The organism is Phenylobacterium haematophilum, from assembly GCF_014196295.1.
Taxonomy (GTDB): Bacteria; Pseudomonadota; Alphaproteobacteria; order Caulobacterales; family Caulobacteraceae; genus Phenylobacterium; species Phenylobacterium haematophilum.
In genome coordinates, this window is the sequence record NZ_JACIDK010000007.1 from 112,228 (window position 1) to 168,689 (window position 56,462).

The 56,462-nt window shown below is 68.5% G+C and carries 50 protein-coding genes, 1 tRNA gene and 1 other RNA gene (2 of these 52 only partly in view); 36 read left to right on the plus strand and 16 right to left on the minus strand.

The genetic code is table 11. The features are described 5' to 3' along the window. The 3 genes in view from GGQ61_RS19130 to GGQ61_RS19140 are tightly spaced (at most 37 nt apart) and all read left to right on the plus strand, a layout consistent with a single transcriptional unit that may run on beyond the window. Positions 1-195, plus strand: partial view of an MFS transporter gene (locus GGQ61_RS19130; protein WP_246371097.1) — the 3' end only. The gene continues 1,251 nt to the left of window position 1, outside the view; only the last 195 of its 1,446 coding nucleotides appear in the window; the start codon falls outside the window, past its left edge; the stop codon is at positions 193-195. Between the two features lie 37 nt (positions 196-232). Next, on the plus strand, positions 233-1,561 hold the full coding sequence (gene pabB / locus GGQ61_RS19135; RefSeq protein WP_183776354.1) for an aminodeoxychorismate synthase, component I: 1,329 nt from the start codon (positions 233-235) through the stop codon (positions 1,559-1,561). After that, a complete protein-coding gene (locus GGQ61_RS19140; protein WP_183776363.1) occupies positions 1,558-2,322 on the plus strand; it encodes an aminotransferase class IV in 765 nt (254 codons plus the stop codon). The genes pabB and GGQ61_RS19140 overlap by 4 nt, the downstream gene beginning before the upstream one ends. On the opposite strand, the gene GGQ61_RS19145 is transcribed toward GGQ61_RS19140, so the two are convergent. The 3 genes from GGQ61_RS19145 to GGQ61_RS19155 are packed head-to-tail and all read right to left on the minus strand — an operon-like array spanning position 2,312 to position 3,890. Further along, positions 2,312-2,830 carry a TadE/TadG family type IV pilus assembly protein gene (locus GGQ61_RS19145; RefSeq protein WP_183776365.1) on the minus strand — a complete coding sequence of 173 codons (519 nt, stop codon included), beginning with the start codon at positions 2,828-2,830 and terminating at the stop codon, positions 2,312-2,314. The genes GGQ61_RS19140 and GGQ61_RS19145 overlap by 11 nt on opposite strands. Then, a complete protein-coding gene (locus GGQ61_RS19150) occupies positions 2,824-3,444 on the minus strand; it encodes a TadE/TadG family type IV pilus assembly protein (RefSeq protein WP_183776367.1) in 621 nt (206 codons plus the stop codon). The genes GGQ61_RS19145 and GGQ61_RS19150 overlap by 7 nt, the downstream gene beginning before the upstream one ends. Before the next feature lie 56 nt (positions 3,445-3,500). Continuing rightward, positions 3,501-3,890, minus strand: a complete 390-nt coding sequence (locus GGQ61_RS19155; RefSeq protein ID WP_183776369.1) for a pilus assembly protein N-terminal domain-containing protein — start codon at positions 3,888-3,890, stop codon at positions 3,501-3,503. Positions 3,891-4,195: 305 nt separating this feature from the next. On the opposite strand from GGQ61_RS19155, the gene GGQ61_RS19160 reads away from it, so the two are divergent. From GGQ61_RS19160 to GGQ61_RS22330, 11 genes are all read left to right on the plus strand, one after another. Further along, a complete protein-coding gene (locus GGQ61_RS19160; RefSeq protein WP_183776371.1) occupies positions 4,196-4,366 on the plus strand; it encodes a Flp family type IVb pilin in 171 nt (56 codons plus the stop codon). 86 nt (positions 4,367-4,452) lie between these two features. Beyond that, positions 4,453-4,629: a Flp family type IVb pilin gene (locus GGQ61_RS19165; RefSeq protein ID WP_183776373.1), complete on the plus strand. Its 177-nt coding sequence runs from the start codon at positions 4,453-4,455 to the stop codon at positions 4,627-4,629. 125 nt (positions 4,630-4,754) lie between these two features. After that, complete coding sequence (locus GGQ61_RS19170) at positions 4,755-5,270, plus strand: prepilin peptidase (RefSeq protein WP_183776551.1); 516 nt, start codon at positions 4,755-4,757, stop codon at positions 5,268-5,270. Between the two features lie 139 nt (positions 5,271-5,409). Then, positions 5,410-6,273 carry a Flp pilus assembly protein CpaB gene (gene cpaB, locus GGQ61_RS19175; RefSeq protein ID WP_183776375.1) on the plus strand — a complete coding sequence of 288 codons (864 nt, stop codon included), beginning with the start codon at positions 5,410-5,412 and terminating at the stop codon, positions 6,271-6,273. Then, the gene (locus tag GGQ61_RS19180) at positions 6,270-7,856 is read left to right on the plus strand and encodes a type II and III secretion system protein family protein (RefSeq protein WP_183776377.1); all 1,587 of its coding nucleotides are present in this window, start codon (positions 6,270-6,272) and stop codon (positions 7,854-7,856) included. The genes cpaB and GGQ61_RS19180 overlap by 4 nt, the downstream gene beginning before the upstream one ends. Further along, positions 7,853-8,536 carry a CpaD family pilus assembly protein gene (locus GGQ61_RS19185; protein WP_183776379.1) on the plus strand — a complete coding sequence of 228 codons (684 nt, stop codon included), beginning with the start codon at positions 7,853-7,855 and terminating at the stop codon, positions 8,534-8,536. The genes GGQ61_RS19180 and GGQ61_RS19185 overlap by 4 nt, the downstream gene beginning before the upstream one ends. Then, the gene (locus GGQ61_RS19190; RefSeq protein ID WP_183776381.1) at positions 8,537-10,024 is read left to right on the plus strand and encodes a CpaE/TadZ family protein; all 1,488 of its coding nucleotides are present in this window, start codon (positions 8,537-8,539) and stop codon (positions 10,022-10,024) included. After that, positions 10,025-11,551, plus strand: a complete 1,527-nt coding sequence (locus tag GGQ61_RS19195) for an ATPase, T2SS/T4P/T4SS family (protein WP_183776388.1) — start codon at positions 10,025-10,027, stop codon at positions 11,549-11,551. Positions 11,552-11,557: 6 nt separating this feature from the next. Beyond that, entirely contained in the window at positions 11,558-12,535 is a 978-nt protein-coding gene (locus GGQ61_RS19200; protein ID WP_183776553.1) for a type II secretion system F family protein, read from the plus strand. 4 nt (positions 12,536-12,539) lie between these two features. Continuing rightward, positions 12,540-13,526 (plus strand): type II secretion system F family protein, encoded by a 987-nt coding sequence (locus GGQ61_RS19205; protein WP_183776390.1) that lies wholly within the window; start codon positions 12,540-12,542, stop codon positions 13,524-13,526. Between the two features lie 49 nt (positions 13,527-13,575). After that, the gene (locus GGQ61_RS22330; protein ID WP_221221144.1) at positions 13,576-13,761 is read left to right on the plus strand and encodes an oxidoreductase-like domain-containing protein; all 186 of its coding nucleotides are present in this window, start codon (positions 13,576-13,578) and stop codon (positions 13,759-13,761) included. Here GGQ61_RS22330 and GGQ61_RS19215 read toward each other — a convergent pair. Beyond that, complete coding sequence (locus GGQ61_RS19215) at positions 13,758-15,386, minus strand: ABC-F family ATP-binding cassette domain-containing protein (protein WP_183776392.1); 1,629 nt, start codon at positions 15,384-15,386, stop codon at positions 13,758-13,760. The genes GGQ61_RS22330 and GGQ61_RS19215 overlap by 4 nt on opposite strands. 235 nt (positions 15,387-15,621) lie before the next feature. Here GGQ61_RS19215 and GGQ61_RS19220 point away from each other — a divergent pair, with 235 nt between their 5' ends. Further along, entirely contained in the window at positions 15,622-16,878 is a 1,257-nt protein-coding gene (locus GGQ61_RS19220; RefSeq protein ID WP_183776394.1) for a glycosyltransferase 87 family protein, read from the plus strand. Between the two features lie 16 nt (positions 16,879-16,894). On the opposite strand, the gene GGQ61_RS19225 is transcribed toward GGQ61_RS19220, so the two are convergent. Beyond that, positions 16,895-17,605 (minus strand): oxygen-binding di-iron domain-containing protein, encoded by a 711-nt coding sequence (locus GGQ61_RS19225; RefSeq protein ID WP_183776396.1) that lies wholly within the window; start codon positions 17,603-17,605, stop codon positions 16,895-16,897. Between the two features lie 305 nt (positions 17,606-17,910). On the opposite strand from GGQ61_RS19225, the gene GGQ61_RS19230 reads away from it, so the two are divergent. Beyond that, positions 17,911-23,100, plus strand: coding sequence for a DUF4347 domain-containing protein (locus GGQ61_RS19230; RefSeq protein ID WP_183776398.1), 5,190 nt, complete (start codon positions 17,911-17,913; stop codon positions 23,098-23,100). Positions 23,101-23,239: 139 nt separating this feature from the next. On the opposite strand, the gene GGQ61_RS19235 is transcribed toward GGQ61_RS19230, so the two are convergent. Then, on the minus strand, positions 23,240-24,067 hold the full coding sequence (locus GGQ61_RS19235; RefSeq protein ID WP_183776400.1) for a TauD/TfdA dioxygenase family protein: 828 nt from the start codon (positions 24,065-24,067) through the stop codon (positions 23,240-23,242). 81 nt (positions 24,068-24,148) lie between these two features. On the opposite strand from GGQ61_RS19235, the gene GGQ61_RS19240 reads away from it, so the two are divergent. Then, positions 24,149-24,829 (plus strand): Crp/Fnr family transcriptional regulator, encoded by a 681-nt coding sequence (locus GGQ61_RS19240; RefSeq protein WP_183776402.1) that lies wholly within the window; start codon positions 24,149-24,151, stop codon positions 24,827-24,829. Here the strand turns inward: GGQ61_RS19240 and GGQ61_RS19245 are convergent. Then, on the minus strand, positions 24,826-25,719 hold the full coding sequence (locus GGQ61_RS19245; protein WP_183776404.1) for an NAD(P)/FAD-dependent oxidoreductase: 894 nt from the start codon (positions 25,717-25,719) through the stop codon (positions 24,826-24,828). The genes GGQ61_RS19240 and GGQ61_RS19245 overlap by 4 nt on opposite strands. Before the next feature lie 104 nt (positions 25,720-25,823). Between GGQ61_RS19245 and GGQ61_RS19250 the strand changes: the two genes are divergently transcribed. Continuing rightward, positions 25,824-26,261 (plus strand): Rrf2 family transcriptional regulator, encoded by a 438-nt coding sequence (locus tag GGQ61_RS19250; protein ID WP_183776406.1) that lies wholly within the window; start codon positions 25,824-25,826, stop codon positions 26,259-26,261. On the opposite strand, the gene GGQ61_RS19255 is transcribed toward GGQ61_RS19250, so the two are convergent. From GGQ61_RS19255 to GGQ61_RS19265, 3 genes are all read right to left on the minus strand, one after another. After that, complete coding sequence (locus GGQ61_RS19255) at positions 26,258-28,072, minus strand: flavin-containing monooxygenase (RefSeq protein ID WP_183776408.1); 1,815 nt, start codon at positions 28,070-28,072, stop codon at positions 26,258-26,260. The genes GGQ61_RS19250 and GGQ61_RS19255 overlap by 4 nt on opposite strands. A gap of 148 nt (positions 28,073-28,220) precedes the next feature. After that, positions 28,221-29,729, minus strand: a complete 1,509-nt coding sequence (locus GGQ61_RS19260) for a hypothetical protein (RefSeq protein ID WP_183776410.1) — start codon at positions 29,727-29,729, stop codon at positions 28,221-28,223. Positions 29,730-29,736: 7 nt separating this feature from the next. Next, positions 29,737-31,329: an L-serine ammonia-lyase gene (locus tag GGQ61_RS19265; RefSeq protein ID WP_183776417.1), complete on the minus strand. Its 1,593-nt coding sequence runs from the start codon at positions 31,327-31,329 to the stop codon at positions 29,737-29,739. A 392-nt stretch (positions 31,330-31,721) separates the two neighbouring features. Here GGQ61_RS19265 and GGQ61_RS19270 point away from each other — a divergent pair, with 392 nt between their 5' ends. Continuing rightward, positions 31,722-32,753 (plus strand): NAD(P)-dependent alcohol dehydrogenase, encoded by a 1,032-nt coding sequence (locus GGQ61_RS19270; protein ID WP_183776419.1) that lies wholly within the window; start codon positions 31,722-31,724, stop codon positions 32,751-32,753. Between the two features lie 269 nt (positions 32,754-33,022). Here GGQ61_RS19270 and GGQ61_RS19275 read toward each other — a convergent pair whose 3' ends face one another. Next, positions 33,023-33,205 carry a hypothetical protein gene (locus GGQ61_RS19275; RefSeq protein ID WP_183776421.1) on the minus strand — a complete coding sequence of 61 codons (183 nt, stop codon included), beginning with the start codon at positions 33,203-33,205 and terminating at the stop codon, positions 33,023-33,025. A gap of 55 nt (positions 33,206-33,260) precedes the next feature. On the opposite strand from GGQ61_RS19275, the gene GGQ61_RS19280 reads away from it, so the two are divergent. Together GGQ61_RS19280 and GGQ61_RS19285 are read left to right on the plus strand one after the other, a co-directional pair. After that, on the plus strand, positions 33,261-33,464 hold the full coding sequence (locus tag GGQ61_RS19280) for a hypothetical protein (RefSeq protein WP_183776423.1): 204 nt from the start codon (positions 33,261-33,263) through the stop codon (positions 33,462-33,464). A gap of 575 nt (positions 33,465-34,039) precedes the next feature. Further along, positions 34,040-34,216 (plus strand): hypothetical protein, encoded by a 177-nt coding sequence (locus GGQ61_RS19285; protein ID WP_183776425.1) that lies wholly within the window; start codon positions 34,040-34,042, stop codon positions 34,214-34,216. Positions 34,217-34,232: 16 nt separating this feature from the next. Here the strand turns inward: GGQ61_RS19285 and GGQ61_RS19290 are convergent, their stop codons facing one another. Further along, a complete protein-coding gene (locus GGQ61_RS19290) occupies positions 34,233-35,093 on the minus strand; it encodes a tetratricopeptide repeat protein (RefSeq protein ID WP_183776427.1) in 861 nt (286 codons plus the stop codon). A gap of 100 nt (positions 35,094-35,193) precedes the next feature. Between GGQ61_RS19290 and GGQ61_RS19295 the strand changes: the two genes are divergently transcribed. Further along, positions 35,194-36,576, plus strand: coding sequence for a leucyl aminopeptidase family protein (locus GGQ61_RS19295; RefSeq protein WP_183776429.1), 1,383 nt, complete (start codon positions 35,194-35,196; stop codon positions 36,574-36,576). After that, positions 36,573-37,406 (plus strand): NlpC/P60 family protein, encoded by an 834-nt coding sequence (locus GGQ61_RS19300; RefSeq protein WP_183776431.1) that lies wholly within the window; start codon positions 36,573-36,575, stop codon positions 37,404-37,406. Before GGQ61_RS19295 ends, GGQ61_RS19300 begins: the two co-directional genes overlap by 4 nt. A gap of 6 nt (positions 37,407-37,412) precedes the next feature. Here the strand turns inward: GGQ61_RS19300 and GGQ61_RS19305 are convergent, their stop codons facing one another. Then, a complete protein-coding gene (locus GGQ61_RS19305; protein WP_183776433.1) occupies positions 37,413-38,087 on the minus strand; it encodes a c-type cytochrome in 675 nt (224 codons plus the stop codon). A gap of 138 nt (positions 38,088-38,225) precedes the next feature. Here GGQ61_RS19305 and GGQ61_RS19310 point away from each other — a divergent pair, with 138 nt between their 5' ends. The 3 genes from GGQ61_RS19310 to GGQ61_RS19320 are packed head-to-tail and all read left to right on the plus strand — an operon-like array spanning position 38,226 to position 40,110. Then, positions 38,226-38,963, plus strand: coding sequence for a 3-deoxy-manno-octulosonate cytidylyltransferase (locus tag GGQ61_RS19310; RefSeq protein ID WP_183776435.1), 738 nt, complete (start codon positions 38,226-38,228; stop codon positions 38,961-38,963). After that, positions 38,960-39,808, plus strand: a complete 849-nt coding sequence (locus tag GGQ61_RS19315) for a prephenate dehydratase (RefSeq protein ID WP_183776437.1) — start codon at positions 38,960-38,962, stop codon at positions 39,806-39,808. The genes GGQ61_RS19310 and GGQ61_RS19315 overlap by 4 nt, the downstream gene beginning before the upstream one ends. Further along, positions 39,808-40,110, plus strand: coding sequence for a hypothetical protein (locus tag GGQ61_RS19320; protein ID WP_183776439.1), 303 nt, complete (start codon positions 39,808-39,810; stop codon positions 40,108-40,110). Before GGQ61_RS19315 ends, GGQ61_RS19320 begins: the two co-directional genes overlap by 1 nt. A 5-nt stretch (positions 40,111-40,115) precedes the next feature. On the opposite strand, the gene nudC is transcribed toward GGQ61_RS19320, so the two are convergent. Next, positions 40,116-41,045 carry an NAD(+) diphosphatase gene (gene nudC / locus GGQ61_RS19325; RefSeq protein ID WP_183776441.1) on the minus strand — a complete coding sequence of 310 codons (930 nt, stop codon included), beginning with the start codon at positions 41,043-41,045 and terminating at the stop codon, positions 40,116-40,118. A 60-nt stretch (positions 41,046-41,105) separates the two neighbouring features. Between nudC and ffs the strand changes: the two genes are divergently transcribed. The 3 genes from ffs to GGQ61_RS19340 all read left to right on the plus strand — a co-directional run bounded on the left by ffs (position 41,106) and on the right by GGQ61_RS19340 (position 43,369). Next, an RNA gene (gene ffs / locus GGQ61_RS19330) (signal recognition particle sRNA small type) lies at positions 41,106-41,204 on the plus strand. A 37-nt stretch (positions 41,205-41,241) separates the two neighbouring features. Then, on the plus strand, positions 41,242-43,035 hold the full coding sequence (locus GGQ61_RS19335) for a DNA polymerase III subunit gamma/tau (protein WP_183776443.1): 1,794 nt from the start codon (positions 41,242-41,244) through the stop codon (positions 43,033-43,035). 7 nt (positions 43,036-43,042) lie between these two features. After that, positions 43,043-43,369: a YbaB/EbfC family nucleoid-associated protein gene (locus GGQ61_RS19340; RefSeq protein ID WP_183776445.1), complete on the plus strand. Its 327-nt coding sequence runs from the start codon at positions 43,043-43,045 to the stop codon at positions 43,367-43,369. Here the strand turns inward: GGQ61_RS19340 and GGQ61_RS19345 are convergent. Beyond that, on the minus strand, positions 43,366-43,884 hold the full coding sequence (locus GGQ61_RS19345) for a GNAT family N-acetyltransferase (RefSeq protein WP_183776447.1): 519 nt from the start codon (positions 43,882-43,884) through the stop codon (positions 43,366-43,368). The two genes, GGQ61_RS19340 and GGQ61_RS19345, sit on opposite strands and share 4 nt — an antisense overlap. Positions 43,885-44,001: 117 nt before the next feature. Between GGQ61_RS19345 and recR the strand changes: the two genes are divergently transcribed. Beyond that, the gene (recR, locus tag GGQ61_RS19350; protein WP_183776449.1) at positions 44,002-44,604 is read left to right on the plus strand and encodes a recombination mediator RecR; all 603 of its coding nucleotides are present in this window, start codon (positions 44,002-44,004) and stop codon (positions 44,602-44,604) included. A gap of 3 nt (positions 44,605-44,607) precedes the next feature. On the opposite strand, the gene GGQ61_RS19355 is transcribed toward recR, so the two are convergent. Next, positions 44,608-45,510, minus strand: coding sequence for an N-formylglutamate amidohydrolase (locus GGQ61_RS19355; RefSeq protein WP_183776557.1), 903 nt, complete (start codon positions 45,508-45,510; stop codon positions 44,608-44,610). Between the two features lie 124 nt (positions 45,511-45,634). On the opposite strand from GGQ61_RS19355, the gene cpdR reads away from it, so the two are divergent. From cpdR to GGQ61_RS19380, 6 genes are all read left to right on the plus strand, one after another. Beyond that, on the plus strand, positions 45,635-45,994 hold the full coding sequence (gene cpdR / locus GGQ61_RS19360; protein WP_183776451.1) for a cell cycle two-component system response regulator CpdR: 360 nt from the start codon (positions 45,635-45,637) through the stop codon (positions 45,992-45,994). Between the two features lie 91 nt (positions 45,995-46,085). Beyond that, positions 46,086-46,160, plus strand: a tRNA-Val gene (locus GGQ61_RS19365). A gap of 365 nt (positions 46,161-46,525) precedes the next feature. Further along, a complete protein-coding gene (locus GGQ61_RS22335; protein ID WP_246371098.1) occupies positions 46,526-48,151 on the plus strand; it encodes a TonB-dependent receptor plug domain-containing protein in 1,626 nt (541 codons plus the stop codon). A gap of 36 nt (positions 48,152-48,187) precedes the next feature. Beyond that, positions 48,188-49,498, plus strand: a complete 1,311-nt coding sequence (locus GGQ61_RS22340) for a TonB-dependent receptor domain-containing protein (RefSeq protein ID WP_343056220.1) — start codon at positions 48,188-48,190, stop codon at positions 49,496-49,498. 480 nt (positions 49,499-49,978) lie between these two features. Next, positions 49,979-53,125, plus strand: coding sequence for a TonB-dependent receptor domain-containing protein (locus tag GGQ61_RS19375; protein ID WP_183776453.1), 3,147 nt, complete (start codon positions 49,979-49,981; stop codon positions 53,123-53,125). Between the two features lie 460 nt (positions 53,126-53,585). Then, positions 53,586-56,462: the 5' portion of a TonB-dependent receptor domain-containing protein gene (locus GGQ61_RS19380; protein WP_183776461.1), read on the plus strand. 285 nt of this gene lie beyond the right edge of the window; 2,877 of the gene's 3,162 nt are visible here — the first part of the coding sequence; the start codon lies at positions 53,586-53,588; its stop codon lies off the right edge, out of view.

Sequence of the window (56,462 nt, forward strand, 5' to 3'; positions counted from 1 at the left end):
CCCGATCAGACCGGGGCCTTCTTCGGGGTCTACGCCCTGTCGGGAGTCGCCACCGGCTGGCTTGGCCCGATGATGGTCAACTGGGGCACCAAGGCGACCCACAGCCAGCAGGGCGGCTTCGCCATGGTCACCATCCTGCTCGCCATCGGCTTCGTCGGCCTGCTGTTCGTGCGCGGAGGCGGCCGCCGCATCTGACTTTCCCTGCCGCTCGCGCGGCGCTAAGGCCCGCGCCATGACCTGCGTCGCCCAGCTCCCCTCGCCCTGGCGCGAACCGGCCGAGGTGCTGAGCGCCTTCGCCGACGAGGCCTGGGCGCTGGGCCTCGTCACCGGCGGGGCCGGCGCGCGCTGGTCCTACGTCGCGCGCGCCCCGGCCGCGACGCTGGTTCATCGGGGCGCCGGCGATCCCTTCACGGCCCTGCGCGAGTTGCTCGGTCCGCCGGCCCCCGCCGCCGAGGGCCCGCCGTTCCAGGGCGGCGTCGTCGGGCTCGCCGCCTACGAGCTCGGCGACCACGTCGAGCCGCTCGGCCTGCCTCGCCATGACGCCTGGCCCGACCTCGCCGCCGCCCGCTACGAGGCGCTGCTGGCCTTCGACCACCAGTCGCGCGCGGTCTTTGCGGTCGGCCGCGCCGACGACGCCAAGACAGCGCTTTCCCGCGCCGGCGACGCGCTCGCCTGGATGGACGCCGCGCCGCTCGCGCCCCATGCCGGCGCCCTGGCCGGCCCGCTGGAGGCGGGCGACCCAGCCGCCTACGAAGCCGCCGTCGCCCAGGTCGTCGCCCGCATCCGCGCTGGCGAGATTTTCCAGGCCAACATCGCCCGCGCCTGGACCGGGACGCTGACGGCCGGCGCCCGGCCCTTCGACCTGTTCGCCCGCCTGCTCGAAGAGAGCGCCGCGCCGTTCGCCGCCTATCTCCGGCTGCCGGGCCTGGCCCTGGTCTCCAATTCTCCCGAGCGTTTCCTGCAGGTTCGCGACGGCCGAGCTGAAACCAAGCCGATCAAAGGCACCCGCCCACGCGGCGCAGAGCCTTCCGCCGACGCCGCCCTCGCCGCCGAACTGCTGGCCAGCGACAAGGACCGGGCCGAGAACCTGATGATCGTCGACCTGATGCGCAACGACCTGGCCCGCGTCTGCGCGCCCGGCAGCGTCAAGGTCCCCAGCCTCTGGGCGCTGGAGAGTTTCGCCAACGTCCACCACCTCGTCTCCACCGTCACCGGGCGGCTCAGCCCCGGCCGCGACGCCCTCGATCTGCTGTCCGCCGCCTTCCCGCCGGGCTCGATCACCGGCGCGCCCAAGGTCCAGGCGATGAAGGTGATCGCGGAACTGGAAACTCCACGCGGTCCCTATTGCGGCTCTCTGTTCTGGGCGGGCGCCGATGGGGGCTTCGATTCGAGCGTGCTGATCCGCACCGCCGCCTGCGTCGAAACCCCCGATGGCTGGCGGGTCGAGGCGCGCGCCGGCGCCGGCGTCGTCGAGGGCAGCGATCCGCGGGCCGAGCGGCTCGAGACCGAGGCCAAGATCGCCGCCCTGGCCAAAGCCCTCACCGAGGAGGCCTGCCCATGATCCCCCTTGACGACCGCGGCCTGCTGCTCGGCGACGGCTTGTTCGAAACCCTGCTGGCGGTGGGCGGGATCCCGGCCGCGCCGGGTCCACACCTTGACCGCATGGCCGCCGGCTGCGCGAGCCTCGGCCTGCCGCCGCTCGACCGCGCCGCCGCCGGTCGGGCCATGGCCGAAGCGCTGGCCGGGCTGGACGCGCCCCGCGCGGCCGTCCGCCTGACCCTCACCGCCGGCTCCGGCGGGCGCGGCCTCGACCGTCCCGACCCGCCGGCCATCCGCCTCTTCGCCGCCGCCGCGCCGGCCCCGGCCCCGCAGGAGCCGGCCGACCTGATCACCAGCACGGTGCGCCGCAACGACCTCTCGCCGGCCTCGCGGCTGAAGACGCTCTCCTATCTCGACAACGTCCTGGCCAGGGCGCAGGCGCGCGATGCGGGCGCGGACGAGGCGTTGATGCTCAACACCCGCGGCGATGTGGCCTGCGCCAGCGCGGCCAATGTCTTCTGGCTGTGGGGCGGGCGGCTCTACACGCCGCGGCTCGACTGCGGGGTGCTGGCCGGGACTATGCGCGCGCGGGTGATCGCTGCGGCGCAAGGGCAGGGGTTGGCGGTGGTCGAAACCCGTTCGGGCGTCGCCGAACTGGCCCGCGCCGACGCGGCTTTCCTGACCAACGCCCTGATCGGCGTACGTCAGGTCCGTTCGCTGGACGGCTTTTCGTGGGAGCCTTCGTCGGCGGTGGCGGCGCTGGCCGCGTCGGTCAGGGCGTGAAGGTGATCGGCACCCCGGCCCGCGGGCTGAGGTCCATCTTGTGCCGGAAGGTGAAGGTCCCCGGCAGCATCTTCTGGAACGGCGTGCGGTAGGTGTAGACGGTCTCGGCCCGGAGCACCCCGGTGTTCGGCGTTCGCATGGCCGCCGCCACCGTGCTGACGTCGGTGGCCGCGATGGAGCCGCTGGCCCGGGTCCACTTGGCGCTGGGCGTGCCGCTGGCGTTGATCTCGATGCTGGTCACCCGCATGGCCAATCCGTCGACCGGGAACGGCTTCATGATCGAGCGGCTGGCGTTGAAGATGTTGTCGACGTCGGCGGTGCTCACCTGCGCCTGCTGTGTGACCAGGTCGCCGACGGCGGTGGTCAGCGCGCCGGCGCGGCGGTTGGCCAGCAGCGCCTGGGTCGCCTCGACCATGCCGAAGTAGAGCGCCAGCACGATCGGCACGATGAAGGCGAACTCGACGGCGGCCGAGCCGCGGCGATCGCGGAGCACGTTTCGCGTCAGCATGAGGTCTGGTTCCCTTGGCGAGGGAGCGCCGGGTTGAACGGCTCGTTGCGGAACAACCGGGTCGAGCTGATCATCCGGCCGCCGTCGTAGTTCTTGAACAACGGGCGGATCAGCGGCGTGATGATTGGCCATTTGAAGTAGGTCGTGACCACCACGATGTCTTCCGGGTTGCCGGCGCACCAGTTGGTGGCGTCAGGATCGAAGGTGGCCGGGTCGCGCGCCGGCGCGGCGCCGGCGTCGGCGAAGGTGTTGAAGGTGCGGGCCTCGACGAACAGTGGATTGGGGTCCGCTTCGCCGGGCTTTGGCGCGTCGATCGAGCACAGGGGCTGCAGCCAGCTCATGTTGATGCAGACCAGCTGGCGGAAGCCCTGCTGGCTGACCGGAGCCTTGCTCAGCCCGCTCTGGAACTGGCCGGTGCGGATGTTGCGGGCCGCGAAGTCGGTGGCGGTGTCCAGGGTCGCCGAGACCAGCAGGATCATCGCCAGCTCCAGCACCCCGAACAGCAGCATCATCAGCGGCATGCTGATCAGGGCGAACTCCACCGCCGTGGCGCCGCGGCGCGAACGCACGAACCGCCGGATAACGGTACGGAGCTGGGTTGCAGAGCGCGGCATGGCGTCTCCAGGGAGCGTGAGCGCTGGAGACTAGCCAAGTCTGGCTAACTGGAGGTTTAAGGCTTAGCTGAATCGCCGTCGCCGCCGCCGGCCCGTTCGCAGCCGCCGGCGCAGGCGTACTCCGAAACCTTCGGGCCGCGGATCACCGATACCCGGCCTTCGCTCGGGGCGGCGACCACCACCTGGCGCTCCAGCACCGTGCGGCCCAGCTGGTCGATGACCACCAGGTTGGTCACGCCGTAGCCGCGGCCGCTGATCACCGCCTTGCCGGCGTCGATCACCGCCACGTCGGCGATCGCCGGGTTGCCGATGAGAACGTCGCGGGCGCCTCGTGGCAGGGTCAGGGGCGTGCTCTGGTCGATCGGCACCACCAGCGACGGCGCGGCCTGGGCGGCCCCCGCCAGAGCGGTCAGGGCGAGCGTCAGGGACAGGATCGAGCGGCGCATGGGCGTTTCCGGCATGAGGGCGTCGAGCGGAGACTCGATTGGAATGGTCAATAAAGCCTGAACTTTCGGCCCCTCGCGTGCGCGAGAATCATTATGTCGAAACGCCGAAAACACCCGATTCTGGCCTCTTGGTTAATCGATATTTACAGTAAACGCAAGTAAACCATAGGTAAAGTGGCGTTTATACATGACTGTTTACTGCCAATTAAGCCAAATGCGCGAAAGTCATCCTGCGTTTCGGGGCGAGCAGACCAAAAAGGTTTGATGCCTCAACAATCTGCTCGCTAAACAAAAGGAGATCGAGCATGTCGAAGTTCGTTTCGCGCTTCCTGAAGGACGAATCTGGCGCCACCGCCATCGAATACGGCCTGATCGCGGCTCTCATCGCCGTGGCCCTGGTCACCGCCATGGGCTTCCTGGGCTCGGGTCTGAAGAACTCGTTCGAAGGCATCCAGAAGACTCTGGAAGGCAAGTAAGCCTCACCGGCGACCGCGGCGGCGAGAGCCGCCGCGGTTAGGCCGTTCTGAAGGCGTTCCGCGCACGGCTGCCGGGAGGGTTCGAGATGAGAAAATTTCTCAAGCGGTTCAGCGTTCAAAAGTCGGGCGCCACTGCTATCGAGTACGCTCTGATGGCGGCGCTCATCAGCGTCGTTCTGGTCGCCGCCCTCGGGCCGTTGACCACCGCGCTGACGGGAGCTCTGCAGACCGTCGCCAACGCCTTTCCCCAGTCGCTTCCCTAGGGAAGGGACCGGGATCGATAAGAAAAGGGCCGCTCTCGCAGCGGCCCTTTTTCTTTTCAATCATCCATTCACGGCTGCAGGCGCACAGTGCCGGTGAACAAAAGTTCCGGACCGATTGAGAAATGATCACGCTCCTCCAGGCCGCGCTGCTGCTCTTCTTCCCGGTGCTGGTGATCGTCGGCGCGCTGCGCGACCTGACCAGCTTCACCATCCCCAACTGGATCTCCGGCCTGCTGATCGTCGCCTTCTTCCCGGCGGCGCTGCTGGTCGGTCTCGCGCCCGCGGCTATCGGGACGCATTTGCTGGTCGGGTGTGCGGCGCTGGCGGTCGGCATCGTCATGTTCGCCCTGCGCTGGATCGGCGGCGGCGACGCCAAGCTGTTCGCGGCCGCCGCGCTCTGGCTCGGCGCCCCCGCGGCGCTCTCCTACCTAGTGATGACCGGCCTGGCCGGCGGCGCCCTCGCGCTCGCCCTGATCAGCCTGCGCTCGCCGATCCTGCGGCCCTACGTGCTCAGCGGCCCGGCCTGGTTCGGCCGCCTGGCCGATCCCGAGGAGGCGGTGCCATACGGCGTGGCGATCGCGGCCGGAGCCCTGGCGACCTTCGCGGACTCGCCGCTGATGCAGGCCTGGCCTGGTTTCTAAACGTAGCTTTAGGCCGCGTTAACCATGGGCCGCGCAAACAGACCCTGCCGGCAAAACGCCGGTCGACCGAATCGCGTGCGCCCGCGGACCGCGGCGCACTCGCCCGTCATCCGCTTGCGCGGAGCCTTGAGCACCGACCATGGGTTCAGCCCGTATCGCCTTGCTGGTCGTCGCCGCGATCGCCGCCATTGGGTTGGCCTTCATCGTGCGCGGCATGGTCACGCCCAAGCGGCCTGAAGCGGTCGCCGCCGCCGCGCCGGCGCAGCCCGTCGTCCAGGTCCTGGTCGCCAAGCGCGAACTGCCGATCGGCACCCGCCTGACCCCGGCCGATCTTGGCTGGCAGCCCTGGCCCGCCGATGCGCTCAACGCCGCCTTCGTCACCGACGGCGGCGCGCCGGCCCTGCCGGCCAAGATGCCCGACAAAGCGGTCCAGAAGGCGGCTCGCGTCGCCAACGACATGGTCATGCCGCAAGGCCCGATGCAGGCCTTCGAAGGCGCCATCGTCAAGGAAGCCCTGGCCGCGGGCGAGCCGGTGGTGGCCCGCAAGGTGGTTCGCGCCGGTCAGAGCGGCTTCATGGCCGTGGTGCTGCAGCCGGGCATGCGGGCCATGGCGGTGCCGATCAACGCCGAGACCGCCGCCGGCGGCTTCATCCTGCCGGGCGATCGGGTCGACGTGCTGCAGAGCCGCACCGATTCCAACGGCGGTTCCAAGACGATGCTGACCGAAGTGCTGATGCGCAACGTCCGCGTCCTGGCCATCGACCAGAACATCGAGCCGGCCAAGGACGCCCGCACCATCGTCGGCGGCGTCGCCACCCTCGAAATTCCTGCTGGGGACGTCGAGGTCATCGCCCGCGGCAAAGCCCAGGGCGAGATGCAGCTCGCTCTCCGTTCCTACGCCGATATCGGCGGCGCGCCGGGCCGCGGCGTCGCCAGCCGCGCCTCCGCCCAGGGCGTGCGTGTGTTCCGCGCCGGGCAGGTCACCGAGGTCGCCAATCCATGACGCTGCGCCGCACCCTCATCGCGCTCGCCGCCTTCGCCGCCGCCCTGACGCCGGGCGCGGCCTTCGCCCAGGCCTCCGAGGCCGCCGCCCCGGCGATGGCCGCCGGCCTCGCCGCCCAGTCGGCCGTGGTCCGCGTCAACCTCACCGGCGGGACCGCGTCCCAAGCGCTGAACCTGCCGACCGGCAAGTCGGCGATCATCGAACTGCCGGTCGACGTCCGCGACGTGCTGGTGACCAATCCCGGCGTCGCCGACGCTATGCTGCGCTCGCCGCGGCGGATCTTCATCCTCGGCCTGAAGAGCGGCACCACCGACGCGGTGTTCTTCGACTCCGCCGGCCGCCGCATCCTGGCGCTCGACATCCGCGTCGACCAGGACCCGACCGCCGTCGCCCAGACCATCAACCGCATCGTTCCCGGCGCCCGCGTCCAGGTCGATTCGATGAACGAGAGCCTGATCCTCTCGGGCCAGGTGCCGAACCTGGCCGACGCCGACAAGGCCCTGCAGATCGCCCGCGCCGCGGTCGCCAAGCCCGAGCAGGTGATCAACATGCTGGGCGTCGCCGGCAAGGATCAGGTGATGCTCAAAGTGCGCATCGTCGAGATGCAGCGCAACGTCATCAAGCAGCTGGGCTTCAACCTCAACGCCGTGCTCGGCCAGCTTGGCGAGACCCAGTACCAGTTCGGCACCATCGCCGGCTTCGGCGTTAACGGCTCGCTGCTCGGCGGCATCACCGGCGGCTGGCAGACCAACACCACCAAGCAGCCGGTGATGCAGTTCCCCTGTACGTTCGACACGAGCAAGATGTGCGATGTCGTGGTCCGCGATGCGACTCAGGCTTCGAACTGGAACACCGCCACCCTCAAGGACACCGCCGGCAGCCCCGGCCTGAACAAGGGCGAGGCGACGATCAAGGCGTTCGAGCGGGTCGGCCTGGTCCGCACCCTGGCCGAACCGAATCTCAGCGCCGTCTCCGGCGAGTCGGCCAAGTTCCTGGCCGGCGGCGAATTCCCGATTCCGGTCGCTCAGGACAAGGACGGCGGCGTCACCGTCGAGTTCAAGCCCTTCGGCGTCGGTCTCGGCTTCACCCCGGTGGTGCTGTCGTCGGGCCGCATCTCCCTGAAGGTCTCTACCGAGGTCTCCGAACTGACCAGCCAGGGCGCGTTTTCCCTCAGCACGCCCGGAACGAGCGCGGCGCTCACCATTCCGGCCCTGACCGTCCGTCGCGCCGAGACCGCCGTCGAACTGCCGTCCGGCGGCTCGATGATGATCGCCGGTCTGCTGCAGGAGAAGACCAAGCAGAACATCGACAGCCTCCCGGGCATGACCACCCTGCCGGTGCTCGGCACGCTGTTCCGCTCGCGCGATTATCTGGCCGGCGAGACCGAGCTGGTGATCTTGGTGACCCCTTACATCGTCGAGGCTGTGAGCCCTGGCCGTCTGCAGACGCCGGTCGACGGACTGAAGATCGCCGACGACCCGTCCACCGTGCTGATGGGGTCCTTGATCAAGGCCTACAACGCCAATCCCCAGGCGCAATCGGGGCGCAGCTATCAGGGGCCGCACGGCTACGTGATCGAATGAGCGCACTTCGCCTTTCCGTCCTGTTGTTCGCCGGCGCCGCGCTGGGCGCCTGCGCCGCCATCCCGCGCCCTGCGCCCGAGCCGACCCGCGCAGAGGCGGCTCTCACCCCGACTGAGCTCTGGGCCGCGGACGTGAGGCCGCAGGCGCAGGAGATCTATCTCGCGGTCCACGCTCAAGGCCTCTCGCAGACCCAGCAGGACGCCCTGGCCGGGTTCGCCGGCGACTGGCGGCTGGGCTCGCGGGGCCCGATCACCCTGCGTGCGCCGGTCGGCGGACCGGACCCGGCGATGGTCTCGCGCGCGACCGAGGGCGCCCGCGCCATGCTCGCCGGCTACGGCGCCGAAGTTCGCGTCCAGGGTTACGAGGCCAAGGGCGACGTCGCCGCGCCGCTGATCGTCGGCCGCGAAGGCTACACGGTGTCCGTGCCGACCTGCGGCCTGCAGTGGGAGAACATCTCGAAGTCGGCGACCAATCAGGTGCAGTCGCAGTTCGGCTGCTCGGTGACCGCCAACATGGCCGCCCAGATCGCCAACCCGTCCGACCTGCTGGGGCCGGCGGCGATCGATCCGGCTGACGCGCAACGCCGCGCCGTCGTGCTCGACAAGTACCGCAAGGGCGAGATCACGGCCTCGGCGCGCGACAGTCAGGCGACCGGAGCGGTGTCGCAGGTGGTGAAGTAAATGAAGCCGCAGCAGGGTCACGATCCCTTCGACCTAGACTTCGACGCCGACGACGAGTTCGCCACGACTCAGGACGAATCCTGGCGCGATAGCCCGCCGGCCGCCGCGGCCGATCCTTTCGGCGATCCCTTCGCCGACCTGCCGCCCGTACGCGAGAGCGCTCGCGGCGAGGCCCGCCTCGAGGCCGCCGACGACGAGTTCGGCGGCGCGCCGGCCGTGCCGCCGCTGCCGCCGGAGCGGCCGGCCGCCAATCCCGTGCACGACATGATCGCGGGGGCCGAAGCCGCCTTCGGTGAAGCCAGCCTTCCGCGCATCACCGTTCACATCTACTGCGCCAACCCGGAGACCGCCGAGTTCGCGCAGGTCGCCGCCGCCGACCGCCGCATGGAGCGCGGCGTCGTCGCCGTGCGCATGGGCGGCCTGCCCGCCGCCGTCGAGGCCTATCAGAATGAGGCCACGCCCTCGCTGGTCATGGTCGAGAGCGCCGACCCGGCCTCGGTGCTCCTGGCCCAGCTCGACCGCCTGGCGGAGGTCTGCGACCCCGGCACCAAGGTGGTGGTCATCGGCTCGGCCAATGACATCGCCCTCTATCGCGAGCTGATGCGCCGCGGGGTGTCGGAGTATCTGGTCCCGCCGCTCAATCCGCTGCTGATCGTGCGCACCGCCACCGGCCTCTACGCCGATCCTTCCGCGCCGTTCATCGGCCGCCAGATCGCCTTCTGCGGCGCCAAGGGCGGGGCCGGCGTCTCGACGGTCGCCCACAACGTCGCCTACTCGATCAGCGAGCGGTTGCAGACCGGCGCTGTGCTGGTCGATCTCGACCTGCCCTTCGGCACCGCCGGCCTCGACTTCAACCAGGACCCGCTGCAGGGCGTCGCCGACGCGCTGGGCCAGCCCGACCGCCTCGACCCGGTGCTGATGGACCGGATGATGGCCCGCTGCTCGGACCGCCTGTCGCTGTTCGCCGCCCCGGCGACGCTCGACAGCGACTACGACATTTCCGCCGAGGCCTTCGAGGAGGTGACCCAGAAGATCCGCAGCGCCGCGCCCTTCGTGGTGCTCGACCTGCCGCACGTCTGGAACGCCTGGAAGCGCAAGATCCTGCTGTCGTCCGACGATCTGGTCATCGTCGCCACGCCGGACCTCGCCTCGCTGCGCAACGCCAAGAACATCGTCGATCTCGTGCGCCGCGCCCGGCCCAACGACGCCCCGCCGCGCCTGGTGCTGAACCAGGTCGGGGTGCCCGGCCGCCCGGAAATCCCGGTCAAGGACTTCGGGGAGGCGCTGGACCTCACCCCGGCTCTCTGCCTGCCGTTCGATCCCAAGCTGTTCGGCCAGGCGGCCAACAACGGCCAGATGATCAGCGAGGTCGGCCCCAAGTCGAAGTCCGCCGAGGGCCTCGACCAGCTGGCCCAGCAGATCGCCCGGCGCGAGCCGCCGCAGGTCCAGAAGGCCTCGCTGCTCTCCAGCCTGTTCAAGAAGAAGTAGATGTTCGGCAAGCGTCCCACACAAGGCGGGTCGCAGGCGCCGCGCCAGGCGCCGCCCCCCGCCGCCGAAGGCCCGGCGATCGCCACGCGTCCGCAGCGCATCGAGCCGGCCGCTGCGCCCAGCGCCCCCGTGCAGACGCCGCCGCCGGCCGAGCGCGCCGCCAAGCCGGCGGCTGGGCCCAAGCCGACGCTGGGCTTCGAGCAGCTGCGCGCCGCCCAGGGGCCTGCGCCCACGACCCAGGTCGTGCGCGAGCAGAGCGACTACTATCACGCCACCAAGACCACGATCTTCAACGCCCTGATCAACACGATCGACCTGGCCCAGCTGGCCCAGCTCGACACCAAGCAGGCCGCCGAGGAGATCCGCGACATCGTCGCCGAGCTGGTGGCGATCAAGAACGTCTCGATGTCGGTGGCCGAGCAGGACACCCTCGTCCAGGACATCATCAACGACGTTCTCGGCTATGGGCCGCTGGAGCCGCTGCTCGCCCGCGACGACATCGCCGACATCATGGTCAACGGCGCCGGGCGGGTGTTCATCGAAGTCGCCGGCCGCGTGCAGCTGACCAATGTCCGCTTCCGCGACAACGCCCAGCTGATGAACATCTGCCAGCGGATCGTCAGCCAGGTCGGCCGCCGGGTCGACGAAAGCTCGCCGATCTGCGACGCGCGCCTGCCCGACGGCAGCCGCGTCAACGTCATCGCTCCGCCCTTGGCGCTGGATGGTCCGACCCTGACCATCCGGAAGTTCAAGAAGGACAAGCTGACCATGAAGAACCTGGTGGAGTACGCCTCCATCAGCCCGGAAGGGGCGCGGGTTCTGGGGGTCATCGGCGCGTGCCGATGCAACCTGGTCATCTCCGGCGGTACGGGCTCGGGCAAGACCACCCTGCTTAACACCCTGACCGCCTTCATCGACCCCTCCGAGCGGGTCATCACCTGCGAGGACGCAGCCGAACTGCAGCTGCAGCAGCCGCACGTCGTGCGCCTGGAGACCCGCCCGCCGAACCTCGAGGGGCAGGGCCAGATCACCATGCGCGACCTGGTCAAGAACTGCCTGCGGATGCGACCGGAACGGATCATCGTCGGCGAAGTCCGCGGCCCGGAGGCCTTCGACCTCCTCCAGGCCATGAACACCGGCCACGACGGCTCGATGGGCACGCTGCACGCCAACTCCCCGCGTGAGGCGATCAGCCGGATGGAATCGATGATCACCATGGGCGGCTACGGCCTGCCCTCGAAGACCATCCGCGAGATGATCGTCGGCTCGGTCGACGTGATCATCCAGGCCGCACGCCTGCGCGACGGCTCGCGCCGCATCACCCACATCACCGAGGTCGTCGGGCTCGAAGGCGACGTGATCATCACCCAGGACCTGTTCGTCTACGAGATCACCGGCGACGACGCCGACGGCAAGGTCCTCGGCCGCCACCGCTCGACCGGCATCGCCCGGCCGCGCTTCTGGGATCGGGCCCGCTACTACGGCCTCGAGCGTGAACTCGCCGAAGCCCTCGATGCGGCGGAGTAGCCGATGCTGCTGACGCTGCTGATCGCGGTTCTGGGCTTCGTCGCCATCGCCGGCGTCGGCCTGGCTCTGGCCGGCGGCTCGACCGCCGACGCCAAGACCCTGAAGCGCGCCCAGGCCCTGGTCGGCGGCGACGAAGCGCGCGAGGCGGGCCGCCGCCGCCCGGCGGCCACCGCCCAGGAACAGCGTCGCAAGCAGATCCTGAAAACCCTCAAGGACCAGGACCGCGAGCAGAAGAAGGCGCTGCTCAGCATCTCCTCCAAACTGCGCCAGGCGGGCCTGGGCATGAAGGTCAGCTCCTTCTGGATGATCAGCGGCGGTCTCGCCCTCGTGGTGCTGCTGATCGCCTGGGCCGTGACCAAGATGCCCCTGATCGCCTTCGGCCTGGCCTTCGCCGCCGGCCTCGGCCTGCCGCGCTGGGTGGTCGGGGCGATCGCCAAGTCGCGGATCAAGAAGTTCACCGAGGCCTTTCCCGACGCCATGGACATCGTCGTGCGCGGCATCAAATCGGGCCTGCCCGTGCATGACAGTCTGCGGGTCATCGGCAAGGAGGCGCCAGAGCCGCTGGCTGGCCAGTTCAACCGCCTGGTCGAGAGCATCGGCATGGGCATGACCGTCGATCAGGCGCTCGAGAAGATGCACGCCGAGATGCCGACGCCCGAGGTCCGGTTCTTCGCCATCGTGCTGGCGATCCAGGCCAAGACCGGCGGCAACCTGGCCGAAGCGCTGGGCAACCTCTCGACCGTCATCCGCTCTCGCAAGCTCATGCGCGAGAAGGTCAAGGCGCTGTCGGCCGAAGCCGTCGCCTCCGCGGCGATCATCGGCAGTCTGCCGCCCGCCGTGGCCATCCTGATCTTCATCACCGCGCCCGACTACATGGGCCCGCTGTTCACCGATCCGCGCGGCCGCGTGATGCTGATGATCGGCGCCTTCTGGATGTCGCTCGGGGTGCTCTCGATGCGCAAGATGATCAACTTCAGGCTCTGACGGCATGGTCGAGGCGCTCACCAACCCGGCCAACCTGCTGACGATCTTCGTGGCGGTGGTCTGCTTCGCGACCATCGTGACCATCGCCATGCCGATGATGGACCGCCGCAATCTCGAGGCGCGGCTGAAGTCGGTGTCGACCCGCCGCGAGGAGCTGCGCCGCAAGTCTCGCGAAGCCCTGGCCGGCGCCCGCGGCCAGAGCACTCTGCGCCACGTCGACGAAGGCCTCTACAAGAAGGTCGTCGAGCGGCTGCAGCTCTCGCGCCTGCTCGAGGATCCACAGGTGGTCGACAAGCTGGCCCAGGCCGGCTTCCGCGGACCGCGTCCGGTGTCCACCTTCTACTTCTTCCGGTTCATCCTGCCGTTCGTGTTCTTCATCGTGGTCGGGGCCTATCTGTTCCTGGTCAACGATTTCGGCCTGCCGCCAATGACCCGCTTCTTCTTCGCGGTGGTCGGCCTGACCGCCGGCTACTACGCGCCGAACGTGTTCATCAGCAATGTCGCCACCAAGCGCCGCGACTCGATCGTCGGCGCCTGGCCCGACGCCCTCGACCTGCTGCTGATCTGCGTGGAAAGCGGCATGTCGATCGAGGCGGCGATCCAGAAGGTCAGCCAGGAAATCGGCGGCAACTCGATCGAACTGGCCGAGGAACTGACCCTGCTGACGGCCGAGATCTCGTATCTGCCCGAGCGGCGCATGGCCTATGAGGGCCTCGCCCGCCGCACCAACCATCCCGGCATCAAGTCGGTGACCACCGCCATGATCCAGGCCGAGCGCTACGGCACCCCGCTCGGCGCCGCCCTGCGGGTCATGGCCAAGGAAAACCGTGAGATGCGCATCGCTGCGGCCGAGAAGAAGGCCGCCCAGCTGCCGGCCAAGCTGACGATCCCGATGATCGTCTTCTTCCTGCCGGTGCTGTTCATCGTCATCCTCGGCCCGGCCGCGCTCAAGGTCAGCGACCTGATGCGGGCCGGGGCGGCGGGCGGCTAGGCGCCGCCGGGCCTGTTCATCGCCGGGCTGGGCGGCTAGACCTTCGCCGGTGAGCGTCGCCCCGATCCCTCCGCCGCCGACCCGTCCGCACGAGGACGAATGCTGCCGGCGCGGCTGCGATCCCTGCATCTTCGACTACTACGACCGCGCCCTCGACCGCTGGAGCGAGCGGGTCCGCAAGCTGGACGCCGACCCCGACGCGATTCTCAGGACGCTCTCGCCGCCCACGCCTTAGCCGCCCGGGTGCAGCCCCGGCGCTTCCTGGCCGGTGCGCGCGACGTACTCCGTATAGCCGCCGCCGTACTGGTGGACGCCCTCGGGCGTCAGCTCCAGCACGCGGTTCGACAGCGCTCCCAGGAAGTGGCGGTCGTGGCTGACGAACAGCATGGTGCCCTCGAAGTCGGCCAGGGCCGCGACCAGCATCTCCTTGGTCGCCATGTCGAGGTGGTTTGTCGGCTCGTCGAGCACCAGCAGGTTCGGCGGGTCGAACAGCATCTTGGCCATGACCAGTCGCGCCTTCTCGCCGCCGGACAGCACCCGGCAGGGCTTTTCAACGTCGTCGCCCGAGAAGCCGAAGCAGCCCGCCAGGGTGCGCAGCGCGCCCTGGCCCGCCTGCGGGAACGAACTGTCAAGCGACTCGAAGATCGTCTCTTCGCCGTCCAGCAGGTCCATCGAGTGCTGGGCGAAGTAGCCCATCTTCACGCTGGCGCCGATGTTGACCACGCCCTGGTCGGGCTGGGTTGCGCCGGCCACCAGTTTCAGCAGCGTCGACTTGCCGGCGCCGTTGGCGCCCAGCACGCACCAGCGCTCCTTGCGGCGCACCAGGAAGTCTAGGCCTTCGTAGATCGGCTGGTCGCCATAGGCCTTGTGGATGCCCCGCAAGGCGACGACGTCGTCGCCCGACCGCGGCGGGCTCCGGAACTCGAACTGGACGGTCTGGCGGCGGCGCGGCGGCTCGACGCGTTCGATCTTGTCGAGCTTCTTCACCCGGCTCTGCACCTGGGCGGCATGGCTGGCGCGCGCCTTGAACTTCTCGATGAACTTGATTTCCTTGGCCAGCATCGCCTGCTGGCGCTCGTACTGCGCCTGGCGCTGCTGCTCGGTCAGCGCGCGCTGCTGGTCGTAGAAGTCGAGATCGCCCGAATAGGTGATCAGCGAACCGGCGTCGATCTCCACCACCTTGCCGATGATGCGGTTCATGAAGGCGCGGTCGTGCGAGGTCATCAGCAGCGCGCCGTCATAGTTCTTGAGGAAGGCCTCCAGCCAGATCAGGCTTTCCAGGTCCAGGTGGTTGCTGGGTTCGTCCAGCAGCATGCCGTCGGGCCGCATCAGCAGGATGCGGGCCAGCGCCACGCGCATCTTCCAGCCGCCTGACAGCAGGCCGACGTCGCCGTCCATGCGTTCCTGGCTGAAGCTCAGGCCCGCCAGCACCTCGCGCGCCCGCGCCTCCAGCGCATAGCCGTCGAGTTCCTCGAAACGCTCCTGCACCTCGCCGTAGCGTTCGATGATGGCGTCCATCTCGTCGGCCTGGTCGGGATCGACCATCGCCGCCTCCAGCTTGGCCATCTCGGCGGCCAGGGCGCTGACCGGACCGACGCCGTCCATCACCGCGGCGACCGCGCTCTGGCCCGACATCTCGCCGACGTCCTGGCTGAAATAGCCGATGGTCATGCCGGCATCGATCGCGACCTGCCCGTCGTCGGGCAGCTCCTGGCCGGTCATCATCCGGAACAGCGTCGTCTTGCCCGCCCCGTTCGGGCCGACCAGTCCGACCTTCTCGCCCTTCTGGACGCCCATCGACGCCTCGATGAACAGGAGTTGGTGGCCGTTCTGCTTGGTGATGTTGTCGAGGCGGATCATGGGGGCGGCTGCTAGCGCGGGCGGACGCGGAAAGCCAGCCTCAGCGCCGCAGCAGGGCCGGGCGCGACCACGCGTCATCCCCGCGCCTGCGCGCGGCCGTCGAGATTCCCGAACTACAGTCGCGCCAGTCTCAGGCAACGCCGCAGATTTCGCCTGATGCTTAAGGGACTGTTCAGCACGTCGGCGCGACGGTCCGGGGCCTGGCGAACAAAGCGTCGGTCAAAGGGACGAGCCTGTGGCCCGAAATCATAATGTGTTCGGGATCGGCCGCAGCCGGCTGCTGCTCCTGGCCCTGATCGTGCTGGGCGTTCTGCTCGCGGTCATATCCTCGGTGCGCTTTCAGGCCCCTGAGCTGCTCGGCCAGAAAAAGGTGCTGACCGACTTCGACGCCTTCCATCTCGCGGGCCGACTGGCGCTCGAGGGCCGGGTGTCGGAGGCCTATCACGCGCTCTCGATGTTCGCCGCCCAGATGGAGATCGCGGGAACCGCCGCGTTCATGCCCTGGACCTACCCGCCGCCGTTCACGCTGGCGATGCAGGGGCTCGCGGGGCTCCCCATCGGCGCGGCGTTCCTGGCGTTCGCCCTCGGAAGCTTCGCCTTCTACATCTGGGTGCTTCGGCGCATCGCCGGGCCCTGGCTGCCCGGCGTCGTGATGGCCGTCGCTCCGGCGATCCTGCTCAACCTGCGCACGGGTCAGAACGGCTTCCTCATCGCCGGGCTGATCGGCGCCTTCCTGCTGGCGTTTCGCGACAATCGGCGCGTGGCCGGCCTGCCGCTGGGGCTGCTGATCATCAAGCCGCATCTGGCCGTGGCCGTCGGGCTGATCGTGCTGCTGCGTAGCCGATGGGCGGTCGCCGTCATCGCCGGGACGGTCGGACTAGCCCTGCTGGCGATTTCCACGGCGGTCTACGGCCTCGGGATCTGGCTCGACTTCCGCGACGCCGTGGGCGAGGCCAGCCGCTTCCTGGCGGCCGGCTACTACCCGCTCTTCCGCATGAACTCCGTCTACGCCGCCGCCCACAGCCTCGGCGCCGCCCCCGCCGCGGCCATGGCCCTGCAGGCGGCGAGCGCCGTCGTCTCGCTGGGGATCCTGGGCCTGGCCTGCATCAAGGGCCTGGCGTTCAACCGCCTGGCCGCCCTGGCCTGCGCCGCGACCGTCTGCGTCAGCCCGTACGGCTACGACTACGACCTGACGGTGCTCGGGGTGGGGATCGCCTTCATCTTCCCCGAGCTCGTCGCGCGCAGCACGCCCCGGCAGTTCATGTCGTGGTTCGCCCTGACATGGCTGGCCTGCGGCTACGGCCTGGCGTGGTCGACCGCGATGCACGACGACGGCACGGGCGTCGCGCTCGACGCCAGCAACGCCGGCCTTTCCTTCACCGCCCCGGTGCTCTGGCTGCTGTTCGGGCTGACCTGGCGCATCCTCACCCAACCCCCGGCGGTCGAGGCGGCGCAGGGCGAGCAAGCGCAGGCCTCACGCCAGGCGGCCTAGCCTCCGCGCCCGCCGCTCACTGGCCGGCGCAATGCGCCGCCAGCGCGCGCAGCGCCGCCGCGCCGTCGCCGCGGAACGACGATCCATGCATCAGGGCCAGGGTCGTCGGCTCCAGGCCGGCGAGCTGGTGCAGCACCGCGCCGGTGTTGGGCGCCATCGACATCGCGTGGAACACCTCTTCCATCGCGATCGCGGGCCCGGCGACGTCGCTCTCGGTAAGCGCCGGCCCGTCGCCGCCGTGGGTCAGCAGATCGCCGCAGAACAGGGTCGAACCGGTCTCCTCGTAGAACAGGCCCGCCTCCCACCCGTGCGGCACATGCGGCGTGTCCATCCAGCGCATGCGCTTGCCGCCAAGGTCGATCGTCTCTCGGTCGGCCAGCGGCCGGGGCGGGCGATCGGCCAGGTCGTTCAGCGAAACCATGCACGCGGTCTGGCCATGGACCACCTCGGCGTGTGGGGCGGCCGCCAGCCAGGCGTTCAGCGCGCCGCACTCGTCGGCCTCGACATGGCCGAAGCCCAGGTATCGGATGCTGGCCAGCGGCGTCACCCGCTCGACCGCGGCGGCGATCGACGGATGCATCGCCCGATGCCCCAGGTGAAACAGCATCGGCGCGTCGGCCAGGATGAGGAACTGGTTGAACGTGAACGGCTCGGAGCCGATCCCGCTGACCGCCGTCGAAAAGCGGTAGATGCCGTCAGCGATCTCGAATGTCTTGGTGTCGGACATGTCGCGCGCCTCCGCCGCGAGATGTTACAGAACGACGGTTTTCGAACAAGGCGAAAGGTCGGGGGCCCGGGGCCAAGTCCGCTGGGCGCCAGGAGCGGACATTCGCCGCGAGGCCGAAAGCGGGCTCCTTTGAAGCTCCGCTACAAGGAACGTCGCGATGGGCCGGAGCGCGCCCGTGGTAAGGCTATCTTAATCAGGACGTAAAACCTTGCCGAGGCTGGGGCGCCACCAGCCGTTGTGTTTTGGGTCGGTCTGGGGGACGCGTGCTGAGTTTGGAAGTAGCGGCCGGGAACCGGTCTGAAGTCGTGTTCGTCGATACCCGCGTCGAGGGTTATGAGACCATCGTCGCCGGAGTGGCTCGGGGCGCCGAGGTGGTGCTGATCGACGCCAGCGGCGACGGCTTTGCGCAGATGGCGCAGGCGCTTGCGGGCCGGACGGACATCACGGCGATCCACATCGTCGGACACGGCCAGGCCGGCGTCCTGATGCTGGGCTCGGCCACGCTGCGTGCCGCCGACATCGACGCCTATGCCGGCGAGCTCGGCGCCATCGGCGGCGCGCTGGCGCTGGACGGCGACATCCAGCTGTGGGGATGCGAAGTCGGCGCAGGCCCCGAGGGCGCGGCCTTCATTCAGGCCCTGGCCGCCGCCACCGGCGCTGACATCGCCGCCTCGGACGATCTGACCGGCGCGGGCGGCGACTGGGTGCTGGAGACACAGATCGGAACGATCGAGACCTCGGTCGCGATTACTCCGGCGGGACAACATGCCTTCGCCGGTACGCTGGCTATCGGCAGCGAGAACTTCGACGGGCTGGGACTGATCGATGCCGTCAACGCCACGACGCTGACCGCAGGCAACTGGCAGTTCACCAGCGGCAGCGCCGCAGATCACGCCGTAGCGTCCTCAGACGAATTCGCTGTTTGGCTCAACAATGACGAGGGTAGCGCGAGCGACCGTGCGGTAGTCCTCAACTACAACGGCGCTCTCATCACGAACTACACGATGAAGTCGGCCGACGGGACGAACTTTGCGTTGCAGTCGTTCAAGATTGGACAGAATTCCGGTGCTAGCCAGACTCTGACGATCGCAGCCTATTCCAATGGCGTTCAGGTCGTCGCGCCGGAAGCGGTCAACCTGGCTGCGTCCGACTCCACTGGGGGCGTCAGCTACGCGCTTGGGCTGAACGATTTTAACGGTGCTTACGGCACGCTCACCTTCAGCAGCGCCTATGCGAACATCGACGAAATCCGCTTCGTGTTCGACGGCGCTTCGGATCTGCATATCGACAACATCGCCGTCGCTCCGGCGGATGTCACTGCTCCCGCCTTCGTTTCCGCGGCGGTCAACGGCGCCACGCTGGTGATGACCTATAACGAGGCGAACACCCTCGACGCCGTCAATGGGCCCGCCGCCGGCAGTTTCGCGGTTATGGCTGATGGCGCTTCAGTCAACGTCAATTCGGTGGCGGTGAACGCCGGCGCGAAGACGGTGACGCTGACGTTGCAGAGCGCAGTGACCGCAGGTCAGGCGGTGACGGTGGCCTATACCGATCCGAGCGGCGGCGACGACGCCAACGCCATTCAGGACGCCGCCGGCAACGACGCCGCCTCGCTTCCCTCCACGAGCGTGACCAACAACACGGTGGACCCGGCGCCCTCGATCAGCGGCAACATCGCAGTGCCGGCCAATGGCAGCTATGGCGCCGGCCAGACGCTGAGCTTCACCGTCACTTTCGATGAGAACGTCACGGTGGTCGGGACCGACAGCACGCTTGGCCTGACCGTCGGCAGTGCGGCGCGTAGCGCGGCCTACGCCTCCAAGACCGCCAATTCGATCACCTACGCCTACACTGTGCAGGCGGGCGACACCGACGCCAACGGCATCGCGGTCGGCGGAATCTCGCTTGGCGCGACCACCATCCGCGACGGCGCCGGCAACGACGCCAACCTGGCTCTCGGCGGCCACGTGCCGTCGACCGCGGGCGTCCTGGTCGACACGACCGCCCCGGAAGTCGCCAGCGTCGGCGTGCCGGCGAACGCCACCTACGTCGCCGGCCAGGCGCTGAGCTTCACCGTCAACTTCGATGAGAACGTCACCGTCGTCGGGACCGACAGCACGCTCGCCCTGACGATCGGCGCCACGGCGCGCACCGCCGCCTATGCGTCCAAGACGGCCAACTCGATCACCTACACCTACACGGTCCAGGCCGGGGAAGCGGACGCCGACGGCGTCACCGTGGGCGCGCTCTCGAAGGGCTCCTCGACCATCCGCGACGCGGCCGGCAACGACGCCGTCCTGACCCTGAACAGCGTGGGCTCGACTTCCGGCGTGCTGGTCGACGGCACCGTGCCGAGCGTCACCGGCAACGTCTCCGTTCCGACCGACGGCATGTACGTGGCGGGGCAGACGCTGAGTTTCACCGTCACCTTCGACGAGAACGTCACTGTGACCGGGACCGGCAGCACGCTCGACCTGACCATCGGGGCCACGGCGCGCACCGCGGCGTATGCATACAAAACGGCCAACTCGATCACCTACACCTACACGGTGCAGGCGAGTGACAACGACGCCGACGGCATCGCGGTCACCGGCATTTCGCTGAACGGCGGCACGATCCGCGACGGCGCCGGCAACAATGCGAACCTGAACCTCAGCGGCCACGTGCCGTCGCTTGCAGGCGTCCTGGTCGACGGCGGCGCGCCCTCGGTCAGCGGCGCCATCGCCGTGCCGGCCAACGGCAGTTATGGCCCCGGCCAGACGCTGAGCTTCACGGTCGCCTTCGACGAGAACGTGACCGTGACCGGGACCGACAGCGTCCTGGGCTTGACCATCGGCAGCACCGCGCGTGAGGCGGCCTTCGTTTCCAGCACCGCCAACTCGGTCACCTACGCCTACACGGTGCAGTTGGGCGACACCGACGCCAACGGCATTGCGGTCGGCGCTCTCAATCTGAAAACGAGCACGGTCAAGGACCTCGCCGGCAACGACGCCAACCTGGCCCTCGGCGGCCACATCCCGTCGACCGCGGGGGTCCTGGTCGATACGACCGCTCCGGGCGTCGCCAGCGTCAGCGTGCCGGCGAACGCCACCTACGTCGCCGGCCAGAACCTCGATTTCACCGTCACCTTCGATGAGTCCGTGACCGTGACCGGCGGCGACAGCACGCTCGCCCTGACGGTCGGCTCGGCCTCCCGCAGCGCCACCTTCCTGTCGAGCAGCGGCGGCACAGCCACCTACCGCTACACCGTTCAGGCCGGGGAGACTGACGTCGACGGCATCACCGTGGGCGGCCTGTCGCTCGGGAGCTCGACCATCCGCGACGCGGCCGGCAACGACGCCGCCCTGACCCTGAACGGCGTCGGCTCGACTTCCGGCGTGCTGGTCGACGCCATTGTGCCGAGCGTCACCGGCAATATCTCCGTTCCGGCCAACGACACCTACGTCGTGGGCGAGACGCTGAGTTTCACCGTCACCTTCGACGAGAACGTCACCGTCACTGGGACAGACAGCACGCTCGGCCTGACCATCGGGGCCACGGCGCGCTCCGCGGCGTATGCGTCCAAGACCGCCAACTCGATCACCTACAGCTACACGGTGCAGGCGGGCGACAACGACGCCGACGGCGTCGCGATCGGGGCGATCTCACTGGGAACGAGCGCAATCCGCGACAGCTCCGGCAACAACGCCAACCTGTCGCTGACCGGCCACCTTCCATCGACCACCGGCTTGCTGGTCGACGCCGTCGCGCCTGTGTTCGTGAGCGCCAGCGTCAACGGCGCCACGCTCGTCATGACCTATTCCGACGCCGGTCTGCTGGACGCGGCGCATGCGCCTGCGGCAGGCGCCTTCAGCGTCATGGCGGGAGGCGTTCAGGTTTCCGTGACGGCGGTGGCAGTCAATGGCGCGGCGCATACCGTCACCCTGACGCTGGCCTCGCCCGTCACGGCCGGGACGGCGGTCACCGTCGCCTATACCGATCCGACCGGCGGCGACGACGTCAACGCCATCCAGGACCTAGGGGGCGCCGACGCGGCGAGCCTCGCCGTCACAAGCGTGACTAACAACACGCCTACGCCTACGCCGACGCCCGACCCCACGCCGACATCCCCGCCCGTCACAACGACGGTGGACGGCGCACAGGTGCAGACTCAGACCAGCACGGCGCCGGACGGTTCGGTGAACCAGGTCGTGACCATTCCGGTGGTCCAGGCCGGGCGTGTGGAGCAGGTCGGGAACAACGCGGTCGCCGACATCCCGCTGGTGAAGGACGGCGCCGGCCAGGCCCTGCTCGCGCTGCAGGTTCCCGTCGGCTACGGCTTGCAGGCGAGCGGCTCGGCCCAGCCGAAGCCGGCCGGCGATGCGCTGACCGACCTGATTCGCGAGATCAGGGCGCATACCAACAGCGGCTCGCAGGATCAGGGACAACTGGGCGGCGCCGGGACGGACTTTGTGAATGGTCTTGGCGCCAGCACGCCCCTGCTGGTGCAGACCATCGTCACGACGGGCGCCGACGCGGCCCCGGGGGCTCAGCCGCTGACGATCAGCGGCCAGCCGCAGGCGGTTGGCCAACCGCAGACCGCGCTGGTCATCGACGGGCGCTCCAATCCGGGCGTCCATATCGAACTGCAGAACGTCGAATTCGCCGCCATCATCGGCAGCGCCACCGTGACCGGCGGAGCGGGCTCGCAGCATGTCTGGGGGGATGGCGCGAGCCAGACCATTTTCCTGGGGGCTGACGACGACGTCCTGCACGGCGGGGGCGGGAATGACACGGTCGGCTCCGCCGGCGGGAACGACGAAGTCTACGGCGACGACGGCGACGACGTCGTGTTCGGCGGCGAGGGCGCCGACTTCGTCCATGGCAACGCCGGTAACGACACCGCGCGGGGCGATGCGGGCGACGACCGCGTCTATGGCGGGAAGGGCGACGACCAGGTGTTCGGCGGCGCCGACAACGACCTGCTGTTCGGCGACCTGGGCCAAGACACCTTGCAGGGCAACACCGGCCACGACACGCTCGACGGCGGCGGCGGCGACGATCTCATGTTCGGCGGTCAGAACAACGACCAGCTGCTCGGCGGCGAGGGCGATGATCGTCTCAACGGCGATCTGGGGAACGACACCCTGCAGGGCAATGTCGGCCGCGATACTCTGGAGGGCGGCGCTGGAGCCGATCTCCTGTACGGCGGTCAGGACAATGATGTTCTGTCCGGCGGCGAGGGCGCCGACACCCTGTTCGGCGACCGCGGCGACGATACGCTGACGGGCGGCGCCGGCGCGGACCTCTATGTGACAGGCAGCGGCAGGGGCGAGGACCGGGTCCTCGACTTCAACTTCGCCGAGGGTGATCGCGTCGGGCTGCTGGCCGGGACCACCTACAGCACAGCGCAGGTCGGCGGGGACACGGTGATCACCCTGACCGGCGGCGGGCAAATGACCCTGGTCAATGTTCAGTTGTCCGGCCTGGGCGAGGGCTGGATCACGACGATCTAACGCCCCCGGGGCGCCGCCGGGGAAGGAAGCCCTTGCTCCAACCGATCTTGTGAGCCGGAAGCGGTCGTTCCCCGCTTCGGCTTTGAGCCCATTACGGACGCACTGGATTTAGCTTCCAGCGCTGGCCGCCCCGCCGCCCCTAAGCCGCCAGCGGACCGCCGGCGATGGTGATGCGGTGCATCAGCCGGTGGTGGCCCTGATAGTCGTTCATCGCCTGGTGCCAAGTGGCGCGGTTGTCCCAGATCGCCATCGAGCCGGGCTTCCACGAGAAGCGGTGCACGAATTCCGGCTTGACCGCATGCTGGTAGAGATAGGCCAGCAGAGCGCGGCTCTCGTCGCGGTTCCAGCCCTCGAAGCCCAGCGTGAAGGCCGGGTTCACGTACAGCGCCTTGCGCCCGCTCCCGGGGTGGGTGATCACCACCGGATGCACCGCGCTGGGGGTGTCGGTCTTGCCGGCCAGGTGCGCCTGGTCGGTCTTTCCGTAGACGCCGTCCATTCCATAGATGTGCTCCGAGGCGTGGACCGCGCGCAGGCCGGCCAGCGTCGTCTTCAGCCCGTCCGACAGCGCCTCGTAGGCGGCGTACATGTCGGCGAACATCGTGTCGCCGCCGCTCGGCGGGGTGTCGATGGCCAGCAGCACCGAACCCATCGCCGGCTCGACGTCATAGCTGTGGTCGGTGTGCCAGCCGCCGCCGATGTTGGTGGTCTGGGTCTCGGTCTTCTCGACCTTGGCGATCTGCGGGTACTTCTCCGACGGCGGGAAGTAGCGGTTGACCACGATCGGCCCGATCTGCTCGGCGAAGGCGATGTGCTGCTCGGGGGTCAGGTGCTGGCCGTGCAGGAAGGCGACGCCGCGGCGGAAGACCGTCTCGCGGATCAGGTCGATCTCGGCGGCGCTGGCGGTGGGCAGGCTGACATTGGCGATCTCGGCGCCGCAGCCTTCGAGTTCACGGACGATGGCGGTCATGGTCGCCTCCCTGGCGTGGTCTTTCGCCGAGCCTAGGAACGGCGCTCGCGCAAGATTGTCACTGAGGTTACAGTCTTCGCCATGTCCGACGACCGCCGCCTGGCCCTGGACGTCCTCGCCTCCGCCGGCTGGCTGGCGCCCTATGGCGACGAGATGGCCCAAGCCCTGCTCGCCGAGGGTCAGCTCGCCCGGCTCGCCGCCGGGCGCTGGGCCCAGGCCGAGGGCGACGAGGAGACCGGGCTGCTGGCCGTCATCGAGGGAGCGGTCGATCTCTACTGCCAGGCGCCCGGCGATCGCGAGGTGCGCTTCAACCAGGCCGGCCCGGGCGCCGCGCTCGGCCAGAGCGTCGCCTTCGGCGGCGGGCCGCGCATCGTCACCGCCGTCTGCGCCCAGGACAGTCTGCTGCTGCGGGTCTCTGACGCCGGGCTGGAGCGCATCGCCCGCACCCGGCCGGAGATCTGGCGCGCGCTCGCCGGCCTCGTCTATCTGCAGCTGCGCGGCGCGGTGCATCTCGCGGCCGACGCCATCTCGCTGCCGCCCCGCCAGCGCCTGGCCTCGCGGCTGGCGGCGATGGTCCGCAGCCGCCTGGGCCCGCCGCGGCTGCCGCTCAGCCAGCAGGCCCTGGCCGAGATGGTCGGGCTCAGCCGCAAGACCGTGAACGGCCTGCTCGCCGAGTTCGCCCGCGAGCGCCTGATCGCCCTCGACTACGGCGCGGTCGAGGTGCTCGACCTGCGCCGCCTCGAGCGGGTCGCCGAAAGCTAGAGCCCGACCAGCGACAGGTGCGCCCCGAACCCGGCCATCGCCCCGGCCGCCGAGGCCAGCGTGCCGTTGTGCATCTGCATCGCCAGGTCGCCGGCCGCATAGACGCCGGCCACGCTGGTCTGCTGCCTGTCGTCGACCCGCACATAGGGCCCGGTCATGCCGTCCTCGAAGGCGCAGCCCAGCTGTTCGGCCAGCGGGCTGGCCGGGCTCGTGCGCGGCGCGACGAACAGGCCGGCGAGCGCGACCTGGCGCCCGTCCGCCAGCCGCGCCGCCGACAGCCGCGGCGCCTCGCCGACCAGCTCCACGATCGGCGTCGCCTCGATGGCGACCCCGCGCGCGGCCAGCTTCGCCGCCGTCTGCCCGTCCGGCGCCGCGCCCCCCTGCAGGAACAGGGTCGTCGGGCCCCACTCGGCGATCAGCCCGGCCTTGAGGGCATGGGCCGGGTCGCCGCCCAGCACGCCGATCGGCCCGCGGTTCATCTCGTAGCCGTGGCAGTAGGGACAGTGCAGCACGCTCCTGCCCCAGCGTTCGGCCAAGCCCGGCAGGTCGGGCAGGGCGTCGCGCACGCCGGTGGCCAGGATCAGCCGCCGGCCCGCCAGCTCGGTCCCGTCGTCCAGTTCGACGCCGAAGCCGTCGATCTCGCCCCCGGCGCGGGTCGCCAGGCCGTCGGCGAACTCGACGCTCGGATAGGCGCTGAGCTGCGTCAGCCCCGTGCGCATGATCGACGCCGGGGCGACGCCGTCCTGGCCCAGGAACCCGTGCGCGGCGTCAGCGAACCGGTTGCGCGGCGCCCCGGCGTCGATCACCAGCAGCTTGCGCCGGGCCCGCGCCAGCTGCATCGCCGCCGACAGTCCCGCAAAGCTCGCCCCCACCACGATCGCGTCGTACATCGTCCATCTCCGTATTCGATACTTTCGAAGTTACGGATATGGGCGCGGCGATCGTTTCCGCAACTGCCCTTGTTACGATTGTGCGCAGGGGCCATATCTGCGCCATGCGCACCGACAGCCGACTTTCGCGAATGCTGCACGCCCTGATCCACATGGACCGGCTGGGCGGCAAGGCCACCTCAGAGCAGCTGGCGGCGATGCTGGCGACCAATCCGGTGGTCGTGCGCCGCACCATGGCCGGCCTTCGCCGCGACGGGCTGGTGGCGTCCGAGGCCGGGCAGGGCGGCGGCTGGGCGCTGGCCCGCCCGCTCGACGACATCACCCTGCTGGACATCTACCGGGCCCTGGGCGAGCCGACGCTGTTCGCCATCGGCCAGTCGCAGGACCATCCCGAATGCCTGGTCGAGCAGGCGGTCAACGGCGCGCTGGAGGAGACCCTCAGCCAGGCCCGCGAGCTGATCTCCGCGCGGTTCGCGGCCGTCACCCTCGGGGATCTCTCCCGCGATTTCGACGACCGCTTCGCCGCGGGGCGGGGTTCCTAGCGGAACTCCAGACCTTCGAACTGGCCAGACTTCCGCCAGCCGTCGATGTACTGGAAGTAGGCGCTGGCCCCGGCCGGATAGCCGACGTTCAGCTTGGCCGCCGGGCCCGGGTCCTTGCCCTCGTTGTTGTAGTAGCCGGGCGTGCAGTCCGGCGCGCCCATCATCCGGCCCATGCCGCTCAGCATCAGCGCGACCCAGGCGTCCTGCGCCTCCTGGGTGACCTCGACCTCGGCGAAGCCGCCGTCCAGCGCGTGCTTGATGGTCACCGCGATCGTGCGGCCGGAGTCGGTCAGGTTGTGCGGAATGTTCGAGATCAGGTTCGCGCCCTGGGTCGGCTGCACGAAGAAGGCGTTCGGGAAGCCGCGCACGTGGATTCCGTGCTTGGACTTGATCCCCTCGGCCCAGGCCTCCGACAAGGTCAGGCCGTCGCGCCCCGTCACCTCGAAGCCCGAGCGGCGCTTGTAGTCGGTCCCCACCTCGAAGCCCGAGGCGTAGATGATGCAGTCGACCTCGTACTCCTGGCCGGCGACCACGAAGCCGTTCTCGGTGACCCTCTCCACGCCCTGGCCGTCGGTGTCGATCAGGTGCGTGCCCGGCGTGTTGAACGCCTGCAGATAGGCGTCGTGGAAGCACGGGCGCTTGCAGAGCTGGCGATACCAGGCCTTCAGCTTCTCGGCGGTGTCCTTGTCGGCCACCACGGCCTCGGCCCGCGCGCGGATCTCCTCCATCTTCTCGAAGTCGGAGTCCTCGTAGGCGGCCAGCATCTTCACCGGCGTGCGGTCTTCCGGCGCCAGCTGCATGATCTTGGCGCGGATGCGGCGCGACAGGTCCGTCCAGCCGTCCATCACCAGGTCCTCGTCGGCGTTGCCGCCGGCCTGGTTGGCGGTGAAGTTCTCCAGCCAGCGCTGCTGCCAGCCGGGCGTCGCGATGCTCGCGAACCACTCCGGATCGATCGGCGCATTGGCCCGCACGTCCACCGAGGAGGGCGTGCGCTGCACGACGTAGAGCTCCTTGCAGGCGCGGGCCAGGTGCGGCACGGCCTGCACGCTGGTCGCCCCGGTGCCGATGATCGCCACCTTCTTGTCGGCCAGCTTCTCCATCAGCGCCCCGCTCGGATCGCCGCCGGTGTAGTCGTAATCCCAGCGGCTGGTGTGGAAGGCGTGGCCCTTGAAGCCCTCGATGCCGGGAATGCCGGGCAGCTTGGGCACGTGCAGCGGCCCGGTGCCCAGGCCGATGAAGCTGGCGGTGAAGGCGTCGCCGCGGTTGGTCGAGATCACCCAGCGCGAATGGGCCTCGTCCCAGGCGATGCCCGTCACCTCGGTGTGGAAGAGGGCGTTGTCATAGAGGCCGTACTGCTTCCCGATCCGCTGGCACTGGGCCAGGATCTCCGGCGCATGGGCGTACTTCTCGGTCGGCATGTGACCGGTTTCTTCCAGCAGCGGCATGTAGATCATCGAGGCGGTGTCGCACTGCGCGCCCGGATAGCGGTTCCAGTACCAGGTGCCGCCGAAGTCGCCGCCCTTCTCGACGATGCGCACGTCGGTGACGCCCTGCTCGACCAGCCGCGCCCCGGTCACCAGCCCGGCGAAGCCGCCGCCGACGAAGGCGAAGGTGACGTGGTCGGTCTTCGGCTCGCGCGCCACGACCGGGGTGTAGGGATCCTGCGCATAGTGGGCGAAGCGGCCGGTCAGCTGCTGGTACTGATCGTTGCCGTCGGTCCGCAGCCGCTTGTCGCGCTCGGCGATGTACTTCGCCAGCAGCGCCTGCTTGTCGATCCGCCCCTTGGCGGGCGCGTCGGTGACGGCGGTCATGCGAAAATTCCCCAACTTGATCAATCTATTGCCGCGGGGCGGACCGCCCGGACAAGGCCGCGCGGCCGCGGACCGCGGCTCGTTATTTTTCGAACATACAGTATGTTATCGGCGTTCTGCAATCGCCAAGCGCCCGGCGTAATCAATGTCAGAACGCCAGCACCGCCTGGACCATCGGCACCCAGGCCGTCAGGCCGGCGGTGTAGGGGGTGAAGACCCCGCCATAGGGCGTGTCGACGACGCGCATCACCTCGGCGGTCAGCCACATGCGCTCGGTCGGCACGAAGTACCACTTCACCCCGACGCCGGCCTCCCAGGAGTCGCGGAACTCGCCGAACACCATCGAGCCGCGGCCATAGGCCATCACCTTCTTGGGCACGATGAACGCCGCCCCCGACAGCTCGAAGCCGTGGTCGAACATGCTGTCGATCGGCATCGGCCCGTCGGCCTTGAAGTCGTCGACCCAGCGGAAATAGTACTGCCCGTTCAGCGACCAGCCGTACTTCTTGAGGCCGAGGTCGATGGCCCACATCCGGTAGGTGGCGTTGTCCACCGTCACGCCCGGCGCGAAGGCCCCGGTGGCGAAGGTCAGCACCCCGTCCGAATTGTGCATCGAGGTGTTCTCCGGGCTCGACTGGTCGAGGTCCGAGAACCGGTCTTCCCGCGCCCAGGTGAACGAGGTGCCCAGCCGCATGCGCAGGTTCGGCGAGGCGTAGTAGTCGTCGTACATGTTGCGCGACTTGCCGGGCGGGCCGTAGTCGCCCAGCGGCTCCCACCACAGGCTGCCCGACGCCATCAGGTTCTCGTCGATCTTCGCCGCCGAGATGTTCAGCGTGTTCAGCCCGTTGCCGACGAAGGCCAGGTAGTGGAGGTCCTTGGTGATGTCGCCGTTGGCCCAGATCCCCTGCGTGAACCCCGGGCGGAAGAAGTTGTCGGCCATGGTCCGGTCGGTCGACTGGAAGAACGGGAAGGTGTTCACCAGCGAGCGGCTGCCGGGCACGCCGGTATAGCCGCCGGTCAGGGTGAAGGCCTTGTTGAACTGCCAGCCGATGTTGCCGGCGATGACGATCGAGTTCGACCCGGCCGAGGTCCACACCGTCGAGCTGTAGCGCAGCCGCGGATCGAAGATGTAGCCGCCGAGGATGAACATCGTGCGGTTGACGGTGATGTCGTTGCGCAGGTTGACCGCGCGTTCGACGCCCAGATGGTCGGTGAAGCTCTCGTCGCCCGAGGTGGTGTTCAGATACCGGACCTGCGAGTTGATGTTGTATTTCAGCAGGAACGGAACGTCGGCGTCCGGCGGCGTCTGCCAGATGACGATGCCGTCCTGATAGCGCTCGGCCAGCTTCTCGCCCATCGACGCGCTCGAGGCTTTCGGGGCCGGCGTCAGCGCGGCCTGAGCCGGCGGGGCCGCCGTCGGGGACGGAGCGGGCGGCGCGGCCGTCGCTGTCGGCCGGGCGTCCAGCTGCTGCTGCAGCCGGCCGAGCGTCTGCGTCAGCGCCGTCTGCTGCTCCTGCATGACGCGCAGCTGCGCCTGCAGCGCCTCGACCTGCGCTTCCAGCTCGGCGTTGGTGGCCTGCGCCTGGGCGCCCGTCGCGAACGCCGCGGCCAGCGCCCCGAGCGCGACCGCCTGCGCGACTGACGCCCCCGGCCGCACCGGCGCCTCAGCAGAGCACGAGCGAGACCGCCAGCCCGCCTTCGGAGGTCTCCTTGTACTTGGAGTTCATCTCCTTAGCGGTCAGGGCCAGCGCGTCGACCGTGGAGTCGAAGTCCACCCGGCGGTTGGCGGGGACCTCGTTCTTGGCGATCAGATAGCCGGTCCAGGCCTTCACCGCCCCGAACGCGCAGCGTTCGATGCAGGGGATCTGCACGAAGCCGGCGACCGGATCGCAGGTCATGCCCAGATGGTGCTCCAGCGCGCCCTCGGCGGCGTTGGCCGCCACCTGCGGGCTGTCGCCATAGGCCTGGGCGATCGCCGCCGCGCCCATGGCCGAGGCCACGCCGATCTCGGCCTGGCAGCCGCCCTCGGCCGCCGACAGGGTGGCGTTGTGCTTGCAGAGATAGCCGACCACCGCGCCGGCCAGCAGCGCCTCGCGCAGCTTCTCCTTCGACATCTTCGCCCCGTTCGGGCCCAGCGAGTAGATCACCGCCGGCAGCACCCCGGCCGAGCCGCCGGTCGGCGCCGTGATCACCAGATGGCCGCGGGCGTTCTCCTCCGAGCCGGCCAGGGCGTAGGCCGAGACCAGGCCGATGGCCCGGCGCGCCTCGCCCTCCTGCTTCTGGGCGCTTTCATAGACGTCGTGCGCCTTGGTCTTCAGCTTGATCGGGCCGGGCAGGGTCGAGGTCGGCGCCGCGAGCCCGGTCTTCACCGTTGCGTCCATGGCTCCGAGGATCTTGTCGAGGAAGGCGTCGATCTCGGCGTCGCTCTTGCCCGAGATCGCCGTCTCGTTGGCGCGCGCCAACTGGGCGATCGAGATCTTGTCGCGGTTGCAGTGCTCGATGACTTGGCTGATCCGCTCGTACGGATACTTCGGCGGGTTCTTCTTCGGCGGCTCGTAGCCCTTCCACTCGATGAAGCCGCCGCCGACCGAATAGTATTCCTGCTCCAGCAGCACCTTGTCGCCGGCCATCAGCTTGGCGGTCATGGTGTTGGGGTGGTGGAAGTCGCCCTTGGTGGCGTCATAGACGATGTTCTTCAGCGAGACCGGGATCTCCTTGTTCCCGAGCTTGACCTTGAAAGTCTGGTCCGGGTTGGTGGCCAGGCTGTCGAGGAAGGCGGGGTCGACCGTCGCCGGCTCCTTGCCGATCAGCCCGGCCAGCGCCGCGCGCTCGGTGCCATGGCCCTTGCCGGTGGCGCTCAGGCTGCCGAACAGGTTCACCTGCAGCGCCGTGGCGGTGTCCAGCTGGGCGGCGGGCAGCTTCGTGCAGCGTTGATAGAAGTCGTAGGTGATCCGCATCGGCCCGATGGTGTGCGACGACGACGGGCCGGGACCGACCTTGTAGAATTCGTCCACCAGGGTCATCACCGGCCCCTTGGACTTCTTCACGACATTGAGGCTGGGATCGAGCTTCACCGAGTCCTGCGGCGAGGTCGCCGGCGTCTGCGCATAGGCCGCGATGGGCCGACCGGTCAGGGTCGCGATGGCCGCGGCCATCGCGCTGCGCACCATGAACGCACGCCGATCCGAGCCGGCGGGCGGCTCGCTCGTATCCAGTTGCGGGACGGGATTGTCTTCTAAGACATCTTCACTGGCCATCACACCCTGCGCCTCTTGAAGAAATCAGCAGGCTGAAGGATGCGTCCGAAAGCGCTGGCTTAGCATAGGGTGAAGTGCGTAGACGCCCTGCGCGTTTTCCCTAAGGACTCGATGCCTGGGGTGTTGCGCGGGTAGGTGGAGGAGCAGGAACTCGGGGCGCGGAACGGGCGGGCAATACTGTGGGTGTCGCGCTCGGCGCTGTGCTTGGAAAGCGCCTGCTTGTCGATCCGCCCCTTGGCGATCGCGTCGTCGTCGGCTTGGCGAGCCTCGACAGCGGGCAAGAACTGGCGAGCTTGGAACTCGGTCTCTAACGCTAGGGACTGATCCACCCCCATTGCCTTCCCCGACGCCACGCCCCCAAACTCCCCGCTCCACAACCAGGAGTTCCCGGCATGAAGGCTGTCCGCTTCATCGCCTCCGGCCGCCCGCCTGAGGTCGTCGACATTCCGAAGCCCGTGCCCGGTCCCGGCCAGGTGCTGGTGCGGATGGGCGGGGCGGGCGTCTGCCACTCCGACCTGCACGTGCTCGACCACGGCTTCAGCGTGCCGGGCCCCTTCACCCTCGGCCATGAGAATGCCGGCTGGATCGAGCAGCTCGGCGAGGGCGTGAGCGGCTGGAAGGAGGGCGATCCCGTCGCCGTCTACGGTCCCTGGGGCTGCGGCCAGTGCAAGACCTGCCAGTCCTCGGCCGAGAACTATTGCGAGCGCCACGCCTCGATCCCCAGCTACGGCGGCGGCCTCGGCTCCGACGGCGGCATGGCCGAATTCATGATCGTGCCCTCGGCGCGGCTGCTGGTGCCGCTCGGCGGCCTCGACCCGCTGGCCGCCGCCCCGCTCAGCGACGCGGCGCTGACGCCCTATCACGCCATCAAGACGGCGCTGCCGCTGCTGACCCCCGACGCCACGGTGCTGGTGCTTGGCGTCGGCGGCCTCGGCCACATGGCCGTGCAGATCCTGCGCGCCCTGACCAGCGCCAAGGTGATCGCCGGCGACATCGACGAGACCAAGCTCGCCCACGCCCGCCAGCTCGGCGTCGCCCACACGGTCAATACGCGGAACGCCGACCTGGCGGCCGAGGAGATCTCCGACCTCGCCGGCCCGCGCGGGATCACCGTGGCGCTGGACTTCGTCGGCGCCCAGCCGACCGTCGATCTCTGCGCGCGCACGGTCGGCCGCGCCAGCCGCCTGACCATCGTCGGCCTGGCCGGCGGCGTGCTCAGCTATTCGGCGAACAACCCGCCCTACGGGACCCAGGTCAGCGTCCCCTACTGGGGCTCGCGCACCGAGCTGATGGAGGTCATCGCCCTGGCCCAATCCGGCGCTATCAAGGCCGACATCGAGACCTTCCCCCTCGACCGGGCCGTCGACGTCTACCAGCGCCTGCGCGAGGGCAAGATCCACGGCCGCGCGGTGCTGAGACCGTAGGGCGGTCCGCTCACGCCAGTGTCATCCCGGTTTCGGCGCAGCCGAAGACCGGGACCCATTCGCGTCTGAGCCTGAAGATTGGCCGCGACCGAGCCGTCGCCTGTCCCATCCGGAGTTCATGGGTCCCGGTCTTGCTTCGCAAACCGGGATGACACCCCGGGATGAGCAGCGCTCACCGCCCGGGCGCCAGCTGCAGCCGCACCGGCTGGCCGTCCAGCGCCTTGGCGGTCCAGGCGACGGTCGGGCGTCAGGGCGATGACGCGCGCCGGCTATTGATGGATCGTGCGGTCGCCGCGCTCCTGATCGTTGTTGAGGCGCTCGACGTATTCGTCAGCCAGGTCGGCCGGCAGCCCGACCAGCGGCACGCGATTGAGGACGACGGTCATCCCGGTCCAGCGATCGAACACCGTCCAGCCGGCGTCGTCACGGCGGGCTTCATACTGGAGCGTCATTGTTCGCGGGGGTTTGAGGTGGCGCGCCCTGGCCGCGGGGCGTACCGTTCCGGGCATGGAAACGCCCGCTGACATTCGGCGACGTTGGTCGTACCTCCGAGGCCTGCTGATCGAGCAGTTGTCGCGCTTCGAAGACGGCTCCTATCAGATCACGTCCGACAGCAAGGACGTCAGCGTCGAGGCGATCTATCAACTTCGAGACGCGATCCGGGACTTCGACGAGCTCATCGCCGGCAGCAAGGCCCCGCCCGAAGGCTGAGGCCGGCCCGCTGCGACGGCCGGGGCCGCAACGCGGTCGCCGCCCGCGGGCGTTCGTCACGGGAGGGCTGCGCGCGACGTCACGCAGAGGTCGCGGATTTGCCGCTTGAGAAGCGGACCCTCGATCTGGATCACGCTGAAGCCTTCGGCTCGGAGACGGTCGAGGACGGCCCCCAATCCTGCGTACTCTCCTGTCCGGGCGAGTTGAAATGCACGTTCAAGTGGCGTTGGGCGAAATTCCATAAAGTACAAACCGCTCTGCATGGAAATTGTTGCCGCGGATGGCGTCTAATTCGGCGCTTGAACTAAATGGCAAATTTCATATCGAGTCGCGAAAATTCGGCGTAGCGTTCGATTATGTGATCTCAAGACTGAAATTTTACTGGAGTTCGGGGGCGCGATTAAAGCCGGAGCTGAAAGTGAAGCTCCACATGATCCATCCGCCAAGGAGGACGGCGTGCTCCCGCATTCGAGGCGATCTTCTCTTTCAGCAACGCAAGCGCCCCACCGCGGGCGTCGAGCGGGCTCACCCGACACGAGGCGGCGAAGGTCCAGACGTGGCGAGGCAGGTCAGCCATGACCTTCTTCGTGACGCAGCTTCCCCTTCACTCGATCGCCCAGTTGCGGAAGTGGCTGAGGGCCGCAGCGCCCTACGAGGTCGAGCAACTGCTCCTGCAAATTGAATTCTGGCCGCCCGACGGGCGAGAGACCCTCATCGCGATCATCGAGGAAGAGCGCCCCACCTCGCACTGACCCTGCGTGCCGCCTCCTACGGCGTCTGGCGCAGACTCTCCCACGAGCGCGCGCTCGGCGCGCCGCCGCTGGCGGCGAGCGGCGCGCGGGCGCTGCGCAGCCAGGCCAGGTTGTTCTCGACCATCTCCGGCGGCAGATCCTGGCGGGCCAGGCGCTCGGCCTCGTCGATGCGGCCGGCCAGCCCGACCACCAGGGCCAGGTTCTGGCGCACGGCGATCGGCGCGTCGGGGCGGGCGGCGGCCTGGCGCAGGGTCGCCTCGGCCTTCGCCGTATCGCCGCGCGAGGCGTAGTACATGCCGAGGTTGCCCAGGGCGACGGGGTTGTCGGGGGCGAGCGCCAGGGCCTGTCGGTGGGCGGCCAGGGCCTCGTCGAAGCGGCTGGCCTGCTCGTAGGCGACGCCCAGCAGCGAGGGGATGCGCCAGTCGCGCGGGGACAGGGCTTGGGCCTGCCGGGCCGGCTCGATGGCGTAGAAGCCCTGGCCGCGGCCGACCTGGCTGCGGGCGACTTCCAGCAGCGCCTCGACGTTGTTCGGGGCGACGATCAGCGTGCGCTCGGCCGCCTGCATGGCGTCGCCGTAATTGCCCATCTGGCGCAGCGCCTGGGAAAGCTTGACGCCGGCGTCGACGTCGTTCGGATCGAGCTCGGCCTCGTGCGCCCAGAAGGCGGCTCTCGCCAGCGGGTCCAGCCGCGCGATCTGGGCGCGCTCCTGCGCGGTCGCCTTGCGCGGCGCCGGCGCGGCGGCGGCCGGCTTCTCCGCGGCGGGAGCCTTGTCGGCGCCCTTGCCGAACGGGAAGGCCAGGGCCGGGCTGGCGCCGACGCTGGTCAGGGCGAGGGCGAGGGCGAGGGCGGTTGCGGCGAGGGCCGACATGCGACACATGGAATGACGGGCTCCGGGTGAACGCCCCAAGCATCCCCCCGCCCGTTTAAAGGAAGCGTTAAGCATAATTTTCCGCCGCCGGGCGGGGCAGGAGAGCGCCATGACCGAAGTCGTCGTCGACCACGCGCAGGGCGCCGTCGTTCCCGTCCACGCCCTACGCGAGCGCGAGCTGGCGAGCTTCCTCGAGGGCCGCCCGGCCTTCGTGAAGGCCTTCGCCGAGCTTTCGGAATTCAAGGCCAAGGCTGGCCAGGTGCTGGTCGTGCCCGACGCCGCCGGCGCCATCGACCAGGTGCTGCTGGGCCTCGGCGCGGCCGGCGACGCCCAGGGCTTCCGGGTGCTGGGCGCCAGGCTGCCGGCCGGCGACTACCGCATCGCCTCGGCTCCGGCCGAGATCGCCCCCGACCAGATCGCGCTGGCCTTCGCGCTCGGGAGCTACCGCTTCGACCGCTACAAGAAGAAGGGCGAGACGCATCCGCGCCTGGTGGCGGCCGAAGGCGTCGATGTCGCGCAGGTGCGCAGCATCGCCCACGCCTGCGCCCTGGCCCGCGACATGGTCAACACCCCGGCCGGCGACATGGGCCCGCTCCAGATCGAGACCATCGCCCGCGAGATCGCCGAGCAGTACGGCGCCGGCATCACCGTGGTCACCGGCGAGGGCCTGCTGGAAGCGAACTATCCGGCCGTCCACGCCGTCGGCCGCGCCGCGACGCCCGAACGCGCGCCGCGGATGATCGAGATCACCTGGGGCCAGGAGGGGCATCCCCTGGTCGCCCTGGTCGGCAAGGGCGTGGTGTTCGACACCGGCGGCCTCGACATCAAGCCTTCGGCCGGCATGCGCAACATGAAGAAGGACATGGGCGGCGCCGCCCACGCCCTGGCGCTGGGCCGGATGATCATGGCCGCGGGCCTGCCGGTGCGGCTGGCGATCCTGCTGCCGGTGGTCGAGAACGCCATCTCCGGCGACGCCATGCGGCCGGGCGACGTGCTGGACAGCCGCAAGGGCCTGACCATCGAGGTCGGCAACACCGACGCCGAGGGCCGGCTGATCCTGGCCGACGCCCTGACCCGCGCCGGCGAACTGGAGCCGGCCCTGACCATCGACCTGGCGACCCTGACCGGCGCCGCGCGCATGGCGCTCGGCCCGCAGCTGCCGCCCTACTACACCGACGACGAGGAGCTGGCCGCCCAGATCGAGGCCGCCGCCGCCGCCGTCGCCGACCCGCTGTGGCGGATGCCGCTGTGGAAGGGCTATGTCGACTCGCTCGATTCCGACGTCGCCGACATGAAGAACGACTCCGACGCCTGGGCCCAGGCCGGTTCGGTCACCGCCGCGCTGTTCCTGCAGAAGTTCGCGCCGAGCGGGCCGTGGGTTCACCTCGACATCTTCGCCTGGAACCCGCGCGGCCGGCCGGGCTGGCCCTCGGGCGGCGAGGCCCAGTCGATCCGCGCCCTCTTTGCGATGATCGCGGGCCGCTTTTCGTGAGCTTCGATCCGCGCGTCACGCTCGCCCGCGGCGACCTCGCCGCCCGCGAGCTGGAGGCTATCGTCGCTGCCGATCGCTATGCCGATAGGCGCCGGCATATATGCGCGAAACCTGCCGCTGGGATCCTGCGCTCGGCCGACGCCGGCGCCGAGCAGGTCGACCAACTCCTTTGCGGAGAAGGGTTTGACGTCCTCGATGAGGCCGGCGGCTTCGCCTGGGGCCAGGCCCGGCGCGACGGTTATGTCGGGTTTGTGGAATTATCGGCGCTGAAACCTGCCGATAGAGCGCCGAATATGAAGCTATCGGCGCTGCGCAGCTATGCGTTCGAGGCGCCCAGCATCAAGTCGCGGGCGCTCGGCCCATACTCTCTCGGCAGCTTGCTGGACATCGAGGAGCGCGAAGGCCGCTTCGCGCGGGCCGCCGGGATCGGCTGGTTCGTGGACGATCACCTGGCTGAAATCGGCGTCTTCGAGACCGATCCGGCCGCCGTGGCCCTGCGCTATGTCGGGACGCCGTACCTGTGGGGCGGGCGCGAGAGCCTTGGCCTCGACTGCTCGGGCCTTACGCTGCAAGCGTTCGGGGCCTGTGGGATCGCCCTGCCGCGCGACACCGACCAGCAGGCGCAGGGCGGCTTGGGCGTGGCCGAGGGCGAGCTGGCGCGCGGCGATCTGGTGTTCTGGAAGGGCCACGTGGCCATGATGCTGGACGGCGAGACCATCGTGCACGCCAACGCGCACCATATGGCTGCAGCAATCGAGCCCTTGTCGGTGACAAGGGCTCGCTACGTCGCGGCGGGGGTGGGCGAACCCACCGCTTTCCGCCGTTATTAGAAAGGCTTAGTTCGCGGCGGCGGGGGCCGCGTCGGTGGCCGCTGCGGTCGGCGCAGCGCCGGCCGAGGCCGGAGCCGCAGCCGCGTCCGCCGCCGGCGTCGCCGGAGCGGCGCCTTCCGCGGCCGGAGCCGCGGCGGCCGGGTTCGGCGCCGGGAACGGCAGGTTCGAGCCCTGGGTGTTCAGATAGGCCAGCAGGTTGATGCGATCCTCGGCCTTCTTCAGGCCGACGAAGGTCATCTTGGTGCCGGGCAGGTGCTTCTGCGGCGCCTTGAGGAATTCCGAAGTCTCTTGGAAGGTCCAGACGCCGTGGGTGCCGTGTTCGATCATGGCCGGCGAGTAGGCGAAGCCGGCGTGCTGGCCCGACTTCTTGCCGAGGATGCCATGAAGATTGGGGCCGGTGCCGTTCGGACCGCCCGCTTCGATGGTGTGGCAGGACTTGCACTTGGCGAAGACCGCCTCGCCCGCCTTGATGTCGGCGGTCGGCAGGACCGTGCCCCAGTCGATCGGCGCTTCGGCCGCGGCGCCGCCGGCGCCCGCTTCCTCGGCGACCTCGATCGCATAGCCCGGCTTCTCGACCGGATGGGGCGCGAACACGCCCGACGAAATTTCACGCAGGCCGACAATGGCCAAGCCGGTCGCAAGCACGGCGCCCGCGACTTTATTGAACGTCAGGTCGCTCATAGTCTCTAAATCGGCCCTCTCAACGGCCAGCCAAAGCGGGCTGGCGTCAGCACGGGAATCCCCGCCCCTTATTGCGCCCGGCTCTCTTACACGCTACCGCCGCCCGCGCAACCAGCCAGTTGGTCGCTTCCGGGTGTCATGAAACCGATCATCCTCATTCCTGCACGCATGGCGGCCACGCGGCTGCCCGGAAAGCCCCTCGCAGATATCGAGGGTCTGCCAATGATCGTCCGTGTTCTGCGCCAGGCCGAGGCGGCCGGCGTCGGGCCGGTGGCGGTGGCGGCCGGCGACATCGAGATCGTGGAGGCGGTGAAGGCCGCGGGCGGGCAGGCGGTGCTGACCGATCCCGACCTGCCGTCGGGCTCGGACCGCATCCTGGCGGCGCTGAACATCCTGGACCCGGCCGGCGCCCACGACGTGGTGATCAATCTGCAGGGCGACATTCCGTTCGTTTCGCCCGCCGTGGTCGAGGCGGCCGCGCGGCTGCTGGCCGAGCAGCCGAGCTGCGATATCTCGACCGTGATGGTCGCCGAGGCCGACGTCGCCGAGCGCAGCAATCCCGACATTCCCAAGGTCGTCGCCGCCATGGCCCCCGACGGCCGCAGCGCCCGGGCGCTCTATTTCACCCGCTCGGTGCTCTACGGCGACGCGCCGGTGTGGTTGCACCACGGGGTCTACGGCTATCGCCGCGAGGCGCTGGAGCGCTTCTGCGCCGCCGCGCCGTCGCCGTTGGAGATCCGCGAGCGCCTGGAGCAGCTGCGCGCCCTGGAGATGGGCATGTCCATTTGGGCGGCGGTGATCGACGAAGCCCCGATCTCGGTCGACAACCCCGCCGACCTCGAGAAAGCCCGCCAGTACGCAAGGGACCACGCATGACCAAGGGACGCATCGCCTTCCAGGGCGAGCTCGGCGCCAACAGCCACGAGGCCTGCGTCGCGGCGTTTCCCGACATGGAGCCGGTGCCTCACGCCTCGTTCGAAGAGGCGTTCGATGCGGTGAAGCTTGGCGACTGCCAGCTGGGCATGATCCCGGTCGAGAACTCGATCGCCGGCCGCGTCGCCGACGTCCACCACCTGCTGCCGTCGTCGGGCCTGAAAATCATCGGCGAGCGGTTCAAGCCGATCCACTTCCAGCTGATGGTGAACCGCGGCGTGAAGCTGGAGGACGTCAAGACCGTCGCCTCCATGCCGATCGCGCTGGGCCAATGCCGCAAGTCCCTGCGCCGCATGGGCCTTAAGACCGAGCCGGTGGGCGACACGGCGCTCGCCGCCAAGCTGCTGTCGGAGCATCCGGACCCCACGCGCGGCGCGGTCTCGCCAGCCCTGGCCGCCGAGCTCTACGGCCTCGACATCGTCGCCCGCGACATCGAGGACGAGCACAACAACACCACGCGCTTCCTGGTGATGACGGCCGACAAAACGCCGCCGCCGCCGCCGTTCACGACCCCCTGCGTGACCAGCTTCATCTTCCGGGTCCGCAACCTTCCGGCCGCGCTCTACAAGGCGCTGGGCGGCTTTGCGACCAACGGCGTCAACATGACCAAGCTCGAGAGCTACATGGAGAACGGCGCCTTCACCGCGACCTTCTTCTACGCCGAGGTCGACGGCCGGCCGGAGGACCGCGGCCTGGCCCTGGCCTTCGACGAGCTGAAATTCTTCTCGGAACGCTTCGAGATCCTCGGCGTCTATCCGGCCGACCCCTTCCGTTCGCGAGCCGGCTGATGAACGTTATCGAAATTGACGCCAGCCGCTGCTGGAACCGCAAGGAATTCGCCAGGCTGCTGCAGGAGACCATCCAGGCGCTGCCCGGCCATGGTTCCAGCGTCGAGGCCTTTGTGGACTCGATGGTGTTCGGCGCCATGAGCGAGCTGTCGCCGCCCTACCGGATCGTCGTGCTCGGCGAGCTGCGCCCGGAGGTCCGCGCCTTCGCGGCCGATCTCTCCAACGCCATCGGCCAGGCGCGGCTTGAGCGCCGCACCCGCCGCGGCGACGACGTCGAGGTCAGCCTGAAGGTCGGGGCCTAGAGCCTCTAGTCGGGGCTCTCCGCCCAGGTCTTCAGCAGTTGGTGGGCGATGGCCATCGGTCCCGGCGCGAAGGTGCCTTCGACCTTGCCGGCCAGCACGTCGCGGGCCTCGGCCTTGGTGAACCAACGCACTTCCGAGAGCTCGGTCTGGTCGGGGGTCGCCTCGTCGCTGGCGACCTGAGCGATCAGGCCGATCATCAGCGACGACGGATAGGGCCAGGGCTGGGTCGAGTGGTACTCGACCGAGAGCGTCTTCAGGCCGGCCTCTTCCTCGAGTTCGCGGGCGCAGGCCTCCTCGATGGACTCGCCGGGCTCCAGGAAGCCGGCGAGGGCCGAGAACATCCCCTTGGGCCAGATCTCCTGACGGCCGAGCATGCAGCGGTCGCCGTGCACGGCCAGCATGATCACCACCGGGTCGGTGCGCGGGAAATGCTCGGCCTTGCAGGCCGGGCATGCGCGCTTCCAGCCGCCGTCGACCACGTCGGTGTGTTCGCCGCAGGACGAGCAATGCCGGTGACGCCGCCGCCATTCGAACATCGACTTGGCGGTGGCCATGATCGCCGCGTCCGTGGCCGGAAGGCGCAGGGCCATGGCCCGCAGGTCCTCGAATCGCCCCATCCCGGCCAGCGGGCCGTCGGCGGGGTCGTGGCCGCCCTCCAGGTCGACGGCGAAGACTGCGGTTTCCTGCCAGAGGCCCATGAACAGCAGGCGTTCGGCCCCGCCCGACAGGTCCTCGGCCATGCGCGAGGGCAGATAGGCGATCTGCACCCCGCCGTCCGGCGAGGCCTCGACGAACGGCTGGCCGTTCCAGAGCGCGATGGCCAGGGAGTCCGGGGCCAGAAGTTTTTCGGTGAGCCAGGAAACGTCGCCGCGCCTTTCGCTGGCGCGGTTCAGCGGGTTGCCGGCGAAGGTGTTTTGATGGGGTGAAAGCGGCATGTGCGGAGTTGTAGCTGCGCTGGCGCTTGCGCGCGAGCGCCAAGGTCGCGATATAGGGGGCGGAGATCGGCGACGGGCGGACGCCTCGCCAACCTGGTCAGGTCCGGAAGGAAGCAGCCACAACGAGTTTCGCTCCGGGTCGTCGTTCGGTCTCCACCCAGCCCCACAAGGCTCAAGCCTCCATCCTCGGGCGCCAATGGCAGAAGACGACGAACCCGAGATCCTAGAGCGCGACCCCAATACGAGCGACATGTTCGGCGCGCCCGCGCCGCCGCCGCCTGCGCCCCCGGCTGAGGAATCGGCCGCCTACACCGTCATCGCCCGGAAGTACCGCCCGAGGACCTTCGACGACCTCTATGGCCAAGAAGCGATGGTGCGCACGCTGCGCAACGCCTTCGCCAGCGGCCGGATCGCCCACGCCTTCATGCTGACCGGGGTTCGCGGGGTCGGGAAGACCACCACTGCGCGCCTGTTGGCCCGCGCCCTCAACTACGACACGGACGCCGTCCACGAGCCCAGCCTCGACCTGCGCGAGGAGGGCCGGCACTGCCGCGCCATCATCGAAGGCCGGCACATGGATGTGCTTGAACTCGACGCCGCCAGCCGCACCGGCGTCAACGACATGCGCGAGCTGCTGGACGGCGTGCGCTACGCGCCTGTCGAGGCCCGCTACAAGGTCTACATCATCGACGAGGTGCACATGCTCTCGACAGGGGCGTTCAACGCGCTCCTGAAGACCCTCGAGGAGCCGCCGCCCCACGCCAAGTTCATCTTCGCGACAACCGAGATCCGCAAGGTGCCGGTGACCATCCTGTCGCGCTGCCAGCGCTTCGACCTGCGCCGCGTCGAGCCGGACGTGATCGTGAAGAACCTCGAGATGATCGCCGAGAAGGAAGGCGCACGGGTCGAGGCCGAAGGCATGCTGCTGATCGCGCGCGCGGCCGAGGGCTCGATGCGCGACGCCCAGTCGATGCTGGACCAGGCGATCGTCCAGGCCGAGGCCGGCCAGACCGTCGCCGCGGCCTCGATCCGCGACATGCTGGGTCTGGCCGACCGCGCCCAGACCATCAGCCTGTTCGAGCAGGTCATGCGCGGCCAGGCTGGGCCGGCGGTCGAGACCTTCCGCGGGCTCTATAACTTCGGCGCCGAGCCGGGCCAGGTGATGCTGGACCTGATGGACCACACCCACGGCGCTTCGGTCGCCAAGGCGATCGGCCCCCAGGCCCTGACCCTGCCCAAGGAGCAGGCCGCGCGGCTGGCGGCGGTCGGCGCCTCGGTTTCGGCCGGCAATCTCTCGCGCATCTGGCAGATGCTGTTGAAGGCTCACGAGGAGGTGCGCCGCGCCCCGGACGCGGCCGCGGCCTGCGACATGGCGCTGATCCGCCTGGCCTATGCGGCCGACCTGCCCGGCCCGGAGGAGGCGCTCAAGCGCTTGGCGGCCGGCGACCAGCTCCCGAGCGGACCAGCGCCCGGCGGCGGAGGAGGCGGTGGTGTCGCGGCCATGGGCGGTGGCGGCGGGGTGACCGCCCAGGCGCGGGTGATGGCCGCGCCGCAGGAGCAGGCCGACGCCGTCCCGACCCTGAATTCGTTCGCCGACGTGCTGAACTTGATCAAGGCGAAGCGCGACATCGTCCTGCAGCTCGACGTCGAGCGCTTCGTGCGCCCGATCAGCTTCCGCCAGGGGGCGATCGAGTACGAACCCGTGCCCGGCGCGCCGAACAACCTCGCCCAGCGCCTGGTGGCCCGGCTGAAGGAATGGACCGGCCAGCCCTGGCTGATCGCCGCGCGCGGCGGCGGCGGAACCGAGAGCGCCTGGGAGCGGCAGAAGCGCGAGGCGTTGGAAGTCCGCGCCGAGATCGAAGCCGATCCCTTCGTGATGTCGGTGATGCAGGCCTTCCCGGGAACTGAAATCGTCGGCGTGCGCAACCTGCCGCAGCCCGATGTCGCGCCGCCGATCGAAGGCGCGGAAGACGACGAAGACGAAGAGTGAGATTGCCATGAAAGACCTCGGCTCCATCATGAAGCAGGCCCAGGCCATGCAGCAGAAGCTGGCCGACGCTCAGGCGCGCATCGCCGAAATCGTCGTCGAAGGCACTTCCGGCGGCGGCATGGTCAAGATGACCCTGAAGGGCACGGGCGAGATGGCCGGCGTCGAACTCGATGAGAGCCTGCTGGCCCCCGGCGAGGGCGAAGTGATCTCGGACCTGATCGTGGCCGCCCACGCCGACGCCAAGCGCAAGCTCGACGCGCAGCAGTCCGAGCTGATGCGCGAGGCCGCCGGCCCGCTGGCGGCCATGGGCCTGCCGGGCATGCCGAAGTTCTAGAGCCGCAGCTCCAGGCGGCTCACCTGGTTGGCGCGGTCTTCCAGCTCCTGCACGCTGGTCCCGACCTCGACGAAGCCCTGACGAATCCAGAAGCGGTGGGCCGCCGGGTTCTGTTCCTGGACGATCAGCCGGATCGTCCAGCCGCCCTTAGCGACAATCCAATCGCGAAGCGCCGCGACGATGGCCGCGCCCAGTCCCTGCGCCCGGGCCTCGGGCGCGACCACCAGCAGCCCCAGATACCAGGCGTGCGGATCGGGGAAGTCCCGCAGCAGATCGATCGCCGCGGTCAGCCCCTGGTCGGTCCAGAACCCGATCACCAGCTTGTCGCGCAGGGCGTGATCGGGCGGGACCTCGACAAGCAGGTCGGCGGCCGCGTGCGCATGCGGCGGCGAACCGGTGACCAAGACCTCGAAGTCGGCGCAGCGTTCCAGCAGCTCCTGCAACTCGGGCACGGCGCTGCCGGAGATCAGCGCTACCTGGGCGCCCTCGACCTGCGGAAGATCAGAAATGACCATGGCGAGCGCTCCCCTCGACATCTAGATGGGTAGTCCCGACAATCTGCATCATTACGCCGCCGCTGAATCGTCGACAGGGTGGCGCACCCCGAACCTCTCGCCTAGCCAGGAGCTGACTTGGCCGCCTCCGCCGGACCTGAAATCGAGCGTTTGATCTCGCTGCTCTCGAAGCTTCCGGGCCTGGGGCCGCGGTCGGCGCGGCGGGCGGCCCTGGCGCTGCTGAAGCGGCGCGAGCAACTGCTGGCGCCGTTGTCGGAGGCGCTGTCGACGGCGGCTGAGCGGGTGAAGACCTGCAGCGTCTGCGGATCGCTCGACACGCAGGATCCCTGCGCGATCTGCACCGATCCCCAGCGCGACGGCGCGCTGATCTGCGTGGTCGAGGAGGTCGGGGCGCTGTGGGCCATGGAGCGGGCCTCCGCCTTCCGCGGCCGTTACCACGTGCTCGGCGGCCTGCTGTCGGCGCTGGACGGGATCGGGCCGGAGGCGCTGCGCATCGGGCCGCTGGTGGCGCGGGCGAGCGATCCGGGCGTGCGCGAGGTCGTCTTGGCGCTGCCTGCGACGGTCGATGGCCAGACTACGGCCCATTATCTGGCCGAGCGGCTGGAAGGCGCGGGGGTCAGCGTCACCATGCTGGCGCGGGGGGTGCCGGTGGGCGGCGAACTCGATTGGCTCGACGACGGCACGATCAACCAGGCCATGCGCGCGCGGCGACCGGCCTAGGCGCTACTTCAGGCCGGACCAGTCCATGGCGCCGAGCGCGGCGATCACCTCACCGAGGTCGGCCTGCAGGCGCCTGAAGCCCTTGGTCGGCTCCAAAGTCCCCTCGTTAAGATAGATGCCGCGGTTGATCTCGATCTGGAGGGCGTGAGTGCGCCGGTTCGGGCGGCCATAGTGCTCGGTGGTGTAGCCGCCGGCATAGGGCGCGTTGCGGGCCACCTTGTAGCCGCGCGCCTCGAGCTCCTGTTCGACTTTCTGCGTCACTAGGCTGGCGCAGGAAGCGCCGAAGCGGTCGCCCAGCACCATGTCGCACGGCCCATCGCGGGATCCGGCCCTTGCGGCGGCGGCCGGCATCGAATGCCAGTCGATCAGGACCGCATAGCCATGCGCGGCGTGCGCCTCGCCCAACAGCCGCGCCAGCGCCTGGTGATAAGGCCCGTGCACGCCTTCGATCCGGCGGCGAGCCTCGTCGAAGGTCAGCTTGCGGGTGTAGATTTCCTGGCCCTCGGACACCACGCGGGCGATCGCGCCGAGGCCGGCGGCGACGCGGGCGGTGCGGGCGCGGGCGAAGTCCGGCAACTCGTCGGCGAACATCGCCTGGTCGAGCTCGAACGCCTCCCGGTTCACGTCGATGTAGGCCCGCGCCAGATTGGCGCAGATCAGCGCCGCGCCCTGGCTCGGACCGGAGCCGATCAGCTCGTCGACGAAGGCGTCCTCCGAGCGACGGATGGCCAGGGCGTCGAGCGCGGCGGCGGCCATCATGTCGTCAGGATAGAGCCGGCCGGAATGGGGCGAGGCGAACACCAGCGGGGTGGGCGCGGGCGCGCCGTCGGGCGCCGCGCGGCGCACCTCGAAGGGCGCGAGCGCCGGCGCGGGACAGTCGGCGGCGAGGGGCTCCCAGGCGTTCATCGCCGCCATATGACGGTGCGTCTTCACGTGGGTCAAACAGATCGCACGTCGCCGCCGGTTCATCGGCGATTTACGTCTCCGCGGCTAATGTGGAGCCTTACGACTACGCACCTGCGAGCTGTCCATGCCCCGAATTCTCCTCGCCGAAGACGACGACTCGCTGCGCGGCTTCCTGTCCCGCGCGCTGGAACGGGCGGGCTATGATGTCACCTCCTGCGCCGATGGCGAGGAAGCGGCCGCCGTGCTCGATCAGGACTGGGATCTGCTGCTCACCGACATCGTGATGCCCGGCATGGACGGGATCGAGGTGGCGCGCCTTGCCGCGGCCCGCCATCCGGGGCTGCGCATCATGTTCATCACCGGTTTCGCCGCGGTCGCCTTGGCCGCGGGCGAGAGCGCGCCTCCCGGCGCGAAGGTGCTCTCCAAGCCTATCCACCTGCGCGAGATCGTCTCCGAGGTCGAGCGGATGATGGCCGCCGCATAAGGCTGTGAAAATGCGGTCGAGAGTGCTTGCGCAAGCCGGTCCTCGCCGCTATACCGCCGCCTCCCGTTCCCGAAAGGGAGCCGACTGGTTCGGACGTGTAGCTCAGCGGGAGAGCACCTCGTTGACATCGAGGGGGTCACAGGTTCAATCCCTGTCACGTCCACCATCCTCCTCACAAGCAGGTTCCACGCCCTTGCAGCCCAGACTCTGCGCGCGAACGGCTGTGGGCCTTCAAAGCCGGTAGACCGCCCGCAGGCCCAGACTGTCAGCCCCGTCGTCGGTGTCGCACGCGGCCTTGGGGCGCAGATCTGCTTGCCCGGATGACGCAGCGTTAGGGGTGTTGTTTTGATCGGCTGGGTCAAAAAGCCTTGCCGAACAACGGTGTTGCGATTTGAACGCAGTTCGAATGCATTATTTCGGTTCTGCAAAATTCACCTAGCGCGGCGGCGTCGAACTCGCATCTCATCCTCCTACCCACGGGCGACCATCGCGTCAGATCGAAACCGGCGTCCGTCGAGGGGGAGGAAAATGATGTTGAAGAGCAGGTATCTCTGCGGCGGCTCAGTCATGGCCGTTGCTCTGGCCCTCGGCGGCCAGGCCTTTGCCCAACAGGCCAGCACCGTCGAGGAGGTGGTGGTCACCGGGTCCTTCATCCGCGGCACGCCCGAGGACGCGGCGTTGCCCGTGGACGTAATCGGCGCCGACGACCTCGCCAGGCAGGGCTCGCCTACCACGGTCGAGCTTCTGAAGGCGCTTCCGGTTTCCAGCGGGGTGCTGGGCGACACCAACCAGTTCGACCCGCGGGCCCAGGGCTCGGAAGGCTCCGGTTCGGTCAACCTGCGCGGCCTCGGGGCGCAGCGCACTCTGGTGCTGATCAATGGTCACCGGATGGCGGCGAACCCGTTCGGCCAGGCTGGGGCAGGCATCGTCGACACCAACATCATCCCGTCGGCCGCGGTCGGCCGAATCGAGGTGCTGAAGGACGGCGCGGCCGCGACCTACGGTTCGGACGCGATCGCCGGCGTCGTGAACTTCATCACCCGCAAGGACTTCAGCGGCCTGGAGCTGAACGGCAGCTATCGCTATGTCGACGGCTCGGATGGCGACTATGACGGCAGCATCGTCTTCGGCCACGCCTGGGAAAACGGCAACATCCTGCTGAGCGCCGGCTATCAGCACCGCTCGGAGCTGCCGACTACGGAACGCGACTGGGCCAGCCAGTCGTACTTCAACAATCCCGAAGGCGGCTGGTCGGCCGGCAACGCGGTCGCACCGTTCCTGCCGGTGACCAATCTGCCGAGCGGGGCGTTCACGCCGGCCGCGGGCTTTGCGCTCGACAACGGCTGCGCCTCGCTGGGCGGGGTGGTGCAGGGCGGCGCGCTGCCGGCCTGTTTCTTCAACTTCATTCCCTACGACAACCTCGTCGAGAAGGAAGACCGCTTCCAGCTCTATGGCGAAGCCAACGCCGACCTGGGCGACAACGCCCAGCTGCATGTCGAAGTCTTCTATTCGGAGACCGACGTGCCGGAGTGGAAGACCTCGCCGTCGTACCTGGCGCTGCAGACCCCGACCGCCAGCACCAACCCGACCGTCGGCCAGCTGCCGGCCTCGGTCCTGGCCGGTTACTTCGTCCCGGCCAGCAACCCCGGCTTCATCGCCTATCGCAACGCCAACCCGACGCAGATCCCGGCTTTCGCGACCGGCGTCCATATCCCCGGCGTGCGCTACCGGCCCCTGTCGTTCGGCGGCAACCCGGCGTTCGACTACGGGCCTTCGGAAGGCCGCCGCCACTACGACGCCTTCCGCGTCAGCGGCGGCATCAAGGGCCAGTTCAACGACGCGATCGGCTACGACTTCGCCCTGACCTACGGCCAGGAAACCGGCGTGCGGACCGGCTACGACACGGTGGTGTCACGCTTCCAGCTGGCCCTGCGCGGCTACGGCTCGCTGAACAACGGCACGGCCGGCGGCTGTACGGCGGCCGAGACCAACAACTTCACCACCAACGCCGGCAACACCGCGCTCGGCTGCTACTATTTCAACCCGTTCTCCAACGCGATCGCCAACAACACGATCACCGGCCAGACCAACCCGAACTTCAACGCCTCGCTGGCCAACAATCCGGAACTTGTGCGCTGGTTCTTCCAGGAGGTCTAGACCAAGCAGACCTCGAAGCTGTTCGTCGCCGATGCGGTGTTCAACGGCGAGCTGGGCTGGGAGCTGGGCGGCGGCGCGGTCGGATGGGCGGCGGGGGCGCAGTTCCGCCGCAGCTTCTTCACCTCGTCGTACAACGACCTCAGCAACATTGACGCCAACCCCTGCATCGACACGCCGTTCAACGGCTCGACCGCATGCTCGGTGCGTAACGGCCCGCTGATGTTCCTGGGCACTGGCGAGGAAGCCGACCTTGAGGGCGACGTCTACGCCCTATTCGCCGAAATGGCGCTGCCGGTCACCGACGACCTGCAGGTCCAGCTGGCGGCCCGCTACGAGGACTACGGCGGTGAAACCGGTTCAACCCTGAACCCGAAGATCGCCGTCCGCTGGCAGGCCACCGACGCCCTGGCGTTCCGCGCCTCGGCCGGCACGACTTTCCGCGGTCCGCCGCTGACCCAGCTGACGACGTCGAGCGTGACGGCCCTGTCGTTCATCGGCGGCGCTTTCCGCGCCATCGACATCTTCGGCAACCCGGACCTGGAGCCGGAAAAGGCCACCACCTACAGCGTCGGGGCGATCCTCAACGTCGGCAACTTCAAGGGCAGCGTCGACTACTGGAACTTCGACTTCGAGAACCCGATCGTCGCCGAGCCTTCGGCGTCGATGGTCAACACCATGTTCCCGAACGGCGCCTCGACCAATTGCGGCCTGCCCGCCTTCGCCGACCTGCAGGCCCGCTTCGTATTCCAGGGCGCCTGCAACATCGCGACGATCTCGCGGGTGCGGACCAACTGGACCAACGGCCCGGGCGTGAAGACCTCGGGCATCGACGTGCTGGCCGACTACGACGCCGGCGACGTCTGGGGCGGCAATCTGCGGATCGGCGGCTCGGTCACCTACACGCTCGAGTACAAGGTCGATGCGTTCAAGATCGGCGACGTGACGGTCGAGAAGGCGTTCGACGCGGCCGGCTACCTCAACTACCAGCTGACAGCGACCTCGCTGCCGCAGCTCAAGGGCTCGGTCTACGCCGAGTACACCCACGGGCCGCACAACCTGCGCTGGACGGTCAACTACATCGACTCCTACGTCGATCAGCGGGCCTCGATCTTCGCAGCGAACCCGGTCAACGGAGCCATCCAGCCGGACGGCGCCAAGATCGACGAGAGCTGGGTGCACGAGCTCGACTATCGCGTCTTCCTGCCCTGGGACGTGACGGTCAACGTGTCGATCGACAACCTGTTCGACACCGAGCCGTCGTTCGCCCGGCTGGACCTCAACTACGACCCGTTCACCGGCAACGCGCTTGGCAGGACCTACAAGCTGGCCGTGAAGAAGAAGTTCTAAGCGGTCCGAAACGCGGCTGCGGAGCGTCGGATTCGGCGCCCGCAGCCGCCCCGATTCGTCTCGAAGGCGCCGTGGGGCTTCCCTCGCGGCGCCTTTTTCTTGGAGCGCGGCGCGGGCGCCACACCTGCCAGGCATGGCAAATCGACCGTCGCCCACGCCGCGGCCGACGGTTTTCGAGCAACCGGTTTCATCCGGTTGTCGTTCGGTTTCGTTCAAAAATCCGGAAAATACGCAAAACCAATGACTTAGTAAGTATTCTACGCGGCACGCGAAAAATTACAGATATCGGTATGCGGTGAACGCCGAAATTCTTCAGTTACGTCAAAAATATGAGCTCAATTGCAGCGCATTTCAAGCCTGTAACGAAAGCGACATCGCTCTGGCGTCCCGGCTCTTCTCCGTGAATGATCGCCATACTCGGACGTAGATAACCGCTGCATTTCAATCGCTGCGGATGTCCGAGGGGGAAAGGAAACACTGATGTTGAAGAGCAGATATTTCTGCGGCGGGTCCATTTTGGCCGTCGCCCTGGCTTTCGGCGTGTCGGGAACGGCCGCCGCTCAGGGCGAAGCGACAGTAGAGGAGGTGGTGGTCACCGGCTCATTCATCGCCGGGACGCCCGAGGACGCAGCGCTGCCGGTCGACGTGATCGGCACCAAGGAGCTCGAGGCCCGTGGTTCGCCGACCATGGTCCAGCTGATCAAGACGATCCCGTCGTCCGGCGCGGTGATCGGTGAAAACAACCGGTTCGGTTCCGGCTCGGGCGCGGCGACCATCAACCTGCGCAACCTGAACTCCCCCTCGACCGGCTCGCGGACCCTCGTGCTCTTCAACGGCCGCCGGATCCCGGTTTCGCCGCAGAGCCTGAACTCCGTCGACGTCAACCTGCTGCCGACGGCCGCGATCGGTCGGGTCGAAGTGCTGAAGGACGGCGCGGCCGCGACCTACGGCTCTGACGCCATCGGCGGCGTCGTCAACTTCATCACCCGCACCGATCTGGACGGCTTCGAGTTCAGCGGACAATACCAGTTCATAGATGGCTCGGACGGCGACTACGAAGCCAACCTGGCCTGGGGCAAGAAGTGGGACAGCGCCGATGCGCTGATCACCGTCGGCTACCGTCACCGTTCGGTGCTGCCGATCCAGGAACGCGACTGGGCGATCCGCACCGGCGTCGGGGGCTTCCTTGAGAACCCGCTCGGCGGCTGGGCCAGCACCGGCAACCCCGGTCAATACAACGTGGTCTCGTCGATCGCGCCTAGCCCTAACGGCGGCTTCGCCTCGGGCGCTATCGGCGCCGGTCTGCCGGACATCGGTTGCGCGGCCAACGGCGGCGCGCCCTACAACATCTCGGCGGTCATCGGCCTGCGGACGCTGAATCCGGACCCCAACTCCTGCCAGTTCCAGTACACGACCTTCGACAACCTGGTTGAGGAAGAAGAGCACTTCCAGGCCTACGGGAAGTTCAACTTCGACATCACCGACACCCTGTCGGCGAACATCGAAGTGCTCTACGCCATGCACGACACGCCCAACCAAAGCTGGGCTGTGACCGGGCCGAACCAGTTCCCGACCCCGCTGGCGGCTGGCGGCACCTCGCCGATCCCGGCCCTGGCCCCTTCGGATCAAGGCCGTTTCTACATCCCGGCCACAAACCCTGGACTGGTGGCTCTGATCAGCCAGGTCAACGGAGCCAACTGTAACGGCACGGTGCTGCCCTACGGCATCGACGCCGCCAGCTGCCAGACGGCGCTGAACGCGGCCCGTGCGGCCGTGGCGACCGCTGCGACCAACGGTGTGGCGGCGAGCCAGACCGCCTGGCGCCCTATCGGCTTCGGCGGCAACCCGTACACCGAAGACAAGCATGCGCACTATTCCTACAAGGTGGACACCTTCCGGGTGTCGGGCGGTTTCAAGGGCGAGCTGCCGTTCGGCATCAACTGGGACGGCGCGCTGACCTACCAGCAGCAGGACTACACCCGAGTGCAGGAAGACCTGTCGGTCAACCGCCTCCAGCAAGGCCTTCGCGGCTTCGCCAGCCGGGCCGGCGCTGCGGACCAGTGCACCGCTGCGGAAACCAACAACTGGACGAGCAACGCCGGCAATGCGGCGATGGGTTGCTACTACTTCAACCCGTTCACCAACGGCTTCGAGCAGAGCCTGTCAAACGTCGGGGCCAACCCGTACTACATCGGCTCCAGCACGATCCCTGGCTTCAACGACGCCGTCGCCGCCCGCAACGAGGTGGTCGACTGGATGGACGAGCGGCTGGTCAACAAGATGTCGACCCGCCTGTTCGTCGCCGACATCGTCCTGAACGGCGAGCTGCCGTGGGAACTCGGTGGCGGTGCGGTGAAGTGGGCCGCCGGCGCCCAGTACCGCTACGACCAGTACCGTCAGAACCCGGAAGTGCTGCACGACGTCAATGCGACGCCCTGCGTGGACTCGCCGCCGTTCGGCGATGGTCAGCCCTACTGCCTGGTGCCCACCGGGCCGTATCTGTTCAACGCCAACCTCGCCCAGTACAACGTTTCGCGTGAGATCAGCTCGGTCTTCGCCGAAACCCTGCTGCCGATCACCGACGATCTCGAGCTGACCCTGGCGGCCCGCTACGAGTACTATGCGGGTCAGGGCGAGACCTTCAATCCGAAGGCTTCGCTGCGCTGGCAGGCTCTGGACTGGCTGGCCCTGCGCGGCTCGGTCGGCACCACCTACCGCGCTCCGTCGGCGATCATCACGACCACCAACTTCACTCGTGGTCTGACCAACGCCAACGGCACCTGGCGCGCCAACGACCAATACGGCAACCCGAACCTGGATCCGGAAACCGCCTTCACCTACAGCGTCGGCGCCATGGCCAAGATCGGGGCGTTCCGCGCTACGGTCGACTACTGGAGCTTCGATTTCGAAGACCAGCTGATCCTAGAAAGCGCTACCGACATGCTGGCCGCTGCGTTCCCGTCCACCGGCCCGAACGTCTGCACCAGCACCGATCCGGCCTATGTCGCGCTGCGCTCGCGCTTCACCTTCACTGACCTGGGTTGCGGCCGCGCCAACGTCCAGTCGTACCGCACGATGTACATCAACGGCGGCAAGGTGAAGACCTCGGGCGTCGACTTCCAGGCCAGCCTGGACGTCGGCGATCTGTGGGGCGGCGCGCTGACCACCGGCTTCGACGGCAGCTACCTGATCCAGTACGACGAAGATCCCTACCTGATCGAAGGCGTCCCGGCTCCGGCCCGCGGCACCCAGGAGCGTGCGGGCACCTACCGCGCGTCGATCTTCACCGGTTACAACCGGGTGCGCGCGAACGCCTACGTCAACTGGGCCAGCGGCATGCATAACCTGCGCTGGCAGACCCGCTTCATCAGCTCGGTCAACCAGACGGAGTCGAACTCGATCGGTCTGGCGCTCGCCACCAAGACCACGACCAAGATCCCGGAATACTGGCAGCACGACCTGACCTATCGGGCCGAACTGCCGTGGGACACCACCCTGACCGCGACCGTGCAGAACATCTTCGACGAAGAGCCGCCGTTCGCGATCGGCACGCAGTACAACTACGACCCTGCCAGCGCCAACCCGCTGGGCCGCGTCTTCGCGGTGGCCGTGAAGAAGCGCTTCTAGGCGTCATCTTCGATTTGCTTGGGCAGGCGCCGTCCCCGAAAGGGGGCGGCGTTTTGTCTTGTATGAGGTACGCGTGGCCGTAAGGCCGCGCGCCGCCCCCTCAAAACGGGGCATTCGTGCAACAGTTACGCCTCAACTTGCCGTGACGTCAGGCGCTCGGCGGCTGCGCCGCTGTTGAAGCGCAGCTGTGACGCGCGCGGCCGCTGCGCGATCTGAAACGTTCTGAAACCGTTTGAATCTAAGGGATCAGCGTTCTTCGAGGCTGGAAGTGCGCGCCTTATCAGCGGTTTATGAACGTTGATCACTACCGCAAGCCGTGCGCTCGGCGGTTCAAGACAACAGTATGTTGCGGGGTTGAAAAATAGTAGCGCGCTCCGCGGGGCCGTTCGATGATCTTTCTGCTCATGAGTCAAAAGCCCCCGCACCAGATGGGGGCGGCTCTCGAGGGGGAAGGAAACCTATGTTGAAGAGCAGTTATTTCTGCGGCGGCTCGCTATTGGCCGTCGTCCTGGCAATTTCAGCCAACAGTTCGGCCTATGCCCAGGCCTCCACCGTAGAAGAGGTCGTGGTCACGGGCTCGTTCATCGCAGGTACGCCGGAGGACGCGGCCCTGCCGGTCGACGTCATCGGCTCCAAGGAACTTGAGGCCCGTGGCTCGCCGACCATGGTCCAGTTCATCAAGACCATCCCGTCGTCCGGCGCGGTCATCGGCGAGAACAACCGGTTCGGTTCGGGGTCCGGCGCGGCGACTGTCAATCTTCGCAGCCTGAACTCGAACGTGACCGGCGCGCGCACGCTGGTGCTGTTCAACGGCCGGCGCGTGCCGGTCTCGCCCCAAGGCCTGAACTCGGTCGACATCAACCTGCTGCCGACGGCCGCGATCGGTCGGGTCGAAGTGCTGAAGGACGGCGCGGCCGCGACCTACGGCTCTGACGCCATCGGCGGCGTCGTCAACTTCATCACTCGCACCGATCTGGACGGCTTCGAGTTCAGCGGCCAGTACCAGTTCATCGACGGATCCGACGGGGACTACGAGGCCTCGTTGGCCTGGGGCAAGAAGTGGGATCGGGCTGACGCCCTAATCACCCTTGGCTACCGCGCCCGTTCCGAGATGCCGATCTTCGAGCGCGACTGGGCGATCCGCACCGGCGTCAACGGCTTCCTGGAAAACCCGCTGGGCGGCTGGGCCGGCACCGGCAACCCGGGCGGCTACAACTATGCGACCACCGCGCCGGTCGGCTCGCCGACCAGCGGGTTCACCTCGGCGAGCTTCACCGGGGCGCTGCCGGACATCGGTTGCGCCGCCAATGGCGGGGCGCCCTATAGCCTCACGACCCTGATCGGGGCGCGGGCCGTGGTGCCCGACTCGAGCGTCTGTAACTTCCAGTATACGAGCTTCGACAACCTGGTTGAGGACGAGCACCACTACCAGGCGTACGGCAAGTTCAACTTTGATGTGACGGACAACATCACCGCCAACATCGAAGTGTTGTACGCGATGCACGAGACGCCGCTGCAGAGCTGGGCCGTGACCGGGCCGAACCAGTTCCCGGCGCCGCAGCTGGCTTCCGGCGCCTCGCCGGGCGGCGGGGTGTCGCCGATCCCGGCGACCGGCACCGGCGAGCAGTCGCGGTTCTACATCCCGAACACCAACCCCGGCCTGCAGGCGCTGATCTCGCAGATCAACGCGGCGAGCTGCGCAGGACCGAATCTGCCCTATGGGGTGGATGCGGCCAGCTGCGCCACGGGCCTGGCGATGGCGCGGGCGGGCGTCGCCAACGCCGCGGCCTACGGGGTGGCGGCAAGCCAGAGCATCTGGCGGCCGATCGGCTTCGCCGGTAACCCGTACACTGACGACGAGCACGCGCACTACACCTACAAGGTCGACACCGCCCGCGTGTCGGGCGGCTTCAAGGGCCAGTTCGAAAACGGCATCGGCTTCGACGTGGCGCTGACCTACCAGAAGCAGGACTACAACTATAACCTGGAAGACCTGTCGGTTAACCGCCTGCAGTTGGCACTGCGCGGCTTCGGCAGCCGTGACGGCAACGCCGACCAGTGCACGGCGGCGGAGACCAACAACTTCACCACCAACGCCGGCAACGCGGCCCTGGGTTGCTTCTACTTCAACCCCTTCACCAACGCCTTCGACGAGAGCCTGGCGCAGGTGGGCCCGAACCCGTTCTACATCGCCAACAGCACCATCCCCGGCTTCAACGATGCGGCCGCCAACCGCGGGGCCGTGGTCGCCTGGATGGACGACAAGCAGCGCAACGAGATCTCCTCGGAGCTGTTCGTCGCTGACCTGGTGATGAACGGCGAACTGCCCTGGGATCTGGGCGGCGGCAATATCGCCTGGGCTGCCGGCGCGCAGTATCGCTACGACCGCACGATCCAGGACCCGGACGTGCGGTACGACGCCAACGCCACGCCCTGCGTGGACTCGACGCCGTACGGCGATGGGTCGCCCTATTGTCCTACGACCTCGAACGGCCCGTTCCTGTTCAACGCCAACCTGCGTCCGTACGACGTGAACCGGAAGATCAGCTCGGTCTTCGCCGAGACCAAAATTCCGTTCACCGACGACATCGAGCTCAGCCTGGCCGGGCGCTATGAGTACTATGAAAGCCAGGGCGAGACCTTCAATCCGAAGGCGTCGATCCGCTGGCAGGTCGTGGACTGGCTGGCCCTGCGGGGATCGGTCGGCACCACCTATCGGGCGCCGGCGGCGACGATCACCACGGACAACTTCACCCGCAACCTAACCAACGCCAACGGCACCTACCGGGCCAACGACCTCTACGGGAATCCGGACCTCGAGCCCGAAACCGCGTTCACCTACAACCTCGGCGCGGCGGTCAACTTCTCGAACTTCCGGGCGACGATCGACTACTGGAACTTCGACTTCGAGGATCCGCTGACCTCGGAAGCCACCGCCGACCTGCTGAACGTGATGTTCCCGGGCGGTTCGGCGACCGGCAACTGCGGCAATGCGGCCTATGCCGCCGTCCAGGCCCGCTTCACCTTCGCCGGCGCGTGCAGCCGCGCGAACATTCTCTCGTACCGCACCCAGTACATCAACGGCGGCGGGGTGAAGACCTCGGGCGTCGACTTCCAGGCCAACTTGGACGTGGGCGAAGTGCTGGGCGGCGCCTTCTCGGCCGGCTTCGACGGGACCTACCTGCTGAAGTTCGACGAAGAGCCCTACACGATCGAGGGCTTCCCCTCGAACGCGGCGGGCGTGCAGGAGCGGGCCGGCACCTATCGGGCCTCGCTGTTCACCGGCTACAACAAGATCCGGGCGAACGGCTATCTGAACTGGGCCAGCGGCATCCAT

Coding starts and splice junctions, on each gene's coding strand:
- pabB (WP_183776354.1), top strand. CDS start 233: ATGACCTGCGTCGCCCAGCTCCCCTCGCCCTGGCGCGAACCGGCCGAG.
- GGQ61_RS19140 (WP_183776363.1), top strand. CDS start 1,558: ATGATCCCCCTTGACGACCGCGGCCTGCTGCTCGGCGACGGCTTGTTC.
- GGQ61_RS19145 (WP_183776365.1), bottom strand. CDS start 2,830: ATGCTGACGCGAAACGTGCTCCGCGATCGCCGCGGCTCGGCCGCCGTC.
- GGQ61_RS19150 (WP_183776367.1), bottom strand. CDS start 3,444: ATGCCGCGCTCTGCAACCCAGCTCCGTACCGTTATCCGGCGGTTCGTG.
- GGQ61_RS19155 (WP_183776369.1), bottom strand. CDS start 3,890: ATGCGCCGCTCGATCCTGTCCCTGACGCTCGCCCTGACCGCTCTGGCG.
- GGQ61_RS19160 (WP_183776371.1), top strand. CDS start 4,196: ATGTCGAAGTTCGTTTCGCGCTTCCTGAAGGACGAATCTGGCGCCACC.
- GGQ61_RS19165 (WP_183776373.1), top strand. CDS start 4,453: ATGAGAAAATTTCTCAAGCGGTTCAGCGTTCAAAAGTCGGGCGCCACT.
- cpaB (WP_183776375.1), top strand. CDS start 5,410: ATGGGTTCAGCCCGTATCGCCTTGCTGGTCGTCGCCGCGATCGCCGCC.
- GGQ61_RS19180 (WP_183776377.1), top strand. CDS start 6,270: ATGACGCTGCGCCGCACCCTCATCGCGCTCGCCGCCTTCGCCGCCGCC.
- GGQ61_RS19185 (WP_183776379.1), top strand. CDS start 7,853: ATGAGCGCACTTCGCCTTTCCGTCCTGTTGTTCGCCGGCGCCGCGCTG.
- GGQ61_RS19190 (WP_183776381.1), top strand. CDS start 8,537: ATGAAGCCGCAGCAGGGTCACGATCCCTTCGACCTAGACTTCGACGCC.
- GGQ61_RS19195 (WP_183776388.1), top strand. CDS start 10,025: ATGTTCGGCAAGCGTCCCACACAAGGCGGGTCGCAGGCGCCGCGCCAG.
- GGQ61_RS19205 (WP_183776390.1), top strand. CDS start 12,540: ATGGTCGAGGCGCTCACCAACCCGGCCAACCTGCTGACGATCTTCGTG.
- GGQ61_RS19215 (WP_183776392.1), bottom strand. CDS start 15,386: ATGATCCGCCTCGACAACATCACCAAGCAGAACGGCCACCAACTCCTG.
- GGQ61_RS19225 (WP_183776396.1), bottom strand. CDS start 17,605: ATGTCCGACACCAAGACATTCGAGATCGCTGACGGCATCTACCGCTTT.
- GGQ61_RS19235 (WP_183776400.1), bottom strand. CDS start 24,067: ATGACCGCCATCGTCCGTGAACTCGAAGGCTGCGGCGCCGAGATCGCC.
- GGQ61_RS19240 (WP_183776402.1), top strand. CDS start 24,149: ATGTCCGACGACCGCCGCCTGGCCCTGGACGTCCTCGCCTCCGCCGGC.
- GGQ61_RS19245 (WP_183776404.1), bottom strand. CDS start 25,719: ATGTACGACGCGATCGTGGTGGGGGCGAGCTTTGCGGGACTGTCGGCG.
- GGQ61_RS19250 (WP_183776406.1), top strand. CDS start 25,824: ATGCGCACCGACAGCCGACTTTCGCGAATGCTGCACGCCCTGATCCAC.
- GGQ61_RS19255 (WP_183776408.1), bottom strand. CDS start 28,072: ATGACCGCCGTCACCGACGCGCCCGCCAAGGGGCGGATCGACAAGCAG.
- GGQ61_RS19265 (WP_183776417.1), bottom strand. CDS start 31,329: ATGGCCAGTGAAGATGTCTTAGAAGACAATCCCGTCCCGCAACTGGAT.
- GGQ61_RS19270 (WP_183776419.1), top strand. CDS start 31,722: ATGAAGGCTGTCCGCTTCATCGCCTCCGGCCGCCCGCCTGAGGTCGTC.
- GGQ61_RS19275 (WP_183776421.1), bottom strand. CDS start 33,205: ATGACGCTCCAGTATGAAGCCCGCCGTGACGACGCCGGCTGGACGGTG.
- GGQ61_RS19280 (WP_183776423.1), top strand. CDS start 33,261: ATGGAAACGCCCGCTGACATTCGGCGACGTTGGTCGTACCTCCGAGGC.
- GGQ61_RS19285 (WP_183776425.1), top strand. CDS start 34,040: ATGACCTTCTTCGTGACGCAGCTTCCCCTTCACTCGATCGCCCAGTTG.
- GGQ61_RS19290 (WP_183776427.1), bottom strand. CDS start 35,093: ATGTGTCGCATGTCGGCCCTCGCCGCAACCGCCCTCGCCCTCGCCCTC.
- GGQ61_RS19295 (WP_183776429.1), top strand. CDS start 35,194: ATGACCGAAGTCGTCGTCGACCACGCGCAGGGCGCCGTCGTTCCCGTC.
- GGQ61_RS19305 (WP_183776433.1), bottom strand. CDS start 38,087: ATGAGCGACCTGACGTTCAATAAAGTCGCGGGCGCCGTGCTTGCGACC.
- GGQ61_RS19310 (WP_183776435.1), top strand. CDS start 38,226: ATGAAACCGATCATCCTCATTCCTGCACGCATGGCGGCCACGCGGCTG.
- GGQ61_RS19315 (WP_183776437.1), top strand. CDS start 38,960: ATGACCAAGGGACGCATCGCCTTCCAGGGCGAGCTCGGCGCCAACAGC.
- GGQ61_RS19320 (WP_183776439.1), top strand. CDS start 39,808: ATGAACGTTATCGAAATTGACGCCAGCCGCTGCTGGAACCGCAAGGAA.
- nudC (WP_183776441.1), bottom strand. CDS start 41,045: ATGCCGCTTTCACCCCATCAAAACACCTTCGCCGGCAACCCGCTGAAC.
- GGQ61_RS19335 (WP_183776443.1), top strand. CDS start 41,242: ATGGCAGAAGACGACGAACCCGAGATCCTAGAGCGCGACCCCAATACG.
- GGQ61_RS19340 (WP_183776445.1), top strand. CDS start 43,043: ATGAAAGACCTCGGCTCCATCATGAAGCAGGCCCAGGCCATGCAGCAG.
- GGQ61_RS19345 (WP_183776447.1), bottom strand. CDS start 43,884: ATGGTCATTTCTGATCTTCCGCAGGTCGAGGGCGCCCAGGTAGCGCTG.
- GGQ61_RS19355 (WP_183776557.1), bottom strand. CDS start 45,510: ATGAACGCCTGGGAGCCCCTCGCCGCCGACTGTCCCGCGCCGGCGCTC.
- cpdR (WP_183776451.1), top strand. CDS start 45,635: ATGCCCCGAATTCTCCTCGCCGAAGACGACGACTCGCTGCGCGGCTTC.
- GGQ61_RS22335 (WP_246371098.1), top strand. CDS start 46,526: ATGTTGAAGAGCAGGTATCTCTGCGGCGGCTCAGTCATGGCCGTTGCT.
- GGQ61_RS19375 (WP_183776453.1), top strand. CDS start 49,979: ATGTTGAAGAGCAGATATTTCTGCGGCGGGTCCATTTTGGCCGTCGCC.